Raw genomic sequence first — 57,671 nt, 5'->3', positions numbered from 1 at the left:
ACCGCGCGTCTTGCCGACGAGTTCTTCTACTTGGCCCACGATGACCAGACCGGACGTCCGCGTCTGTTCGAGTCCGCGACGGCACACGGCTTGGCCGCTGCACTGTTGGCGGAGCTGTACCGGGAGGGTCGGGTCACCTTCGAGGGCCGCCATATGCGGGTGATCAACACGGTCCCGCCGAAGGACTGGCTGCAGCATCTCGTCCTGGATCGTCTGGTGGCCGAGCCGCGTCACACCGCGACCCGGACCTGGCTTTCGTTCCTCGCCACCACCTCCTGCGAGCAGGTGATCACCCGGATGTGGCAGCTCGGGTTGCTGCGGCCGGAGCAGGTCGGTCGGCTGTGGCGCCAGCGCACCGTCTACGTCCCCACCGACGTGAACACGGCCGCCTGGTCCTGGGCTCGCCTGTCCTTCCAGCTGCGCAACTACCAGCTGAGGTTCCCCCGATAGCTCGGAGACTTTCGATCATGGTCTGATAGGCCCTGACCAGGAGGTTTTCTGTGCCCGCCCCTCGTAAGTACCCGGACGAGTTGCGCCAGCGTGCGGTGCGGCTCTACCGGGAGTCCGACCCCAAACCGGTGATCAAGCGCTTGGCCGAGCAACTCGGTGTGCATCCCGAGGCGCTGCGTAACTGGATCCGCCAGGACCAGGCTGATCACGGTGAGCGCTTCGACCAGCCCACCACCGCCGAGGCCGAGGAACTGCGCCGGCTCCGCAAGGAGGTCGCTGAGCTGCGCCGAGCCAATGAGATCCTCAAGGCCGCGTCCGCTTTTTTCGCATCGGAACTCGACCCGACCCGGCGACGGTCATGACGCTCGTGAGCGAGCTGCGCGACCGCTTCGGGGTCGAGCCCGTCCTCCGGGTCCTGAACATCGCCCCGTCGACCTACTACGGGTGGCTGGCCCGCGAGGCCACTCCCGGCCCGCGGGAGGTCGAAGACCGCGGGCTGCTGTCGGAGATCGTCGACATCCACGACCGGTCCGGGCAGACGTATGGCAGCCCGCGCGTGCATGCCACCCTCGCCCGCCGGGGCATCCGCGTGGGCCGCAAGCGCATCGAGCGGCTGATGCGTGAACACGACCGGCAAGGAGCCTTCCTGCGTAAGGGCTGGCGGGGCGGGTCCACGAAGCAGAACCCGAAGGCCGATCCGGCACCGGACCTGGTCAACCGGAACTTCACCACCGACGCCCCGAACCGGCTGTGGGTGGCCGACGCGACCCGAATCACCTGCGGTGATGGTGTGCTCTGGCTGGCCGCGGTCCGCGACGCGTTCTCCAACCGGATCGTGGGCTGGAAAACCTCCGACCGGTGCAACACCGACCTCGTCCTCGGCGCCCTCGAGTACGGGATCTGGTCACGCGACGTGCGTGACGGTCAGTTGATCCATCACAGCGACCGCGGATCGACCTACACCGCGATCAAATTCTCCGAACGCCTGGCAGACAACGGGATCCTGCCCTCGATGGGCTCCGTCGGGGACTCCTACGACAACGCCCTGATGGAAAACTTCTTCAGCACCCTGAAAATCGAACTGGTCTACCGCACCTCGTGGCGTACCCGAGACGAAGCGGAGAACGCGATCTTCGCCTACATCGACGGGTGGTACAACCGCGAACGCATCCAGAAGGACCTCGGCTGGCTGTCACCCGACGAGTACGAAGCCGCCTGGTACACAAAGAACATCGATACACCGAACCCCGTGAACACCACCCACGAACAGGCTCTAGCCTGCTAAAACGCCCTCCGCGTTATCGGGGGAACCTCAAGCCGCTGACCGCCTTCGACCAAGTCCTTGCGGGCCTGGCGTTGCACACGCAGCTCGACCCGATCCTGCTCGACGGCACACCGCTTGCCGTCCGCGCGTTCCTGCGCCACCAGGTCGACCAGGTCCCTGCCCCGCTACGCGATCTCCTCGCTGACCTCGGTGCCGTTGTCGGCGGCGCCGTGCTGAGCCACCGCACCTCCTGAGCGTGGCTACCTCCCTGTCCATCCCCTCTTCGTTGAGAGAGAACCGATGTTGCACTCGAAACCCGACACCGTGTCCGCCGTCCTCGCCAGGGGGCGGCTCGGTATCCCGTCGGTGGTGTTCTTCGTCATCGCCGCCGCCGCACCCCTCACCGTCATCGCCGGTGGCGCGACCACCGGGTACGCGGTCACCGGCGTCACCGGCATCCCCGTCGCCTACCTCCTGGTCGCGGCCGTGTTGGCGTTGTTCGCGGTCGGCTATGTGGCCATGTCCCGCCGCATCGTCAACGCGGGCGCCTTCTACACCTACGTCACCCGCGGCCTCGGCCGCCCCACCGGCGTCGGCGCCGCCATGGTCGCCCTGCTCGCCTACAACGCAATGCAGATCGGCCTGTACGGCGGCGCGGGTGCGGTCACCGCGCAGTTCCTCAATGACCGCTACGGCTGGCAGCTCACCTGGTGGATCTGCGCCCTCACCGTCTGGGCCATCGTCACCGCGCTCGGGGTCGCGCGCATCGACCTCAACGGCCGCGTCCTCGCCGTCGTCCTCGTCGCCGAATGCGTCGTCGCGTTGACCTTCGACGCCATCATGCTCACCCACCCCGCCGACGGCACCGTCAGCTTCGACACCCTCGCCCCGACGCACCTGGTCGCCGCCGGCGTCGGCGCCGCCCTGGTCACCGCGATCACCGGGTTCGTCGGCTTCGAAGGCACCGTCGTGTTCTCCGAGGAGACCAAGGACCCGCACCGCACGATCGCCCGCGCCACCTACATCGCCGTGACCGTGACCGGCCTGCTGTACGGGCTGTCCGCGTGGGCGATGTCGGTAGCCACCGGCCCCGACCGCATCGTCGACGCCGCTCGCGCCGATGGCACCGACCTCATCTTCAACCTCGTGTCGCCGCACCTGAGCCAGAGCGTCATCACCGTCGCCCGGGTCCTGTTCATCACCAGCCTGTTCGCCGCCCTGCTCTCGTTTCACCACACCGTCGCCCGGTACCTGTTCGCGCTCGGCCGCGAACGGGTACTCCCGGCCGTGTTCGGTCGCACCAGCCGCCGCACCGGCGCACCCAAGGTCGGCTCCCTCGTCCAGAGCGGCCTCGCCTTCGCCGTGCTGGTCGGCTACGCCCTCGCGGGGGCGGACCCGATCGTGCACCTGTTCTTCTGGATCACCGTCACCGGCGGACTGGGCGTGCTCATCCTGATGACCGCCACCTCCGCCGCCGTCATCGGCTTCTTCACCCGCACCACCCACACCGAAGGACCATGGCGGTCGGTGATCGCACCCGCAGCCGCCACGCTCGCGCTCGGCGGCATCCTCACCGTCACCCTGCGCGAGTTCGCCACCCTCCTCGGCGTAGCACCGGACTCGCCCCTGCGCTGGGCATTCCCCACCGCCTACGCCGCCGCCGCGCTGCTCGGCATCGCCTGGGCGCTGATCCTGCGCACCACCCGCCCCGATGTGTACGCGGCGATCGGCTTGGGCGCGGACAGCGACACCGGCCCCCTACGCGCCCCCGACCTCGCCCGCCAACCTGCCTGACCAGAGGGAAGCTGTGACCGCAACCAACACGAATCTGCTCGTCCGCCCCGCCACCGAAGCCGACGCCGGACCGCTGATCGGCGTCCTCGCTGAGGCGTTCCACGAAGGCGCCGTCGCCGACTGGCTGATCCCCGACCCGACCGACCGCCGAACCGTCTACTACCGGTACTTCACCGATGCCTTCCACCACGGCCTGACGCACGGGCAGGTCTACACGACGGGCGATCAGACGGCGGTGGCCATCTGGTACCCCCGTCTCGAACGCACCTCGACCGATACCCGGGAACGGCTGGAGTCGCTGGAGGCCATCGCGGGCGTGTACGCGCCGAGGTTCGTGCTGCTGGAGGAGATGTTCGACGCCTTCCACCCCGACGACCCGCACCACTACCTCGCCTACCTCGCCGTCGACCCGGCACGGCAGAACCGCGGTATCGGCGCCGCCCTGCTCGCCGACCAGCACCGTCGCCTCGACGACCTCGGTCTGCCGGCGTACCTGGAAGCCACGACCATGCGCAACCGGCGGCTCTACCTGCGCCATGGCTACACCGCCGGCCCCACCATCGTGCTCCCCACCGGCGGGCCCATCATCTGGCGAATGTGGCGCGGCGCCCCCACCAGCAGCGGCCGGACCCCGTTCCCCCGCAGCACGCCACGCAGGCGGGCACTGTGACCGCCCCCGCCGTGACCGCGCCACCCATCCGGCCCGCGCAGCCCGGCGACGTCGCCACCATCGCCGCGCTGCTCACCGACGCCGTCGCCGCTGATCCGGTCGCACACTGGCTGGTACCGGACCTGGTCGAGCGGCAACACATCTTCCACGCGCTGCTCGCCATGGAGGTCGACCACGCCGTCGAATGGGGGCACGTCGATGTCACGGTCGACATGACCGCCGTCGCCGTCTGGCGGCACCACCCCGCACCGCAGGCGCCACCGCTGTCCGACTACCACCTGAGCACCTTCACCGGCCGACACCTAACCCGCTTCCAGCACCTGTACACCCTGGTCCGCCGATACCGCACCGCCGCCGCACACCATTGGCTGGCCTGGCTGCACGTCACCCCCCACGCCCGCCACCGCGGCATCGGTCAGGCGCTGCTCGCCCACCATCACCAGCGGATCGACCAGCTCGGCTACCCGGTCGACACCATCGCCACCGCCACGGTCCGGAACCACCTGACCAGACACGGCTACCGCGCAGGCACCCCGCTGCGCCTCATCGACGGTCCACCGCTGTGGCCCCTACGTCGCGCCGGCCGACCGGTTCCGCTCACCGCGGTGACCGGCTGAACCGCCACCTCGACAACCGGCCCCCGAGGGTTGCCTCAACGACGCGACAGCCCTCGGGTCCGCGCCAATTCCGCTGCAAGGACACCGCACACCCATGCTCCGCTTGACCGCGCCGGCCCCCTGCTACCGATCCCGCAGGGGCGGTAGCAGGGGGCAAGCTCGGCGGGCAGGGCGTCCGCGGTGCGCGGTGGCGGACAGGCATGCACCTGGCGATGCAGGCGCCCGTCACCGCCGACCTCGTCGTACCGCTACTCGGGTCCAAAATCCCCGGCGCGCAGGGCTACGCTCAGGGGTCCGGCAGTTCCTGCGGCGACGCGTTCGGCACGGCCGGAACATCGGGCGCACCTTCATGGCCCTCACCCAGGAGATGCGGGAGAACGTTGCCGGTCAGCGGCTCATCGCCGTCTGTCGGCGTACGGGGTCCGCCACAGAGAGGTACGCGCCGACCTACGGTATCCGCATACCCACTTCCAAGAGCCCTGTCGCGTGCGGGCCGCCCTGCCGCCAGGCGACCCCACCGTCTCCGCTCGGCTATCCGCGATCCGACCAAAACGAACAGAGCGGCCGGGGCCGTGCGTACGCGAGGCTTGGGCGTGATCAGCTTTGCGGGGGAGGAGTAGCCAGGCATCCGGCGGTGACCTTCCTGCCTTACCTGTGTGTGACGTTCTACTATGGAACGGATACGGACATCACAACTTGTCGATTGATGCGCTGCTGTCGCCACGGATCGGTCTCGGCTGTGGAGGTGGAGATGGACCTCGTGTCAGCTACTGTCCTCGCGGCGCTGGCCAGCGGTGCAGGTGGAGAGATGGGCCGGCAGGCCTGGGCGGCCCTCACATCGTTGGTGCGCAGCCGGCGTCGCGCTACCGACAGCGGGGATCTGTCGGCCCTGTCGACGGGGGAGCAGGAACTGGACGAGCTCGAGGCGGCGCCAGCGGACTCGGAGGCTGCCGCCCGATTGGCTGCGGTGCTGCGCCGCCGCGCTGAAGCGGACGAAGAGTTCGCCGCCGACCTGACGAAGCTGCTGGCCCCGGTTACGCCAGACTTCTCGCAGGTGAACAACGTCATCAGTGGCACAGTCTCAGGTACTGCCATCCAAGGCCGAGACTTTCACGGGCCGATAACGTTCACCTGACCAGCATGGTCGGTGACGCGAATAGTGGGCCAGTAATGGCTGGGCAGTCCTCGGGCTGAGGCACTGGGGCATGACCGGGGAGCGCACAACGCGCCTCGCTGCCGACCCTGGCGCTCAATCATCCAGCGCAAGACCTGATCCGGCTCGTCCGCCGCCGACGAACCTCGTCCCATCCGGAGTGCGGGGTTGCGCCTAGATGTACCCGTCCATAAGGGTAACGACACGGACCAATCGGCATTGATCCCTGCGATACGTCGATCGCGGTGACCTATGTTTGGTGGTTGCTGCGCTGCTGATACGCCGCCGTAGCGCCCAGGAGGAGGTCAGGTGAGATCTTCACGGCCGTTTCTCCTGGTAGGACGTTCGTCAACTCACCCTCGGTGGCATCGTCCAACCGGAGGCCCTGAACCACGATATCGCCGTCTTCGGCAATGTAGATGGTGGGACAACTGCTGGACGACTCGCCATACAACAGCCTTAGCTTCATCAATCGCCCCTGCTGCGCTCGTCGTTGCCTTCAAACGTGTGCGAGATAGCCAGTATCCGGCACATCACGCTACGTAGTCAAGGCTTAGGGTGTTCACGTTGGTCGATCAAGGGTGGCTCTGACCTGCGGCAACGCTGGTTGCCGGCGCAACTCGCCGCTGGTGCGAGTCCTCAGCCGCCGTACCTGCGCGAGACTCATTTGGCTTCACACGTGACAACCAAATCAGTGCCACCACTTCTGCCAGCACACGTGCATCGGCTGTAGGTAAAGCGTTAAGTTTGACGACCACAGGTGTCGACCTCTGATCGATCGGACATGCCATGACGCGCATGCGTGTGGCCTACGCTGGCCATGACTTCTTCTCATCCTGCCTGGAGCTATTGGCGCAGCGTGCCGACCTCGATCTCGTCGTGATTTTCAGCGACGGCCCCGGGGGCCAACCCACCGACAATGTCCGCGCAATCGCTGCCGCCCAGAACACGCCCGTCCGGACTGGACGGTGGTCGACCGAGCAGATCGAGGCCTTCAACACCCTGAACGTTGACCTGCTGGTCTGTGCGGCGTACATGTACCGCATTCCGGTCGAACGCCTTGATGTCAGCTATGCGGTCAATGTCCATCCAACGCTGTTGCCCTACGGCCGCGGTCCCAACCCGCTGGCCTACCTCACATTCGAACACCCTGACCTCAACGGGATCACCATTCACGAGATGACCCCCGAGCTCGACCAAGGGCCCATCCTGCTCCAAGAGCCCTTCGACCGCGACAACGACGACGGTTTCGACGAGACGTTCCTCAAACTCTGGGCGTACGCGCCCCGCGCACTACAACGCCTCATCGACGACATCGATCACTACTTCCAACACAAGCGTGACCAAGGCGCCGGATCGTACTGGCCCGAACCACCCGAGGCTGAACGCACCCTGCACGCCGCCACCGCCACCGTCGCCGACGCCCAGCGTCTGCAGGCGCGATTCGGTCACCTCGGCTTCGTGCTATATCCGGCCGACGCGCCGCCCCTGCAGGTACGCAGCCTGACCGCATCACGCTGCCAGCATCAGTACCCACCCGGCCGCCTCGCCGCGAAACTGCACCACGGTTGGATCGTCGCGGTCTCCGACGGTCTCGTGCACATCCACCCCGCGCAGCCACGAACCTGAAGCGCAAGGGAGGACATCGCCGTGCACGACACACCACCCGAGCCATCCGAGCAGACCCGATCAGTGCTCTACGGCGCCGCCCGCGACGTCGTACAGGCCCGCCAAGTCAGCGGCGGAGTCCACTTCCACAGCGCACAATCCGCAGGACCCACCCCACGCCTGCTCCCACCCGGCGTACCCGACTTCGTCAACCGCACCGACGACCTGCAGCACCTCACCGCCGCGTTGGCCGCCACCACTGACGCACGCACACCCAGCGCCATCGTCGTCATCGCCGGCACCGCCGGCGTCGGTAAGACCTCCCTCGCCCTGCACTGGGCACACCAGGTCCGCGACCAGTTCCCCCACGGCCAGCTCTACGCCAACCTGCGCGGTTACGACCCCGGCCAACCCGCACGGCCACACGACATCCTCGAACGGTTCCTCCGCGCGCTCGGTGTACCCCACGACGACATTCCCGCCGACACCGACACCCGCACCGACCTCTACCGCTCCCTGCTGGCAGAACGCCGCGTCCTCATCGTCTTGGACAACGCCGCGACCGTGACCGACCTACGGCCCCTCCTGCCGGGCACCGGCGAATGTCTGACCCTCATCACCAGCCGCAGCAGACTGTCCGCACTCGTCGCCCGCGACGGCGCACGCCGCCTCACCCTCGATGTCCTCGCCGACCCCGACGCCGTCACACTGCTGCAAATCACCACCGACGGCTACCGCCGCGGCGACGACCCGCAGGAGCTCACCGAACTTGCCCGACTCTGCGCCCGGCTCCCACTGGCCCTGCGCATCGCCGCCGAACGCGCCTCCCGCTATCCCCAGCACACCCTCAGCGACCTGATCCAAGACCTCCGCGACGAATCCGGCCTCTGGGAACTGCTCGCCACCGGCGACGACGACGAAACCAGCCGAGTCCGCAGCGTATTCGCCTGGTCCTACCAGGCACTGCCCGCCGACGCCGCAGGCCTGTTCCGCCTGCTAGGCCTGCACCCGGGCGCCGACTTCTGCACCAACGCCGCCGCAGCCCTGGCGGCGCAGAGCCCCAACCGCACCCGCAGCATCCTCGACGTCCTCGTCGGCGCCCACCTGATCGAGCAACAAGCCCGCGACCGGTACCAGTTCCACGACCTGCTGCGCGCCTACGCCGCAGATCAGGTACAGCACGACGAACCCGCCGAATCCCGCACCAGGGCACTGCTACGAGTCATCTCCTGGTACCTGCACAGCGCCGACAACGCCATCGCCGCCAGCGACTACGGCCGCCGACGCTTCGAGCTGGAAGCACTACCCGATGGCGTGACTGCCGCATCATTCACCACCCACGAAGACGCCCTCACCTGGTACGAGGCAGAACGGAGCAACCTCGTCGCCGCCACCCGCGCCGCCCACACCGCCGGCCTGCACCAGCACGCATGGCAACTACCCGCCCTCCTGCACCACATCTACAACTTCCGCCATCCCTTCCACGAATGGTTCACCACCACCGAGATAGGACTCGCCTCCGCCCGCGCCATCAACGACCGACGAGCCGAAGCGCTCCTTCTCCACAGCCTCGGCAAGGCATACACCCAGGCCAACCGCCACCACGAAGGCCTCGAGCACCTCCGGCAAGCCATCGCCCTGCACGAGCACACCGCAAACCCGGCCGACGAAGCCGAAACCCTGTGCGGCGCCGGCCTGGCCTGCCTACGCCTGCGCCGCCTCGAAGAAGCCCTGGAACTGCTCCACCGAGCCCTCACCATCGCCCGGCAACTCCGCGACCGCCATCAGGAAGCCTTCGCAACCCACCTGATCGGCTGGGCCCTGCTCGAACTCGACCAACCGGCCCAGGCCCTGCAGCACAGCCAGACCGCAGCCGAGACAATGCGCCAACTCGGCAACCGCGCATCGGAAATAGACGTCCTCGTCAAACAATGCGACATCCTGCGTCAACTCGGCCGTCTCGACGAGGCCCGCACCGTCGCGCAGCAAACTCTGACCGTCGCCTCCGACACCGACGACCCCGTCATCACCGCCGCCGCCTACATCGAGCTGGGCAGGATCCACCAGGACCTCCACGAGCCAGAAGAAGCCCTCGCCGCCTACCAGCGCGCCACCGTCCTCCAACGCCGCCTCGGCAACCGGGGTCGCGAAGCCACCGCACTCGACGCCACCGGACTGGCCTACCACCAACTCGGCCGGTACGCCGAAGCCGCCGAGTTCCACCTCCACGCCGCAACGATGCAGCGTGAACTCGCCGACCCCTGGCTGCAGGCGATCGCGTTGACCCACCTCGGCGACGCTCTCCACGCCGCCGGCCGCACACCAGAGGCCACCGAGTCCTGGAACGACGCACACCACCTGCTGCGCCCATTCGACGACCCCGCCGCCCGAAAGCTTCGCAACCACCTCTCGGCCGCGATGACGACGAGCTGAACAATCCGTCCCGCCGGTGCTCGGCACCTCGCCCTGCGCCCGTGCTCGCACAGCAACGCGTACACGGCGCGCCGGCGACCGCACGCACCCTTCACGTCGACGTGCAGCTCATCCCGGCGACGCCCCAGAATCCACCGGCCTGTCCAGCCCGGGGGGAGACCAGCCCGACCACTGCTGACTGTAGTTACGGCATGACGTGAATGTGATCCTCATGTTTGACTGTCGGGTATGCGAGCGGGGCAGGCGCGGCTGGCGATCGATTGTGGAAGCGCCACGACGACCGCGGTCCTGGCCTGGCCGGACGGGTCCTGGTCACCGCTGCTGTTCGACGGCGAGCCGGCGTTGCCCAGCGCGGTGCTGGTGGCTGGTGATGGGTCGGTGGTGACGGGGCAGCGGGCGTGGCAGGCGGCCACCGCCGAGCCGCAGCGGTTCATACCCCGGCCCCGGCGCCCCGCCGACGAGCAGGTGACCGTGGCCAACATGCAGGTCACACCCGCGGACCTGGTGGCGGCAACCCTGCGGCGAGTCATGGATGAGGCCCGGGCGGTGGCCGGCGGGCCGGTGGAGGATGTGCGGCTGGTGGTGCCGGCGGGGTGGGGGCCGCGCAGGCGGACGTGGCTGCGGCAGGCCGCCCACCGCGCCGGCCTGGCGCAGCCACGCCTGGTGGAGGCGCCGGTGGCGGTGGCCTGCGACGCCCTCGCCTCGGGTGTGCAGCTGCCGGTGGGGTCGGTGGTCGTGGTGTGTGACCTGGGCGCCGGCGTCGAGGTGAGTGTGCTGCGGCGCGGCCCGGCCGGGTTCGAGGTCCTGTCGACCCTCGCCGACCCCGACGCCGGTGGTGACGCCATCGACGCCGCGTTGACCGCCACCCTGCTCCCCGACGGCGGGCTGCCGGCGGGGGATGGGTGGGCGCTGACGGCGAGCCTGCGCACAGCGAAACACGCCCTGGTGGGACATGCGGCGGTGGCGGTGCCGGTGCCCTCGGGACCGGCGGTGGTGCTCAACCACACGGCGGTAGAGCAGGCCGCCCGCCCGGTCCTGGTGAGGGCGGCGGGTGTGGTGCGGGAGGCGGTCGACGCCGCCGAGGTGGACGCGGCCACTGTCGCCGGGCTGTGGTGTGTGGGCGGTACGGCGCAGATGCCGCTGGTGGCCGATGTCATGGCGGCCGAGACCGGGCTGAGGCCGATGTTGGTGCCGGATCCGCTGCTCGCGGCGGCCCGTGGCGCGGCCGACGCCGGCGGCCTGGCCACCGACCAGAGCACGCCGGTGGTGGGGGAGCCGCTGCCGACGTTGTGGCGGGCGGTCGCGGTCGCGGTGCCCGGGTTCGCGTCGCTGGCGCTGGTGTCTCACGCGCTGCTCACTGCGGAGTGGAACTCGGGGCTGTTGAGGCCGTGGGCGTTCATGAACTGGGGTGAGGTGGCGATGGCGTCGGTGTTCGCCGTGATCGCCTGCCTGGCCGCCGGCACCGTCCTCGGTTCGTCGCTGGCGACGCGTACCGATAGTGGGGTGCCGCTGTCGCCGGCCGCGCAGGTCGCCACCGGCATTCTCACCTCGGCGTGGCTCGGTGTGGCCGTCGTCGGCATGTACGCGGTGGTGGGTTCCCAGTACATCGGCACCGAGCTGGGGGCGTTCCTGCGGTGGACCCTGGTGCCGGTTGTGCCGATCCTGCTGGTGGCGATGGTGCTGGCGCTGATCGCGTTCCGTCAGTGGCGTACCCCGCGGGGCGGCTGGTCGGAGTTCCTCGCGTTTCCTGTCTCGTCGACGCTGACGGCCACGGTGGGGATGATCTTGGTCCAGTGGTCGCTGCCCGCGACCTATTCGCCCGGCATGGAGGTGTGGCTGGGGCTCGGGAGTCGTCTCGGTGGGCTGCTGATCGGGTTCGGGGTGATCACCGCGTTGGTGTCCGGGTGGTGGTTGCGGCTGGTGATGGGTGTCCCGTTCGCGATCCTCACCGCCACCCTGGTCGGCCGGTACAACACCGGGACCGTGGCCGGCCTCTACGTCGTGGCCGTCACGGTGTGGTGGCTGGCTCGCCTGTGGACCCGCATCCTCTACACGGCGCCCACCCAGGCCCGCCGCACCCTTGTCCCACCCGGCCCACCACGTTCGTAGTGCGCACGCCGGTAGGGGGTGAGGAGAGAATGCGGTGGCCGCGGCACGTCGCGTCGCTGCTGCTGACCGCCGTCCTGCTGGTGGGTCCGCCGATCCTGCTGGTACGGATGGTGGGCTGGCCGTCGGTCGACTCACCGCGGGTGGCGCTGTGGCAGTGGGTCCGTGACCCTTTGACTGAACAGAACCTGATTCTGCTGCTGGTGGGGCTGGCCTGGCTGCTGTGGGCCTTCGTCGCCTACCTCGTCACCGCCGCGACCGCGACCCGTGTGTGGGCCGGCGTGCGGTGGCTGCGCCGCCTTCCGCTGCCCACCCCGTGGCAGGCCACCGCCACCGGCGTGGCCGGCGCCGCCGCCCTGACCATCGCCACCCCCACCACCCCCGAGGCCAGCCACCAGGGGACAACCACCACCACTGGCACCGACCACGACACCGTCGAACAGGCCGACACCACCGACGGGGTCGCCGTGCCCGGCGGGTGGCTGCCCCGCGACGTCGCCGAGCAGGTGAGCGCCGCGGCCGGGCTGGTGTGGCTGCGACGCCGCCGCGCCTACCGCCCCACCCGCCCACACCGCCACACCGAGGACGCGGAGGACCTGGCGCCGCTCCCGGCCACCGTCGCCGCCATCGAGTCCGCCATCGGCAGCCGACCCCCACCACCGGCACCCGCCCCGGCCGCATCGCTGCCGCCGATCGGATTCCCACCCGCCGGGGTCGGGCTGACCGGCCCGGGAGCGCGGGACGCCGCCCGCGGACTGCTGATCACCGCACTCCTCGCCGCCATGCGGCAGAACACGGTGGAGCTGGTGATCACCCGCCGCGCCGTGGACATGCTGCTCGGACCAGCCGCCCCGCACCTGCAGGCCAGGGCAGGGCTGCGGATCATCGACACCGCCGCACACGCCACGACCCTGCCGGCCGACGCCACGCCAGCCCCGCCAGACGGTGCCGAAGGTGGCCGGCGGGTGCTGATCCTCGACGAGCCGCCCCCGAGCAGCCTCGCCACCAGCGGGACGACAGTCGTGCTGACGGCATGGCCGCACGCGACGACGTGGCACGTCGAGGCCGACGGCCACACCCACGCCTCCGACATGGCAACCGCCGGCCCGCGGGTATGTGTGCTCGATGCCGTCGCCACCACGGACCTGCTCACCGTCACCGGCCACCTGCACCCACCGACACCCGACACCCCCACACAACCCCAGCCGCAGGTGCGGGTACCGCGCCCCACAGCCCCACACCACGACACCATCCACCCCGACAAGCGGATGCTGGTGCGGGTCCTGGGTGAACCGGCACTGCTCGTCGACGGCACGGCCCTGACGGTGCGGCGCACCGCCGCCCGGCAGGCTCTGGTCTTCCTCGCCGTGCACCCCGACGGGGTCGACAGCCATCTCATGGCCGAAGCCCTCTGGCCCGGACTACCCGGCCAGCGGCTCACCGGACGCCTCTACACCACCCTCAGCGAACTCCGCACCGCCGCGCGCACCACCGGCCTGCCCATCATCGACCGCACGGGCGACCGCTACCGTCTGCACCCTGACCACGTCGAGGTCGACCTGTGGCAGTTCCACCGTGCGGTCGACCGCGCCGCCGCCATCCTCACCGACCCCTCCACCGCCTGGCAGGCCGTCGTCGACGCCTACACCGGCGACCTCGCCGCCGGACACACCTGGGCATGGCTCGATCCGCACCGCGAAATCATCCGCCGCCACGTCCTCGACGCCTACGCCGCCCTCGCCGCCGCCGCACCTGATCCCCGCCAGGCACTGGCCTACCTACAGGACGGCATCCGCGTCGACCCGTACAACGCCGACCTGCACCACCGCGCCGCTAGCATCCTCGCCAGCCTGGGTGAGCACATCGCCGCCGCCGACCTGACCGACCGGTACACGCGGCGACTCGCCACCGCCGGTCTCACTGCCGAGGACGCGCTCATACGCGGCGGCACCTGACCGCCAGCTCGGTCCCGCACCGCAATACCGTCCCGAATGGCATCTGGCCGGGCCTCATCCGACCGACCGGGCGCGGTGAAAGCAGGTGGGGCGGCTGCCGGCGTGGTCGCCGCATCACGGTGCTCGGGCCCGTTGTCAGCAACCGCGACCGGCCCTCAGCGGCGAGGCCCATATGGGCGGCACCGGGTCTGACCTGCGGTTGTAAGGTTGTGTTAGACGGTGTGAGGTGCTGTGAGACCCGCACCCGGCCTCAACCGCCCGCCTTTCTCCTACGTTCGGTGTCACGACCGCATCGGTCGCCACGGATGAACGACGCAGGGGGAGGGGAGCGTGAAACCACCGGTCTCGACAGCGGGGGTCGCCGCGGTCGTGCTCGCGGCGGCGCCACTCGTGCTGCTGTATCTGGCAGGCTGGCCGACGCCCACGATGCCATCTGACAGCCAGCTGCGGGCGTGGCTGCACCAGCCCCTGACCACCGGGTTCCTCACCACACTGCTGCAGACCAGCGCCTGGCTGCTCTGGGCCATGCTCGCCACCGCCATCGCCCGCCGCGTACACACGGCCCTCACGGCTCGGCTGCGATGGCGGATCGCGCTGCGCATGCCGGGACCGATGCAGGGCCTCGCGGCCGCGCTCCTCGGCGCCACCGCCGTCACCTCCACCGCGCTACCCGCCGCCGCGCACACCACCGCCACGACCGACACGACGCCCGACAGCCCGCCAGGTGAGGACTCCCTCGCCCCGCGGTCCGACGCCGACCTGTCCACCTCGGACCGCCTCGGCGCGGGCGGGACATCACCAGCGAACACCGGCCACGGTGCCGGTGACAACGCTGGTGGTCCGGAGATCACCGCTCGACGCGGCACGTCCATCTCCGCCAGCGCTGCCCGCCCGGCGAGCGGAGCACCGGCGGCGACGCGGCCGACGGACAGCCACCGGGACAGAGCAGCGTCCGGGCAGACCTACACCTGCATAGTGGAGCGCGGAGACAGCCTCTCAAAGATCGCCAAAGAGTGGCTCGGCGACCCCAACAGGTGGCCCGAGATCTTCGCCCTCAACCGAGGCACCCACTTCCGCGATGTCGGTGGCACGCTCACCAACCCCAACCTCATCTACCCCGGCTGGACCCTGCACCTACCCGACGACGCCACACCACCGGCCACCGCGCAACCGCGAACCCCGCCAGCACCCACCCCGCCACGCACACCGAACCAGACACCCACAGCGACCCCACCACCCGCCTCCACCGCCACACCAGACACCGCGCCACCCGCCCCGCAGTCCACGACAGCGCCATCAACGCCGGCCACCCCCGACCCCGACTCCGTGGTCGAACGTCCGCCAGCCACCACGCCGTCTGCCGCTGCCACCTCCCTGACGAGCACACCGGCCCCGAGCAGCACCACACCGGCCGCCTCCCCGTCCGAGGACCGGCCGAACAACGACACCCACGGGGTCAGCCTTCCCGGAGGTTGGGCACCCATCGGACTGGCAACAGCGCTGGCCGCCGCAGCATCCGTGGTCTGGCTGCGACGCCGCAGCCGCTACAACCCCATCACCGATCCCGACCCCGCCCACGATCCGACCCTGCAACCGCTGCCCGCCGTCATCAGCCGGCTACGCCGAGCGGCCCGCGAGCAGGCACCCGACCTGGTCACCCCACCCGCCCCGCAGCCCACCGTCCGCGACATCGCCGAAGGCACCCCACCGACACCAACCCCGACCGGCCCGTCCGGCCTACAACTCGCCGGCCTGCCAGAGCATCCCGCCGACGGACTCGGGCTCACCGGAGCAGGCGGACCCGACGCAATCCGCGCAATGCTCGTCGCCACCCTGTCCTCCGGCAGCCCCGACGACCCCGACGCCCGCGGCCACATCGTCATCCCCGCCACCGCGCTGGCCGACCTGCTCGACGGCAACGCCATCACCAACCTCGTCGGCGTCATCCCCCGACTCCACGTCACCGCCAGCCTCGACCACGCTCTCGCCCACATCGAAGCCCAGATCATCCACCGCACCCGCGCCGTCACCGACGCCGACGTCACCAACCTCGACGACCTCCACCAAGCCGACCCGCACCACGAACCGCTCCCACCGCTCATCCTGATCACCGACGTGCCGGACACCGCGATCCGAGCCCGGCTCTGCACCGCCCTGCACCTCGGCCACCCCCTCGGCATCACCGCCCTCATCGCCGGCGACTGGCCCCCCGGCACCACCCTCACCGTCGCCCCGGACGGCACCACCACACACAAGGACACCCAACCAGGACCCCAACTGGCCGTCCTGGACAGCGACACCACTTTGCAACTGCTCACCGTCCTCACAGAGGCACACACCGGCGACCCCGCCAACCCACCACCCCCATCGAATCCCCAACAGGCACAGACCGCTCCTGCGGCGGGAACCGGAGCCGCCACCGACCTCGCAGCGCCCGTCACCGCTGACACCAACACCAACCAGGCGGACCTTGCCCGCCAGCCGCCGACCGCCAGCCCCGAGCCGGTGAAACCCGCGGCGAACCGTACCCAGCCGAAGGTCCGCGTCCAGATCCTCGGCAACCCCGCGATCCTCGGCGCCGACGGAACCCCGGTAACGGGCGTCCGACGGGCCAGCTACGAACTGCTCACCTACCTCGCGGTCCACCGCGACGGCGCCGACATCACCGACATCGAAGTCGCCATGACCCCAGACGCCACACCCCGCCGCGCCCGCGACCGCCTCTCCACCAACGTCGCCAACCTCCGCAACCGGCTCACCACCGCCGCCGGACTCAACCCAGGCGACAACACCCACACCTTCAAACCGGTGGTCAACCCCGGCGGCCGCTACTACCTCGACCCCAACCTCCTCGACATCGACTGGTGGCGAGTCCTCGACGCCACCAGCCGCGCCGGACACACCACCGACCGACAAGCCCAACGGGAAGCACTCGAAGAAGCCGTCAACAACTGGGGCGGCCTGCTCCACCACGACTACGAATGGTCCGACGGCCCCCAACACACCTGCCGACAAGTCGGCGTCAACATCCACGCCCGCCTCGCCGTCCTGGTCGCCGACACAGATCCCGCCCGCGCCCGCAACCTCCTCGACACGGCATGCACCATCGACCCCATCAACGAGGAAATCGCCCGCCTCGCGATGACCGCCCACAGCCAGACCGGCAACACCACAGCCGTGCGAACGCGACTCACCGCACTCACCCAGGCGCTACACACGATCGACGAGGAACCGTCCGAGGAAACCCACCGACTGGCCCGCCGCCTGCTGCACCCCACCTCACCACGAACGGACAAACGGTCGACGTAGCTCGGGACCCGCATCCGGCGGGCGCGCAGCACCAACAGCTGGTGTCGGAATACGCGTTCCCGTGCGAAGCCAGGTACGCCCGACGTACACAGGGCGGGATGTCCGCCACTTCGGCTCCGTCGGCGACTGCGGACGCAGCGGCCTCCCTCCGCAGCTCACGCTGGGCTATCAAGTAGACCCGAGTCGATGCGCTCGGATCGCGGCTATGAGTGGACGTTGACTTGATCGGGTGGGCAGGCCGGCTGTTGTCAGAGCGTTCGGCGCTACCGGCCTGCCGCTGGCTGCCGTTCGTGCGTGACAGCGGCCAATACGATGAAGGAGTGACCGAGTCCTCGCGCCCTGCGAAGAAGCCGTGGTTGCCGCCCCGTTGGTTCATTCGGCTGTTCTGGTCGGCTCATCGGGGTGTGTTCCGGCGTTCCGGCGGCCGGGTCGGACTGTCGCGTCCGCGCGGCAACCGGTACGGGATGCTGCGCCTGACCACCGTCGGGCGTCGCACCGGCCAGCAGCGCAGTGTGATCCTCGGGTACTTCGAGGACGACGGGAATCTGGTCTCGCTGGCCATGAACGGGTGGGGGGAGCCCGAGCCTGCCTGGTGGCTCAATCTGCAGGCGCATCCGGACGCGACCGTTGACTTGGTCGACGGGCCGCGGCCGGTGCGCGGGCATGCTGCGACCGGCGACGAACGGTCGCGGCTGTGGGCCCGCTGGCGTGAGATCGACAAGAACCTCGATGGCTACGCTGCACGGCGGTCATCCGAAACCGCGGTGGTCGTCCTGGTGCCCCGGCCTGGCTCGTCTGAGGCGTCGCGGGGCACCTGATCGACTGGCTCTTGCTGGATGGGCTGATCAATCACGTGGTCATGGACGTGGATACCAGCGACCGACGCACACCGCCGCCTCCAGCGACGAGCGCTTTCGCGGCATGACAGTACGTCCGATGGGTGGCCGAGCGGCTGGTGGGGGTCAGAGTCCGGCGGGGTGGCTTGACAGCCATTGGCGATGACGGTCACGTAGGACGTCGCGTTGCGCGGTGTTCGCCAGCAGTACGTCCGCGCCACCGTCGTAGGGCGCGTAGAGCCAGGCCAGATCAGGCGGCGCGATGATCACATGAGCGATCCGGTCGTCAGCGACTTCACGAAGCAGTCGATCGAGGCGACCGGGCTTCCAGGCGACGCGGTTGACGTAGGTGTGGGCGAAGGCAAGTTCGGGATCGAGGTCTGGCCAGGACAGCACCGACCAGCATTCACCGTCCGGTAGCAGATCGTGCACGATGGGCGTTCGACGTCGGGGCACTGGCGTGAACGCTACTTCCAGCGTGATCACGAGCAGGCCGGTGGTGTCGCCGCGAAGTTCATCGAGAACGGTGTTGTGCCGGCGCAGGATGGTGCCGTATTCGGACTCGCTGTCGGCGTAGCGCTTTGAATCAGGCAGGCTGTGGAATCGCACCCAGTGGTCATCCAGCCGCTTGAGGTGATGGCTGATGGGTGCGACCTGCGGCCAACGGGTCTCCCAGACCTTCTGCAGACGATGCCCGTCAGCGCCTGGTGGGGGCCACACTCGGACCTCGCCGGGCGGTACCGACTGCCGGCCCGACAGGACCACCTCCCGCAAGGCGATCACGTAGGGATCGTCGCTCGGTGCTTCCGGGGCGGCGTCGAAGACCACGATCAGCGGATCGTCGTCCCACTCCCAGCCCTGGATCTCACGCCAGATCCGCAGGTTCGGATGCTCGACCTCGCGGCATGCCTCGGTCGGCGCCAACATGCCGATCGCCTCCGCAAGCTGCGCCTGCCCCAGCCGCACCGAGCCGCTGCCACCACGCCACCCCGTGACCGTGGCCAGCACTGCAGCCGCTAGCACGTCCTCACGCGCGTTGACCCGCACGAACCCGATCTCCCGCTCCAAAACGACGAAGCCGATGGTCCCGTCCAAGCTGTGCTCGATGACGCGAGGAATGAAGCCGACGCCCTGCAGCACCGGCCTCTGCCAGCCCAGACCCTGCTCACATCGCACCAGCGCTTCCTCGATCTCCCGAAGCGTCGACCACCTCTGCGACATGCCGAGATCATCCCAAACACGATGACCCCCGGCTGCTGACCCAAGCGCCGACAACCGTTCACCGGCTGCTGGCCGCCGCCGAGGGCCGGGGCGACAGCAATCGAAGGTGACCGACCACGCACGAGTGGATCTACGCTTACGGCCATGGCTCGCTCCTACCAGCGCGGCCGGCGGGCTGGGCCGATGATCTAGATTGGCGTCAGTCGCCAAGCGGGGGATACATGACGGTCTTCGGCTGCAGGAACTGCGACGCCACTCTGACGGTTCCGCTGTCAAGGGTGGCGCTGCCCGTCCACGCGGACCAGAAGTACGGGAACGGGCCGGGGTCGCTTGCGCCGGCACTGGAGCCCGGCACGTTCGCGGTGAATCCGCTGCCCTCTGGCTCACCATGGCGCCGGTGGGCCGAACTCGAAGCCGGTGAGGCCGAGGCGCTCGGCTGGTACGCGCCCAGGTTCAGCATCTCCGCCGGGCCGGTCGACCGGGTGTTGCTCGCCCCGGGGGACGTCCGGGGCGCCGTTATCGACCCGGCACGGGTCGGCGACTCCGGGTGCTGTGGCTTCGACGGCGGCGAGCCCAACATGGTCTGTGTCATCTGCGGCACCCCGGTGGCCATCCGGATCGACGACTGTGGTCTGCGGCAGGCGATCTGGCTGGACCCGCGCACCACCCGCGTGATCGAGGACGGTCCCGGCCCGCACCCGGTGCTCGACTGGGCGGACCTGATCGACCAGCGGCCCGGTATTCCGCCGTCCGAACCGGGCGGCGGCTGGCACCCGATGTGGGCGGCCGCCGCAGCCTCGGCGCTGGCACACTTGCTGGCTGCCTCGGGCGGCGACCCGATCCTGATCCCGGATCACCAGGTTGCCGAGGTCTTCCGGCCCGCTCTCGGCCGTCTCGTCGGCCCGGTCGGCACGCGGCCGGAGCGCACCCTCGTCCTGGCCGGGCCCGGCCTTCCGGACCCCGACGGCGACTTCGCCCTCATCCCGGAACATCCGCAGACCGGCGAACCCTGGCCGGTGGCCCCGCCGATGAAACCGGTCCCGCTGGCCTGGGACAGCTGGCGGCACCTCGCGTTCCACCAAACCCCGAAGCCGGTCGGGCGATCGGTCCCGGTCCCGCCGGAGGCCCTGCCGGCACTGCTCCCGGGCTACCGCTTCGAGCCCGACGGCCACATCTTCCTCAGCGTCCTGGCCCGACTGCCCGAGGTCAGGCAACCACAGTTGCGTGCCATCTATGAACGAAGCCACCCCTACAACTACACGTCCTACGTCTTCTGACCGCCTGGCTCGCCGCGATAGCGCCCTTCTTCCGGCCGGTTCACTCTCATTGTCAACGCCGGCTGAATTTTTCAGGCGGAGCCGACACTCATCGGCTACTTGCGAGTGCAGAGCCCCACCGCACGTCCGTCAGAGGCTGTGACGCTCGATCGGCGGCAGATCAGGATGTGTGCTCTTGGCGGCTTGGCTGGCAAGTGCGGTAGCGTCAGCTCGTGCCGAGGAGGTCCCACCGGTTGCCGGCGATGTCGACGAAGACCGCGATCCGGCCGTAGGGCTCGGTCCGTGGTTCCCGGACGAAGGTGACACCGGCTTCGGTCATCCGTCGGTAAGCGGCGTCGAAGTCGTCGACGCGGAGGAAGAAGCCGACCCTGCCGGCTACCTGGTTACCGACAGCGGCACGCTGGTGTTCTCCGTCGGCGCGCGCGAGCAGAATCCCGGTTTGGGCACCCGGGGGCCGCACGACGACCCATCGCTTGGGTCGCCCGTCATTGGTCAGCGATGGGGAGTCCTCGACGAGGTCGAAGCCGAGTACGTCGGTGAAGAACGCGATCGCCGAGTCGTAGTCGTTGACAATCAGGGCAACCACGTCGATCTGCACCACGGCAGCGTACGCGCGGTCGTGTCGTGCTCGCTGCTCCCGCGGGCCGACCGGCGACAGAACCCATGAGATCCGGACACATCTACAGCGGCGTTGTGTCGGGGCTACAGCACTCGCAGGAGACCGTGCGTCCTGGCGAAGTCGGTGTCGGCGGGTGGTGGTGTCCGGCGGAGCAGGCGTCTGGCCTGATGGTTGCGGCGTTCGGTGCCGAGACCGACGCCGACGTGTTCGAGCGTGGGGTGATCGACGAAGGGATTGAACGCCTCGATCGGCAGCCGTGATTCGGTGACCAGGAGCTGCTGTAGTTGGGGTGCGGCCGCGAGGCCCTGCAGAGATGCTGGATGTCGAAGGTGACGCATCTCGGTGCAGTCGACGCGTAGCAGCGCGGTGCAGGCGGCGAAGTCGGGCAGGTGGTCCAGGGTGAGGGCGTCCAGCCACAGCCACTGCAGTGCGGGCAGGCGCGTGACCGTGTCGAGGTTGGTGAGTTTGCGGACCGCGCGCAGGGCGAGGTAGCGGAGGCCGGGTGCGCGGGTCAGCCACTCGGCGTTGGTCAGCGAGCCGAGCGTCAGCGCCAGTGACCGCAGATCGGGCAGCGCTATGACGGGTAGCACCTGGTCTACGGGCAGCCGCCACAACGCGAGTCCACGCAGAGCAGGGTTGGCGTGGAGCAGGTCCGGCAGGCCACGTCGGTGCGCCACGATCCGCAGCTGACGAAGGCCCTGGAACGCGGCGACCGGAGTGAGATCGAGAGGCGTGCGAGTCTCCCCGATGTCGAGGAACTCGACATCGGCGCTCAGCTGCTGCAGCGGCGCCAGATCGGTCAGGTGGTGCAGGCCGGCGATGCTGAACCGACGCAGACGCGGGAACCAGCGCAGAAACCGCAGCGTCGCGAGATCCCCATCAGAACCGTAGACGCGCAGAGTCACCGCCGGGTGGTCCGACAGAAGCGCCGCAAGAGACCGGTAATCCACCTCGGGCAGCGGCCGGCTGACCTGAACAACCTCGGCATCACCGAACCCGACACCACACCGCCGCACGTCAGACGAGCTTGACACCTCCACCACACGCCCCACGACCGGTCATCCTGCCGCCCGGACCGCCCCTGATCCACCTGAAAACACTCGTCCCTACCCCCAACAGCAAACGGGCGAAGCGTCCGCACACCGGCCACAACCTGCACCAGCGAGACAATGCCCAACTGCTGTGACGCTGCGTACGAGCGCTGTCAGCGGCCAGATCCGGGTGCCGGTTCGGACGATGTCGGGGCTCCTGTCCGGGTCAGGAGCAGTCGAATCGGTGGTCGTGGGGACGCTGCGGGCATGATGTGCAGACGAAGATGTAGACGCCGCCGGCGTCGCCGAGCATCAATCCTGCCGGGTTCTGACGTGACCGCCACGGATGCTCATCCGGACTGTCGAAGCCCCAGCCGGCCATTGCGGGCCGGTCCTCCAGCGGGACCCAACGCCGCTCGTCGCCCCGGCTGAACTCCCAGCTGGCGATGGTGAGCAGGTGCTCCATCCGCACCCCGCACGGGCAGACCGGCCAGTCAGGCGACTGCGTCCAGCCGGGGTAACCACCGACCTTGATCCCGGAAGCGACCGCCAGGTCGGTGTCGTACTCCCAGCCGTGGTCAGCCTCGACCCGACGCGCCGTTTCCTGAATCTGCGACCACACTTCACGCGGCAGGTCGTACGACGGGTACTCCACCACCCGCTCAGGATCGACGACACACGCGTCGGGCACGTACCACGCTTCGGTGTCCTCATGGGGCGGGGGCATCGCCGTCAGTCGGGGTCCGATCGCTGATCGTCGCCGCCAGTACAAGCGTGGCAGCGGAGCACTCCACGGATCATGGTCGAACGGGCACCACAGCACCTGCAGCACGTCCGAGCCCTCCGGGAACGGCAACTCGGGCACATCGTCGGCGAGCAGTTGCAGGACCGGCACGAGTGGCACCTCAGCCTCGGCGGGATGATCGTCCAGACCGTCACCGTCACAGGTCGGCCAGGGCTCGTCCGCCGGCCACAGCAACGGCCCACCCACGGAACTCTGCTCAACCGACGGCGAACCCTTACGTGGATGCAGCCGGATCGTCGTCCGCGCGAACCCACGCAACTGCGGGAAGACCGCATCCATGTCGATCGGAGGCAGCGGGGTGGTATGCACGGCCGAGATCGTACGGGCAAGCAGCCTCCCGTCTCCCCGAACGCCTCGCCGGCAGGCGTGATCGGCGGATGCCAGACGAGGTTGTCGCCCACGCTAGGCACCGGGCTGGTGCGGTAACGACGGTTGGCTGTCCGGCATCCTGATGTGGTGACAGATCCGGAGCTGTTCCTGAGGTTCGCACACGGGCGCCGCGATGGGCTGCACTGCTACGTGGTCCGTGCCGACGAGGCGGATATGCCTGGCCCGATGTGGCCGGGGCTGTGGGAGCAGGATTATTCAGACGATGTGGATCTGAATCCGTGGTGTCGGTACGCGATCAACAACGACGACGGTGAGGCCCTGGCGGTGTGGCGGGCGCTGGCCTGGGCGCTGGCCGCGGGCCGGAGCCGGTTCGCCGTTCCCGCCTACTACCGCGACGAGGCAGCTCAGCTGTGGGGCATGAGCCGTGAGGCGGTGCAGTTGGTCCGCTGGGAGTACGAGGTCGACGTCGAGCAGCCCGAGTGGCTCACCGCGGATATCGGGTTTGTCCCGGCTCGCGCCTGCTTGCCGCTACCGCCGATGCCAGACCCGTGGCAACGAGAACACGCTGGCTTCGCCGGTCTGTTCAACGTCACCAGCTTCCGGCATTTCACCGACCTTGCCCTGGCCGTCGCCGGCGACGCCACCTCGGAGATCACGCTGTTCGCCCTCCATGATCCAGGCCGGGCCAACGTGCTGGCCGCTACGCTGAATCAGGCGCACCGTCCGGACCTGACCGAGATACTGCAGCCCGGCGACATGAGGTTCCCCCGATAGCTCGGAGACTTTCGATCATGGTCTGATAGGCCCTGACCAGGAGGTTTTCTGTGCCCGCCCCTCGTAAGTACCCGGACGAGTTGCGCCAGCGTGCGGTGCGGCTCTACCGGGAGTCCGACCCCAAACCGGTGATCAAGCGCTTGGCCGAGCAACTCGGTGTGCATCCCGAGGCGCTGCGTAACTGGATCCGCCAGGACCAGGCTGATCACGGTGAGCGCTTCGACCAGCTCACCACCGCCGAGGCCGAGGAACTGCGCCGGCTCCGCAAGGAGGTCGCTGAGCTGCGCCGAGCCAATGAGATCCTCAAGGCCGCGTCCGCTTTTTTCGCATCGGAACTCGACCCGACCCGGCGACGGTCATGACGCTCGTGAGCGAGCTGCGCGACCGCTTCGGGGTCGAGCCCGTCCTCCGGGTCCTGAACATCGCCCCGTCGACCTACTACGGGTGGCTGGCCCGCGAGGCCACTCCCGGCCCGCGGGAGGTCGAAGACCGCGGGCTGCTGTCGGAGATCGTCGACATCCACGACCGGTCCGGGCAGACGTATGGCAGCCCGCGCGTGCATGCCACCCTCGCCCGCCGGGGCATCCGCGTGGGCCGCAAGCGCATCGAGCGGCTGATGCGTGAACACGACCGGCAAGGAGCCTTCCTGCGTAAGGGCTGGCGGGGCGGGTCCACGAAGCAGAACCCGAAGGCCGATCCGGCACCGGACCTGGTCAACCGGAACTTCACCACCGACGCCCCGAACCGGCTGTGGGTGGCCGACGCGACCCGAATCACCTGCGGTGATGGTGTGCTCTGGCTGGCCGCGGTCCGCGACGCGTTCTCCAACCGGATCGTGGGCTGGAAAACCTCCGACCGGTGCAACACCGACCTCGTCCTCGGCGCCCTCGAGTACGGGATCTGGTCACGCGACGTGCGTGACGGTCAGTTGATCCATCACAGCGACCGCGGATCGACCTACACCGCGATCAAATTCTCCGAACGCCTGGCAGACAACGGGATCCTGCCCTCGATGGGCTCCGTCGGGGACTCCTACGACAACGCCCTGATGGAAAACTTCTTCAGCACCCTGAAAATCGAACTGGTCTACCGCACCTCGTGGCGTACCCGAGACGAAGCGGAGAACGCGATCTTCGCCTACATCGACGGGTGGTACAACCGCGAACGCATCCAGAAGGACCTCGGCTGGCTGTCACCCGACGAGTACGAAGCCGCCTGGTACACAAAGAACATCGATACACCGAACCCCGTGAACACCACCCACGAACAGGCTCTAGCCTGCTAAAACGCCCTCCGCGTTATCGGGGGAACCTCAACATCTTCGTCGACCTGGCCGTGGCCCACGATCTTGGTGCCGCTGCCAGCTACCTCACCATCAAGACACCCGAAGCCACCGACGAGGTCAACCACCTAGCCGAGCACTTCAGCGAAGCCTTCCGCCGCTACACGAACCAGACCCGCCGAATCCGCACCTTCAACGAGTTCCACAACGCCATCGATCACCTGCTCGCCCCGCCCCCCAGCATCGGCGCCACCTGACGACGACCCCGCTCAACCGCGCACTGCCACACCCGCACGGCGGCATGTGCGTGCAGGTGATCTCGTGCGTCTGTGGGGGTGCATCCGGCGGTGGCTGCCGCCTACGGCTATTCAGGGCGATTCGTTTCCGTTCCCTGGGGCGTCGGTTGGTCGCGTCCCACAGCGTTGACCCGTGCGCGGTCGCCGTTGAAGTCCGGGTTAAGTCGGCCGGCCAGACAGGACCGGTGCGCGACGAACGACGCGCATCCCGGTCCCCCACTGCTGCGCACATCGACGGTGACGCCGTCGCCGCCAGGGCTCAGGACCGTCAGCTCACCACAGCATCCACACGGCCAGCTGAACTCATGAAGGTCCGCAGCCCGCATCGTGAGGCGTATCCAGACGGGCGGGTGGTACCGGCTGATCTCCTGGACGATCGCGTCAACCTGCTCGCCAACTGGCGGGTACTCCCCGGGCAGCGCGCGAGGTGCGCCCGACGGGCTGTCGATGACGCCGGCGTCGACCGACGCGCCCAGCGTTTCATGTCCGAGGACCTCGGCCATGACCCCCCAATGCTCATGACTGATGATCGTCGCCCGGACGGCGGTGCCCACCACCAGGTCACAACCGATGCTGTCGAAACGCTGCATCGGTTGATCGTCGCGCACCATCTCGTCAGCGGTACAGCCCGGCATGCCGACGCCGTCGAGGGGCAGCCAAAGGCGGATCGGGTACGACTTGCAGCACGTCTGCGCGGGCCGCGGCATGTCCGTGCCATTGATCTTGGGCCGACGGCTTGTGGGAGAGGACCAGCCGTGGGTCTCCAGTCAAGTGTGTCGATTTCCGTGTTTGGGCCTGTGGTGTGATCGAGGTTGTTAGATGTCAATCCGGTCGCCGTAGGCGAGGAGCAGGGCGTTGAGGGCTTTGGCCCAACCGTAGACCCGGCCGGTGATGCTCCCGCCGCCCTTACGTTTGTGCTGGACGACGAGGTAGAGGACCTTCATCGCGGCCTGCTCGGTCGGGAAGTGCCCGCGTCGGCGGGCGGCTTGGCGGAACCGGGCGTTGAGGCTCTCGATGATGTTGGTGGTGTAGAGGACCTTGCGGACCTCGTGGTCGTAGTCGAGGAACGGTACGAACTGCGGCCACGACTGGCGCCAGAGCCGGATCACGGCGGGGTACTGGTCACCGAACTCGGCGGCGAACGCCTCGAACCGGGCCTCGGCGGCCGCGACGGTCGGAGCCGTGTAGATCTCCCGCAACGCCGGGGTGATCTTCTGCCAGTCCTTGCGATTCGTGTACCGCAGAGACGCCCGCACGAGGTGGACTACGCACTGCTGGTGCACCGCGAGAGGCCAGACCTGCTCGATCGCGTCGGTCATACCCTTGAGGCCGTCGGAGCAGACCATGAACACGTCCTCGACGCCCCGGTTGCGTAGTTCGGTGAGGTAGCCGGCCCACTGTTTGGCGCCTTCCCCGCCGGTCCCGGCCCACATACCGAGCACGTCACGTTCCCCGTCGAGGCTGATCCCGACCACGACGTAGACGGGCCGGTTCGCGACCTGCCCCTGGCGGATCTTCATCACCAGAGCGTCGATGAACACCACCGGATAGATCCGGTCCAGGGGCCGTTGCCGCCAGGCTTCCATCTCCTCCAGGACGTTGTCGGTGACCCGGCTGATCAACTCCCGGGACACGTCGGCGTCATACACATCCGCCAGATGCGCGGAGATCTCCCCGGTCGTCAGGCCTTTGGCATACAGCGACAGGATCGCCTCGTTGAACCCGTCCAACCTGCGGACGTGCTTGGGCACGATCCGCGGCGTGAACGACCCGGCCCGATCCCGAGGCACCTGGATCCGCACCGGCCCGACCTCGGTCTGCACCGTCTTCGCCCCGTGCCCGTTACGAACGTTGGCCCGCCGGCCCGACTCCTCGTCGACACCTGCTTCGTCAAGATGCGCGTCCAGTTCGGCGTCGAGCGCTGACTCCAGGACCGTGCGAGTGATCCCTGCGAGGAGCCCTCCCGGCCCGACCAACGACACTCCGTCGGCCTTGGCCCGCTGCACCAGCTGCTGCGCGAACTCCACCTCAGCCGCCGTCGGCTGCGGAAGCTGAACAGCATTCTTCTTGTCTGCCATGACGTGGTCCTTCCCGGACAGGATCAACGTCCTGTCCAACGGACCACACCCAGGTCAAACACGGAAATCTACGCAGTCCCCCGACGGCGACGGGTGTACCGACGTACACGCGCTCGATGCGGCAGATGCGGGTGTCGGCGCGGATTCATGTCGGCATGGCGCTGGCGTGGGTGCGGAATCTCGGTGGAGCAGTCGAGGCCCGATCGGTGAGGATCACGTCGTGTCCGTTCCCGCCCGTCAGATCCGCGCCCGCTATTCGGCCGACACCATCACCGTGTACCAGGCATATTCCCCTCAGATTGCGCTGCCAGCGGTGGCAGCCGGCCGTTTCGTTGCCCCGCTCAAGCGGGACCGGATGACGTGGATCAAGCCGTCGTTCCTGTGGATGATGTACCGCTGCGGCTGGGCCACCAAGCCAGGGCAAGAGCGCGTGCTGTCCATCGACATCACGCGGGACGGATTTGAGTGGGCGCTGGCGCGAGCCTGCCTGAGTCACTACGACCGAGACCTGCACGGCGACAAGGCGACCTGGTCGCGGCAACTGAAAGCCAGCCCAGTCCGAGTGCAGTGGGATCCGGAGCGATCGCTGCAGCTGAAGGCGCTGCCGTACCGGTCGCTGCAGGTTGGATTGTCCGGCGAGGCTGTCGACCGGTACGTCGACGACTGGGTCGTTGCCATCACCGACATCACCCCCACGGTGCACCTGATCCGGGATCTTCTGCGTAGCGGCGACGAACAGGCGGCAGCAGCCCATCTGCCTGCCGAACATGCTTACCCGCTGCCGGCTCAGATCGCCGCCGGCCTCGACGCCAGCCCGGACTTCACCGCCGACGAAGTGCCCGAGCAGCAGCACGGACAGCGACGACGGTGGGTACGGCCGGGCGGTGTGGGCTCTCAGGGACGCCGTCGCGATGGCGGCCTGGGTAGATAGCGGAGCGGCGGGGCATGCCAGGCCCCGGCGTACGCTCGTGGCCGGTTGCCGAGCAGGTGTAACAGCGTGGTGGACGGTGCCCGCGTTAGGACGACGGCGATGCAGAGAGGATGGTGCCGGCCATGGAGAGCGGCATGACGCCGGTCGACGACTTAACCGGCATGATCGAGCAAAGCAACGCCGTTGACGTCCGACTGGCCCTGTACCGCGAGAAGGATGCCTGGAGGATCGGCTACGGCGAGGTACTCATCGGAGCCGACCACCCTGCCCGCGAGCGGACATGGACGTACGGCGAGGACGCCTTCGTCGAGCGCCGCCTGCCCGGATCCCTGGCCGCCGACCTGGTGCGGGGCATATCGCAGCATGTCGCCGAGCTAACGGTGTCTGCTCCGGCCGTACATGACAGCGGCAGCTTCCAGCGGGTCGCCGGTCAGGTGCACTACAACAACGCAGTGCTGCCGTGGCCACGCACCGAATGGCAGCTCAGCCCGACGGCGCAGGCTCCAACCCGGCCGCGGCGGGTGCTGGTCGGCGACGGGCCGAGCTTCCTCAACACCGAAGCGGCGTTCAACGCCTTCTTCTACACGGCCACTGTCGAGAACGGTCCCCGCCCCACGCACATGCTGTGGCGTATCGTCCGAGCTGACCGCCGCGGCTGGCTCCACCGGGTCGTCGTCGCCCCAGACGCGTTGACGGTGCATGTGAAGGGGACCGAGCTCGCCGGAACGCAAGTGGAGCTGGCCACCCCGGACGACCGGCAAATCCGCCCGGTCGGCATGACCGGACGGCTCCGGTTCCGGCTGCCGCGAGGCCTCGCGCCTGCCACCATAGTGATGCTGCGCACCGGCCACGACTGGCTGGACTTCCGCTACTTCCCCGCGCCCGGGCCGGGCGGCGACCCCGACAGTTCGGTCATCTGGGACCTGCCCGGCGCTGACGCGAGCGTGCTGATCGCCGGCGGCGAATCCCAGTACGTCGAGTTCAAGGAGCAGCTGCCCGTTAACGACCACCGGAGAAAGATGCTCAAGACGGTGGCCGCGTTCGCCTCTGGCGATGGCGGAACCGTGCTGATAGGGGTGACCGACGACAGTCAGATCGTCGGCGTTGACGCGACAAAGCTGGACGAGCTCATGCTCACGCTGCACAACATGATCCGCAGCAACATCGACCCTGACCCGGGGGCGACCGTGCGCCCGGTGGCGGTGGACGGCAAAACGGTGCTCCTGGTCGAGGTCCCCGCCCGCAGCGGCTGGCATGCATACAACCGGGAAAAGCCCGAGTTCTATCTGCGCCGGGGCGCCAACACCGTCCCGGCACGGCTGACGGAGATCACCAGCCGTTTCGTCCAGCAGCAGACCCTGCCGTGGTAGCAGCGCCCGGGCGAGGGAAGAACAACCCCCACAATAAGCACCGACAGCGGAAAGACCTGGGGCAGATCCGTCGGCGGTGTCGAGCCGGACGTGGAAGCGCGATCGGCGACCAAGAGTGCCGCACGCGACTCGCGGCAAATCCGTACACGTGACCTTGGACAGCGGCAGCGCCGGAAACCGTCCCGGAGTGCGGTGCCTCACGGAGCGCTCGTCGGCCGACGTCGAAACAGCGGTGGCTAGGCGTCTTGGATGGGCTGGTAGGTGAGGAAGGCGAGACCGTCACCGACGGTGCGGGTGTCGACCAGGCGCATGGGTTTCTTGTGACTGGTCTCGCCGAACAGGCGCTTGCCGGCCCCGAGCACGACCGGGTAGATCATCAGCCGCAGCTCGTTGACGAGGTCGTGCTCGATCAGCGTGTGCACGAGCTGGCCGCTGGCGTAGACGACGATGTCCCCGTCTACTCTCTGCTTCAGCTTCGAGACCTCGTTGACCACGTCGCCCTTCAGGATGGTCGAGTTGTTCCAGTCGGGGTCTTCGAGGGTCGAGGACACGATGTACTTGGGCAGGCTGTTCAACCTGTCCGCCCACGCACCACTGCGGGATGGCCATCGCGCGGCGAGGAACTCGTAGCTGCGCCGACCCAACAGCAACGCCTCGGTGCCCAGCGCCTCGTCGCGCTCGACCTTGGCCCACGCCTCGCGGTCTTTGTCCCCAACCTGCCCGAACCAGCCGCCGCGACTGAAGTCCTGCTCGCCGGTCGGGTCTTGGATGACTCCGTCGAGCGAGACGTTCTCGCTGATGACGATCTTTCCCATTCCGGTTCTCCTTTGTTGGCGCGGGCAGCTACCACTGATGTCGACACCGCGACCTCGGCAAAGTGGCGCCCGCGAACCGCCCCGTTCGCCCCCTGGCCGGTGTCTATACAAGACGTGCGACAAGACGTGGGAAGAGGAAGACCGAGGGTGGGGGACGTGGCCGCTGACCTGATCTCCAAGGCACGGGCCGGGGACGGGGAGGCGTTCCGGGAGCTGACCGAGCCGCACCGCCGGGAGTTGCAGGTGCACTGCTACCGGATGCTCGGATCGTTCCAGGACGCCGAGGACGCCCTGCAAGACACGCTGCTGGCGGCCTGGCAAGGCCTCGGCCGGTTCGAGGGACGTGCCTCGTTGCGCACCTGGCTCTACCGGATCGCCACCAACCGGTGCCTCAACGCGCGCCGGTCGGCCAGCCGACGCCCGGCCAAGCAGTGGGACGTACCCGACGTTGAACCGCCGGAGCCGACCGGACTCGGCGAAGTCGTCTGGCTCGAACCATATCCCGATGCCCTGCTTGAGGGCACCATCGACGCACCACCCGGCCCGGAGGCCCGCTACGAGCAGGCCGAAGCCGTCTCCCTGGCCTTCGTGGCGGCCCTACAGATCCTGCCGCCTCGCCAACTCGCCGTGCTCATTCTGCGCGACGTCCTCGGATTTCACACCAACGAGGTAGCCGACATGCTCGACTCGAGCGTCGAGTCGGTCAAGAGCGCCCTGAAACGGGCGCGCGCCAGTCTGCAGCACCGACGGCCCACGGCCGGCAGCCGCGAAGCGTCGCCGGCCCGCCACTCGCCTGCCGAGGATGCGATCGTGGCGAAGTTCGTCCGCGCGTGGGAGTCGGCCGATCTTGACGCGCTGATGGCCCTTCTGACCGACGACGTCTTCGTGTCGATGCCACCGATGCCTTTCGAGTACGAGGGCCGAGACGTCGTGGCCCGCTTCTGCGCCAGCATCTTCCACGCAGGCCGCAGGTTCGACCTTGTCCCCACGCGAGCCAACGGTCAGCCGGCGTTCGGCGCCTACCTGCGCGCCGCTAACGGGATCAGCCACGGGATGGGCCTCTATGTCCTCACCCTCACCGGCGACCGGATCTGCGCCATGACCCGCTTCGAAAACAGCGTCCTCCCATCGTTCGGGCTACCGCGATCGCTCCCGAACCGGTAGTGGCCGTCATCTGTCCGCACTCATCTCGGCTACGATCGGACGCAGGGCATCCACGATCTTCGTAACGCCGGGTAGCGCCCGGTCGGCGGCATTTCCGGACGTCGACGGTTCAGGGCGTCGTCCTTGCAGGACGATCTGCGGGTTGCTGTCGACGGGCACGATTGCCTGATCCAGGCGGGATGCGAGGCTGGTCGAGTGACTTTCCCGCTCGCGCGCCGCGTCTATGACACCTGCCACTTGACCGGACGGTTCCGTCTGCGATCCGGGCAGATCAGCGGGGAGTACTTCGACAAGTACCTGTTCGAGGGGCAGCCGGACCTGTTGCGTGCGGTCGCCGAAGCGATGGTCGCCTTGCTGCCGGAGTGCGATGTGCTGGCGGGGATGGAGATGGGCGGCATCCCCCTTGCCACGGTGATGTCCCAGCTGACCGGACTGCCCACCGTCTTCGTGCGAAAACACGCCAAGGCGTACGGCACCAACAAGGTCGCCGAGGGCGGTCCCGTCAACGGCCGCAGTGTCGTACTGATCGAGGACGTCGTGACCACCGGAGGCGCCCTACTGGCATCGTGCGGGCAACTGCGCTCCATCGGCGCCCAGGTGGAGACGGTCGTCTGCGCCATCGACCGCGAGCAGGGCGGCCGTCAGAATCTGGCGACCGAGGCGCTGCAGCTCCGTGCCGCGCTTACCCGCCGCGACCTGGAAACCTCCGTGATGGCGTGACAGCTTCAGGGGCCGCACGACCGGTGCCAGATGTGCGACTGCTTCTGCAACGCGGTCGGTTGCTGCGGGACTGGGTAGGCTCCCGAGATGCTTCTGCGCGACGTGAAGCCAGCCGACCTCGATGCGTATGTCCGCATGCGCTGCGATCCGGTCATGATGTCGGAGCTCGGCGGCCCGCAGCCGCGCGAGCGCATTGCCGGTCAGCTCAGGCGTGACCTCGAGACGGTTCGCGAGGACAGCGCCTGGATCAAGATGGTCGTTGCCGGTGACTCCGCGCAGGTGGCGGGGACGGTGACGCTGTACCCCCATGAGGGCATCTCCGAGATCGGTTGGATGGTCCTGCCAGAATTCCAGGGCAGAGGCTTGGCGGGCGAAGCCGTCCGCCAGGTTCTCGACCTGGCCCGCGCGGATGGGCGTTGGGGGCTGATCCACGCGTTCCCGAGCACGACGAACGCCGCATCGAACGCCATCTGCCGCTCGGCCGGGTTCTCCCTCATCGGTCAAGAGGAGACGACCTTCGCCGGGCGCATCTTTCAGACCAGCCATTGGGTGTTCGATTCATCTGCGCACGCCTGATCACCTGGCCACTCAGCCTCCCGGCCCCTGTCCAGCAACCGCTCACCGGCACGTCCGGAGGGCACCTGGGCCGCTCGGCTGACGCTGCCTGAGGTTCCCCCGATAGCTCGGAGACTTTCGATCATGGTCTGATAGGCCCTGACCAGGAGGTTTTCTGTGCCCGCCCCTCGTAAGTACCCGGACGAGTTGCGCCAGCGTGCGGTGCGGCTCTACCGGGAGTCCGACCCCAAACCGGTGATCAAGCGCTTGGCCGAGCAACTCGGTGTGCATCCCGAGGCGCTGCGTAACTGGATCCGCCAGGACCAGGCTGATCACGGTGAGCGCTTCGACCAGCCCACCACCGCCGAGGCCGAGGAACTGCGCCGGCTCCGCAAGGAGGTCGCTGAGCTGCGCCGAGCCAATGAGATCCTCAAGGCCGCGTCCGCTTTTTTCGCATCGGAACTCGACCCGACCCGGCGACGGTCATGACGCTCGTGAGCGAGCTGCGCGACCGCTTCGGGGTCGAGCCCGTCCTCCGGGTCCTGAACATCGCCCCGTCGACCTACTACGGGTGGCTGGCCCGCGAGGCCACTCCCGGCCCGCGGGAGGTCGAAGACCGCGGGCTGCTGTCGGAGATCGTCGACATCCACGACCGGTCCGGGCAGACGTATGGCAGCCCGCGCGTGCATGCCACCCTCGCCCGCCGGGGCATCCGCGTGGGCCGCAAGCGCATCGAGCGGCTGATGCGTGAACACGACCGGCAAGGAGCCTTCCTGCGTAAGGGCTGGCGGGGCGGGTCCACGAAGCAGAACCCGAAGGCCGATCCGGCACCGGACCTGGTCAACCGGAACTTCACCACCGACGCCCCGAACCGGCTGTGGGTGGCCGACGCGACCCGAATCACCTGCGGTGATGGTGTGCTCTGGCTGGCCGCGGTCCGCGACGCGTTCTCCAACCGGATCGTGGGCTGGAAAACCTCCGACCGGTGCAACACCGACCTCGTCCTCGGCGCCCTCGAGTACGGGATCTGGTCACGCGACGTGCGTGACGGTCAGTTGATCCATCACAGCGACCGCGGATCGACCTACACCGCGATCAAATTCTCCGAACGCCTGGCAGACAACGGGATCCTGCCCTCGATGGGCTCCGTCGGGGACTCCTACGACAACGCCCTGATGGAAAACTTCTTCAGCACCCTGAAAATCGAACTGGTCTACCGCACCTCGTGGCGTACCCGAGACGAAGCGGAGAACGCGATCTTCGCCTACATCGACGGGTGGTACAACCGCGAACGCATCCAGAAGGACCTCGGCTGGCTGTCACCCGACGAGTACGAAGCCGCCTGGTACACAAAGAACATCGATACACCGAACCCCGTGAACACCACCCACGAACAGGCTCTAGCCTGCTAAAACGCCCTCCGCGTTATCGGGGGAACCTCAGCCCCCGAACACGACCGCGCGATTTCTGCGGCTATGAGCGGATGACGCGTCACGTGTGGCGGAGTTCCGGTGCGTCCGCATGGTCGACATCGGCTGATGGGCGGCTGACACTGGGCTGATGGAAGCAGATGCCGCCGGGCAACGTGAGTCGCAGCCTGCGGGTTCGGTGGTGCAGGGTTGGACATACGGCCGAGCCGGGCGCCTCATCTTCAATGGGGAGTCGGGCATCCCTGACCCACCGCTTTCCAGGGCGTTGCGCAGTACCGCGTGCGACTCGTTGCTGGGCGTCATCGTCGGCTTGGTGATCTGCCTGGTGGCGGTCGGCTTCGGGTGGGCGGAACACGCGGGCATAGCCGGCCTGGCTGCGGCTGGGACACCCCACGTCCGCCGGGGACACCGGCTACGAGTGGCGTTCTTCTTCGTGGGCGCGGCTGTAGCGTGCCTGGTGATCGGCATCGTTGTCGCAGATGGGCTGCGGACGCCGTGGGACGTGTTCTTGCCGCTGGTCGTTGCCCTGTCCCTTGGCAGCCTCGCGGGGACGGCTGCCGCCTACCTGCCAGTACGGACTCGTCAACAGAGACGGTAGGAGAAGCAGCCTTCAACCTGAGCCCGGACATTCGCTGTCGCCACAGCCGCGCTCGAACCGCGGCCAGAAGAGTGGTGCCGGCTGTCCACATCTGCGTGACCGGCTGCAGTACCGTCATGCCGTGCATTTCGTGTATCGCTCCCACTACGAGGGCCAGTTGAGCAAGCGGGTCCGGCGGCTGCCGGACGAGACCGTGCTGAATTGGTTCCGGCGAGGCTGGGACTGCGACGATCCGGAGTCCTGGGTCGAGAACGAGCTGGGCGGTGACGTCTACGGCCTCGATTCGATCTTCGAGGCGGCACGGAAGCACGGCCTGTCTCGGCCGGCAACGACCAGCGAGCTGCGCGAGCTCCTGTATGAGCACTTGTACGTCGAGGGTGACGAGGACTTCATCCGCCTCGACGATCACAGCCTCCGGGTACGGACCGATGATGACGAGGTGGAACTGGCCTATTTCTTCCTCGATGGCGAGGTGGTCGCGACCGCCCCCGACCGGTTGGCATACCTGTTCCAGTCGTGGCCGTTGCCTGGCGCGGGAGGTGAGGTGACGTCGTTCGTCGCCGATGCGCCGGTGGCAGTCGTTACGCCCGCCGGTACCGGTGACGCCAGCACGTACGCGGTGTTCCTCACGTTCTACGACGGCGCGAGCCTCGCCTGCTCCCGCCCGCTGGTATTCCCGGGGGTCGGGTTGTGGGAACTGGCCGGACATCTGCGGACCGCGGACCCCGACAGCGGTGCAGCATGGCCACCTGAGCTGCTGGTCTTGCGAGCACTCGTCGCGCCCGAAGACGACGCCGTCGGGCCGGCGCTGGAGCGGTGCAACAGATGGCCCGGCTTCAACCTCAACGCCGACCCGTGGCCCAACCTGCCCAACGAGCACGGCCCCGCCCACCACGAAGCCATGGCGCTCATCGCATCGGGCCGGTACGTCGACGGCCGACGCCCTGACGCATCGCGCATCGAGGTCGACGACCATCTTGCCCAAGTCGCCATGCACTGTGGTGGGTCATTCGGGTACCAGCAGTGGTTCCTGTTCGACACCGTGTGGGCGGCCGCTCACCCCGACCTGGCCCAATCACTGCTGCGCTACAGCAACCACTGGGATCCACTCGAGGACTGAACACAGCCGAGCCATCAGCTCTGGTCGTCAAACGAGCGGATGCAGATCGGGCGCGCGGTCGCCGGCTACCTGATCAATTACCTGCGCCCGTGGCCCGCCAGGCTTTGGGGCCTCAGGCAGCCCGGCGACCACCAGGGAACGACCCCTCAATCCGCTGCGTCGAGCCCGATCTGCGGCATGACAGCGCATCGATCCCTATGTTGGCGGCCGCCCACTCCTGGCGCCTCAGAAGCTCGTCACCGAAGCCCTGGTTGACACTCGCGTCCCAGTGGATGACATTAGGGGCAATCGGCCAAGGTCGGCCCTGGTTTACAGGACGGATCCTCCATATGGACGCCTATAGCGGCGGCAAGACCGATGACGGCGAACAGCCCGACACCGTCCGCGGTTCTGACGACATAACGGTGAAACCGTCCCGGTTGCCGGTGCATTGGAGCAAGCACCGCAAGCAACTCGGCTTCCTGGCGATGGCAGCGCTGGCGCTGGCCGGACTCGTCATCGTGGGCGTCCGCGTCGGATGGTGGTACGGAGGATTGGCAGCCTTAGCGGTCGGCATCGTAACTACCGCGCTTCCAATCATCTGGTCATTCCTCGGATTTCTGGAGCTGAACGATCCGGGCCCCTGGTTCACTAGTGCGGCCAACCTGGGCACGCAAGCGTCCAGGCTCCAAGCTCACTACGAGCGCATCGAGGGAACGCTACGGTTCTGGAAGAACAAGGCGACCGCGCACTATCGGTTACACCTAGCGCGCGTGATGTGGAACCTGATATCAAGTGTCAGCTTGCCTGTACTCGTTCAACGGTTTGAAAAAGATGAGCCAGGCGCCGTTCTGTTCATGACGACCCTCACAGCATGGACAGGGCTGATATCCATCCTCGCCTACACTTTGAAGTCGGAGGAAAAGTACCAGGGGTTCCGGCAGCAGGAATCAGATTTCTACGACGAGGGCCGACGGCTGCTGGACTTTGCCGACCCTAATGATCCGAAGTTCAAGGAGCGCGTGGACGACTACATTAGGACTATCGACCAGGTGCGCAAGGTCGGCCGCCGGGTTGAGACTGGTAGCCCTCCATCGGCCGTCTAAAGGATGTCTCGTAATCCGGTGGCTGTACGGCGGGACGGTGGCCGATGATGTCGGCGCAGGTGACCTCGGTGGCCCGTCAGGAGTGGATCTTCCGTTCACCGAGTTGCAGCCCGTCCAGTTTCGCAGGCTGGTCCGGCTGATCGGTTCTATAGCCAGCACGGCTATGCCGATTCGGGTCGACTCTTGGGTAGGAGGTCACCGCGTGACGCGCCCACATCGGCACACCGGACGCCAGCACCGGCGTCGACGTCACCTTCGGTCAAGAGCGCACGGCGGCGGTTGAGTAAGTCACCAGACGTGATCTATGAACATTGCCCGGGTACTCTATTGTGTTCTGAATCGGACGGACCTCAGCCACCGGCCGGCTTGACTGATCGATTTCTCGGCAGTCGCTGATCTGCAGGAACTTCATCATCTGCGATACGCCGATTGACGGAGGGCAGATGCAGCTCCTCAATCCACACTACGTAGCGGCGCCAACCCGCCTTTGCTTGAAACCTTGCCAACCGGAGTTGCGCTCGGCCATTCGGTTGGCGGAGATCCCGCTGTGCCCGGCCCCGAAACCAGACGTCGGAAATACCCATGGGAAGGGTAAGGTCATCGACGTGTTCAGTTATCCCGTCGCCATATGAATCGGACAGACGGTAGAAATAGTGGCCGCCATCCTTGTATAACCGCGCGAAGAGAAAGAGGTGCCGTTCGTCGGCCGGTTGAGCCAGAAGTTTGTCGATGTTCTCGCGGGCCCAATCTTCCGCGAGCATCTCAGCACACACCTCCGCGAGCTCGTTCAAGCGTAGGGGGATTGATCCGCTCTCGAACTGTGGCCGCCCTTCCTTCTTCGCTCGCGCCCATTTAACCATCAGTTCTGCGGCTGGGGGCGAGGTGACCTCCACGATGGCCGTGCGTTGCTGACTACCGGGGTAAACCCATGATCCGTCCGGCTTTTTGTCGCCAGCCCCAGCATCCGCAAGCTTGATGTCGACCCCGAGTACCTGCTCGATCGCCAGGAATGCAATTTCTTCTTCACGGCTTGCGTTCGCGCCGGCCACGTTGCTCATGGCTTGAAGAGTAGCCGGGCGCATCCTGCGGAGACTCGATGCTGGTCCGCAGGGGTGAGTCGGCGACGTCGACATACACCGGCCATGGTTCAGTGAGGATCGAGCGAGACGCTAATACGGCAGCCGCCGTTTGAGATCTTGCTGGTCAGGTGGGGTGGACGCGAGACGGCCACCGCGTGATCGTCTGTGCGTTGTGGACACAACATCAGATCGGGCGGTGGCCGCGTGCCACAGCGTAGCCGTTGTCGGATGGGAACGTGTGCTGGCCGGGGTGCTCGGGTGCTTCGCGGGCCGGTTCGGGCGGGTCGAGCCGCGACGTGCGGCCCGACAGTTCGTGACCGGGCTGCTGTCCGATTGTGAGGTCAAGACGTGTTGGCAGTTGGCGGAGCAGGCCGGACACGCCCGGCCGGACGCCATGCAGCGCCTGTTGTACCGGGCGGTGTGGGACGCCGACGCCGTCCGCGACGACCTGCGCGATCTGGTCGCCGGCCGGTTCGGTGACCCGGATGCGGTCCTGATCCCGGACGAGACGGGGGACCTGAAGAAGGGCACTCACACGGTCGGGGTGCAGCGGCAGTACACGGGCACGGCCGGCCGGATCGAGAACAGCCAGGTAGGGGTCTTCCTCGCCTATGCCAGTGCGCACGGGCACACCCTGATCGACCGACGCGTGTACCTGCCGGTGTCATGGACCGACGACCGCGATAGGTGCCGGGCCGCCGGTGTGCCTGACGAGATCGGCTTCGCGACCCGGTCGGAACTGGCCGCTGACATGATCACCGCCGCCCTCGACGCCGGTGTTCCAGCAGGGTGGGCCGCTGCGGACGAGGCCTACGGCAACAGCACTGCCTTCCGCGCCCACCTGCGCGGACACGGGCTCGGCTACGTCCTCGCGGTCTCCCGCAATCACCTGATCCCGCTCGACGGCGGCAAGACCCGCGTCCGGGCCGACCGGATCGCCGCCGACCTACCCGCCACGGCGTGGCAACGCCGCTCAGCTGGCGCCGGGTCCAAGGGTCCACGCTTCTACGACTGGGCGTGGCTCGACGACGTGTGCACCGACGCCGACCCCGACGACGACGGCCGGCACAGCCTCCTCATCCGCCGTAACACCACCACCGGCGAGCTGGCCTTCTACCGCTGCTGGACCCCGCGACCGACCAGCCTCGCCCAACTTGTTCGGGTCGCGGGCATCCGATGGACGGTCGAGGAAAGCTTCCAGGCCGCCAAGGGCCAGGTCGGTCTGGACCAGCACCAGGTCCGCCGCTGGGACTCCTGGCACCGGTTCACCACCCTCACATTGGCCGCCCTCGCCGTCCTGGCGATCTGCGCCGCCGACGCCGCCCACAACGACCCGACCGACACCGGACAGATCAAGCTCACCGTCAACGAGACCCGCCGCCTGATCAACGCCCACATCATCCGCCCGCTCCACGACCTCGCCCACCGTCTGCGCTGGTCACAACGGCGACGCCGGCATCAAGCCCAAGCCCGGCGATCCCACTACACACGCCGCCTCAACCTCGAACTACAGCCATGATCCCAAACGGCGGCTGCCGTACTAACCCACCGATTCACGGCAACTGGGGCGCCCTCGGTCGACCGTGCCCAGATCTCGGCGCAGCACCCGCCCGATGGAATGACACACTCACATCGGATCCGCAAGCATGGTTGTTCCCCGGCTATCGTCTCAACTACTTCGGGTAACCACGAGTCTCGGGTCCTCTGTGCCTCAAGTCGGTGTTGACGAGGCGGTCCGGCCGCGCGGCTCCCGGCCGGACCGTGGTTAGTACGGCAGCCGCCGTTTGGGATCATGGCTGGAGTTCGAGGTTGAGTCGGCGTGTGTAGTGGGCTCGGCGGGCTCGGGCTTGATGCCGGCGTCTCCATCCTGACCAGTGCAAACGGTGGGCGAGGTCGGTGATCGGGCGGATGATGCAGGCGTTGATCAGTCGGCGGATCTCGTTGACGGTCAGCTTGATCAAGCCGTGGTCGGTGGAAGCGTCGGTCGCGGCGTCGGCGGCGCAGATCGCCAGGACGGCGAGTGCGGCCAGGGCGAGGGTGGTGAACCGGTGCCAGGAGTCCCAGCGGCGGACCTGGTGCTGGTCCAGGCCGACCTGGCCCTTGGCGGCCTGGAAGCTCTCCTCGACGGTCCAGCGGATGCCCGCGACCCGCACGAGCTGAGCGAGAGTGGCCGGCTTCGGGGTCCAGCAGCGGTAGAAGGCCAGCTCACCGGTGGTCGTGTTCTTTCGAATCAGGAGGCTGTGCCGTCCGCCGTCGTCCGGGTCGGCGTCGGTGCACACGTCGTCGAGCCAGGCCCAGTCGTAGAAGCGTGGGCCCTTGGATCCGGCCCCGGCCGAGCGGCGTTGCCATGCGGTGGCGGGCAGGTCGGCGGCCACCCGGTCGGCGCGGACGCGGGTCTTGCCGCCGTCGAGCGGCACCAGATGACTGCGGGACACCGCGAGGACATAGCCGAGTCCGCGTTCGCGCAGCAAGGCACGAAACACGCTGCTGTTGCCGTATGCCTCGTCCGCGGCGGCCCACCCCGCCGGGACACCGGCATCAAGGGCTGCGGTGATCATGTCGGCGGCCAGCTCGCACCGGGTCGCGAACCCGACCTCGTCGGGCACCCCCGCGGCGGCGCAGCGGTCACGGTCGTCGGTCCACGACACCGGCAGATACACCCGTCGATCGATCAGAGTGTGCCCGTGCCGGCTTGCGTAGGCGAGGAACACCCCGACCTGGCTGTTCTCGATCCGCCCGGCCGTGCCCGTGTACTGCCGCTGCACCCCGACGGTGTGGCTGCCCTTCTTCAGGTCTCCCGTCTCGTCCGGAACCAGGACCGCGTCCGGGTCACCGAACCGGCCCGCGACCAGAGCCCGCAGGTCATCACGAACGGCGTCGGCGTCCCACACCGCCCGGTACAACAACCGCTGCATCGCGTCCGGCCGGACGTGCCCGGCCTGCTCCGCCAACTGCCAACATGTCTTGACTTCAAGGTCAGATAGCAGACCAGAGACGAACTCTCCCGCCGCCCGCCGCGGCTCCACCCGCCCGAACCGGCCCGCGAAGCAGCCGAGCACCCCGGCCATGACCCGCTCCCACGCGGCGGGGTCTACGCTGTGGCCTGCGGCCACCGCCAGATCTGAAGTTATGTCCACAACGTACAGACGATCACGCGGTGGCCGCCTCGCGTCCACCCCACCTCAACAGCAAGATCTCAAACGGCGGCTGCCGTATTAGTCCTCGTCGTTCTTCAGCCGGAGGGCGTCCCTGACCTTGTCGTTGCGAAGCGGCACGTACGCGCCTTCGACGAACCGGCCGCCCTCGAAGATCTTCATGAACGCGGCCGAGGTCTCGTCGCTGAGTAGCGAAGAGTTGGCCTCGAGCATTCGGTTGACGGTGTCCGTGAGGTCAGCGGCGGAGAGCTTCGCTAGTGCGATTCGCAGTTCCCGGGGCGCCTCGGCGTCCTCGACGCGAGCGTGGGACAGCGCTCGGATCTGGTCCGCGATGAAAGCCGCGGCAATCATGATCATCGCGATCCGCCGCTGCGCTTCCTCGCTACCCATGCCTGCCCGGAGGTCCTCCAGCGCCAGTTCCACCTGCTGCGGAAAGCCCGTCTCGGCGTCATCATCCAGGGCCGGCTGCCTGTCGGCCTCACCGCTCAGTTTCGACTTCATGCCGTTGATCCAGCCCTTGATGTGCGGCGCGGCCTTGACCGTGAGGACGGTGCCACCGACCGCGACGGCACCGGCCGCGAAGCCGATCACTAGGTGCTTAAGTTTGGCCCCCTTGAGCAGGTTCGCGATCTCCTCGTCGGCCGACAGCAGGTCGGCTCGTCCGAGGTTTCCGGCGGCATCGAAGGTGTTCGTACTGAAGGCGCCGATGTTTCTGGCCGACGCCGCGAGGTCGTGGCCCGCGTCGACGATGACCCGATAGAAGTCAGGCATATCTCTTCACGCGCCGCACTCTACTGACTCTTTGGCCGACCGAGATGTCGCCTCGCAGCGTGATCCGGTGCATGCTGCGCCGCGGCAGCGGGCAACGGCGAACGCAGCGCGGCATGCGTGTGAACGAGGCGTCGCCGATCACGTCGTTGTCATCACGGCCAGTCTCTGCTGGCCGCATCGGCGCGCCACTCGCACGGCTGCGCAGACTGTCGTAGCGACATTCGAGGGCTCCGCGCAGAGCATCCGCTCATCGGCCGAATCCGCTACCCGAGGAAACGGCTGGCCCAGCAACACCCGTTACGCAACGTCACCGACTCGGACCGCTGCCAGGTCAGGCGGCGAGTCGCCGGACGTAGACCGAACTCGGCGCCGATGTGCGCTTGCAGCCCTACCTACCTCTGCACTCGGACCTGTACGCCGACAGTTGTCCAAGCGACGTGATCGCCGGTGCCGTCACCGAGCTGCTGGTCGGGCGGCTGTCCACCGTGGTCACTCTGACCAGCCAGTACCCCGACATAAGCGGCCCGCCTACCCTGGGGATTCACCCAGTGGCGCACCGACGGCGATCATGAACGGGACGGGATCTTGGGCGCCTGCGCTGCTGGAGTCGCCGTTGGTGTGAATCTCGTAGTGCAGGTGTGGGCCTGAGCTGTGGCCGGTGGAGCCGACGAGGCCGATGGGTTGGCCGACGGTGACGGGCTGGCCTGGTTGGACCAGGGGCGGCTTGTCCATGTGGCAGTACCGGGTCATGAATCCTTGATCGTGTTGGATGTCGACATACCAGCCGCATCCGATGGTGTGGTGGGGGTTTCCGTCGCGGTGGCAGCCCCAGTCGCTGCCGTCGCGGCGGTCGATGGCGTTGCAGCGGACGCGGGTGACGGTTCCGGTGGAGGCGGAGCGGATGATGGTGCCGCGTGGGGCGGCGAGGTCGACGCCGTCGTGTCCGGGGCGTGCGGCGGTCCGGAATCCGGATCCCACTGGGGCGTGGATCGGTTGGGTCCACGGTCCGGTGACGTGACAGCCTTCGGCGGCTGGTGATCCGTCGGGGTGCGGGTTGGTGCCGGTGATGGTGGTGACCAGCAGGGTGGCGTCGGGTTCCCATTTCGCGTACGCGTCGGGGTAGGCCGAGATTTGGACGCGTTGGGCGGCTTCGGTCAGCGGCATGGTCTGCCAATCGGGGATGGTCAGGAGTGTGGCGTAGAACGTGGCGGCGGCGTAGGCGGGGTCGAGGAGTTGCGGTGGGGCGCCCCATCCTTGGCTGGGGCGTTGTTGGAACAGGCCGACGCTGTCGCGGTCGCCGTCGGGGAGGTTGCGCAGGCTGGATTCCTGCATGGCGGTGGCGACGGCGATGACCCAGCCGCGCGCGGGTACGCCGTCGCGTACGCCGACGGCGGTGATGGTGGCGGCGTTGCCGACCTGGTCGCGGTCCCAGCGGCCGACGGTCGGCCACCCGCCGGCGGGGGCTGGCGGTAGGGAGGTGGCGGGGTCGGGCGCGCAGCCGATGGCGGGGGCGCCGACCAGGATGCTGGTACCGGCGAGACAGGTGAAGATCACCGCGAGGCTGACGGCGAGCAGGATGGTGGCGAGGCGGCGGCTCATCCTCGCGCCTCGGGCGTGCGGTCGCGGGTAGAGGCGGTTGCTGGCGTGATCATGGGGTCCTCCAGGTATGGGGGCGGCCATCGTTGACGTTCGCCGCCCTGTTCGGTGCGGTATTCGTGCTTTGTGGTGCTTGTGGCTGCTGGTTGTGGGCACAAAAAATGGCCGCATCTGCGGCACGGTCGAGTGCGGGGCTTACAGCGGCGGTGAGGTCAGTAGCGGTTCGGGCAGGGATTGGGGCCCTGGCGTCGGGGAGACGGTGCGTGATGTCACGTGCCCGTCGTTCCCGACGCCAGGGCTTATCGGTGGTCGGTCAGCAGACGAGATCCGCCCGGCATGTGCACAACTGGCGGCGGATGCCAGCAGAGAACCCGGCTCACCGACGTGAGTGTGGGCGGCTTACCGAGGCGGCGGGGTCGGTCACGGTGAGGCCGGTTGGGTATCGGTGGCCGGCTGGGGTGGTGGTTCGTGGTGTCCGGTGGCGGTGGGGAGTGCGGCGAGGCGTCGTGCGGGCGGGTCGGGGTGATCGAGGATGCCGAGTTGTCCGGCGCGGCGGATGGCTTGGACGGAACGCACGTCGAAGTGGTGTCGTCGGGCGAGATCCTTGAGGTCAGTGTGGCCGGCTTTCAGGTCAGCCCAGACGGCTTGCCAGCGTTGGTAGGGCTCGGGGTTGACGGGGATGCGGCGCATGAGGGTGACCGGCCAGTCGTCGGCGGCTGCCGTGTCGCCGTCGGTGTCGTCGGGTCGCGACACGGTCGGGTCGTCGGGTGTGGCGGGCGGTTCGTGTCGCGGCACGTTCTCGCTCGGCGCGTCGTCGAGCCCATCGGCCGGTTCCGCGGTCCTGGGCTTGGTGGGGGCCGGAGGGTGTCGGTCGGGTGGGGTGTCGTGTCGTGGGGCGTGTTCGAGGATGCCGGAGAGCATCTTGATCGCGGCGATGAGCGCGATGGCGGGCCAGCCGGCGATGATCCGCGCGATCAGGTCGTCCTGGGCGACGAGGATGTTCGCGCCGAGGCTGGCGATGCCGCCGGCGACGAGCGCGGTCCAGGTGACCCAGGTGGAGGGGCGGCCGGCGCGTCGGTCGGACAGGATGGTCAGGGTCGCCACGATTTCGACGCCGTCCACGGTCAGTGGGAAGGCGTGGGCTCGCCAGCCGGTTTCGCCTCGGGACTCGGCGAGTTCCCGGAGATGGTCGTAGCTGACGGCGCCGGCGATGCCGGCCAGTCCGAGGGTGGTGAGGGTGGCGGCGGCGGTGATCGTCAGGTCGGCTGGTGACCGTCGTGGTGTGTCGTGGCGGGCGCGTAGCCGCAGGACGATGTCGGTGAGGGTGAGTGCGACCGCGACGGCGATGCCGGCGGCGAGGAGACGCCCGTCCATCAGCGGCACCCCCACCGATGGTGCGGTCCGCCACCGGGGTCGCGGCCCTTGTCGGGTGTCGCGACATCGGCGGGACCGGTGGTGTGGTGTCGGGTGGGACCGGCGGTCGGTTCGTGGGTGGTGCGGGTCGAGGGCATCAGAGGTTGCGCCTTCCACTCAAGACGTGCGGTGCCGGCGCTGGGGCGCCGGCACCGCATGGGGGTGATTCCGGCGCCCAGGGGGAGCACCTGTCGGTGCGTCACCCGGGGGTCAGGAACAGACCGCGGGAAGTCAGTCGGTGGTGGGGTCGTAGTCGCCGTGGTGGACCGGTGTGATGTCCACGGCGCGGATGTCGGCGGTGTAGGCGTGGGCGACGTCGAGGTGGTCGAGGTCGGCGGTGACCATGTCGACGGCGATGGGGATGGCCTCGCGATGGTCGAGGGCCTTCACCGTGACGACCAGCGGCACCACCCACACCACCCGGTACCTGTACTGCTGCTGGTCGGGGTGGGTGGGGGGCTGGTCGAGGACGCGTAGCCGCAGCTGCCACGGTTCGGTGGGGTGCACGACCGCATCGAGGCTGCGCAGGTCGACGCGCAGGAGGTGCTGCGCCGAGGCGACGGCGTCGTCGGTCGTGGCCGCGTCGACATCGACGGCCAAAGGGGTGTGGACGGTCGCCTCGAAGTGGGTGCGCAGGGGCGGCGGCATGGTCAGGTAGTGCAGGGCGGTGTTGGCCTCGGCGACGGACAGGGCGCCGGTGTTGACCGCCCAGATGATCCAGCGTCGGACGAGGCCGACGAACTGCTGATACCGGTATTCCAGAGCGCCGTTGCTGTCGCGCAGGGTGTCATCGGCTTGGGTGAGCGCGCCGCGCAGCGTGGTGATCAGGTCGGTGTCGGCGCGGCGCAGGAGCGCCACCTGCTGGGCGATGAGGTCTGCGGTGGCGTGCAGGACAGTGTCGTCCGGCATGGCGCCGCGGCTTTGCTGGAATCCGGCGTGCAGCAGGTCGGTGATCTGTTCGGCGGTCCACGGCGTCTGCTCGGGCAGGGCACCACTGCTGGTGTCGGTGGGGTTGGGATGGTCTTTCATGAAGGGTCCTTTCGGTGGCCGCGCGGAAGCGGCGCGGGCGGGTGTCGGTCTGTCGGGCGCGGCCGAGTTCGATCAGGCGCAGGCAGGTGCGCAGGACGCCGCCGTGGGCGCGGTCGAGGGCCCGGCCGATGTCGGCGGGTATGGGGTCCAGATCGGGGTGGGCGAGCTGCGCGTCGACGGCGGCGCGCAGCTGGCGAGCGGCGAGGCGAGGGCGACGCGACACACGGGGCTGGGTGCGGCCGGTCACCGGAACGCTTCCGTGAACCGGTGGTGCAGTTCTGGCGCGGCATCCCTTCGGTGAAGGGGACGGGTGCGGCGGGCGAGGTCGGTAGCAGGCCCTGCCCGCCGCTTCCGTAAGGTCAGTCAGGGCTGAGGCAGGTCCACGCGCAGCGCAGACGGACGAGGCGGGCACCGGTGAGTGACCAGCCGGAATTCGTCCGTCACACCGGCGAAGTCAGACGGGCCGTTGCGGTCGGCTTCACGGGAACTGCCGTCTTCCGCGTGTTCGACTGCCCGGTCGAGCAGATCCCGGCGGTAGCCGGGTCACCATGAGCCAGGGGCTTCATGCGAATGCGGCGAGCCTGGCGCGGAGGAATCCGCCGTCCGGCCCACAGTGGCGGCATTCCGCGATACGTCATCGAGCAGGCATCAGGCCGACAGGGTTTGTGGTCGCGAACATCGTGGTACGCCGGTACCTCTGCCTGGACTGTGGGCAGGTTTGCGGTCAGCGGTGCCGGCGTGAGGCCAGATCGTGGATCTCGCCGCGAAGTAGCCTGATCCCGTCGGCGGCGGCGGCCTCGACGGTGTCGAACGATGCCGCGCGGGCACCGCCTTCGGTGTAGGAGGGGAAGCCGACTCCGGTGACCCGGTTGTGCACGGTCACGTGCCAGCCGGAGGTGTCGGTGGGTGGGTGCAGGTAGGTTGTCGCGTCGATGACTCCGCCGGGCGCGTCGATGGCGATCGCGTACGGGGCGCAGGCTGTTCCCTGATGGGTTCTGGCGGTCCAGCCCTCGGGCAGCATCTTGTGGACCCGGGGCAGGTTGTCGGTGACCTGGCGGGCGGAGGCGGCGATGCGGCGTGTCGTCTCGGCGGCACGGTCCCGTGACGCATGGTCGGCGTAGCTGACCCACTGGCCGGTCGGCTCGTGCAGGACGAGCCAGATGCGGCAGGTGTCGCACCACGGCCGACCGTCCCGCACACCGCCGGGTGTGGCGCAGGTGCCGCAAACGGGTCGGGTCACGGTCTCCTTCCTTCCTGACCGCGTGGCTGGTCGGTGATGGTGGGCGGGGCTGCCCTCAGGGCGGGCAGCCGGGCGTGCAGCCAGTCCGCGATGAGGTCGCCGACGTCGCGGACGAGGTCGCGACAGGGGTCCGGCATGGCGGTGCCGAGTTCCGGATATCGTGCGGCGACTGCCCGGACCATGGCGCCGGCGGCGGCCGACGCGGCGGCGGACAGCCGGGCACGCCGCGCCTCGACCTCGTCGATGGTGGCGATGACCAGCGCGCAGACTTCCGCGGTGGTGGTGTGTTCGGGTACGCGGACGCACCACCAGCTGTCCTGGTCGTCGGGACCGATGGTGAACTCGCTGGTGTCCGCGACGGGCCGGCGGCGACCGGGTGCGTCGAACCAGCCCGGCCCGGCGGTCACTGACCATCGGGTGTCGCCGAGGCGGTCGGTGTAGCGGCTGCCTGTGTAGAGGGTGGCGGTGTTGCCGCCGCTGTGCGCGACCAGAGCCGGACGGCCCTGCTCGGCCAGGTGGGCGACGACGGAGTCCAGGTCGATCAGGTGGGGGCGCCGGCCGGCGTTGAAGGCGTCCCGCAGGTCGTCGACGAGGAGTTCGTCGACGGGTGCGGGCAGCCCAGGGCGGTGGCGGCGGGCGTACGTCCACAGGTCGTCGTCGCTGGGCGAAGACGTGTCGTTGCGGCGGCTGGCCTCGCCCCACGCCGTGGTGAGGTCGAGCAGTTCCTGCCAGTCGTGGGAGGTGTCCACCGTGTTCCTTCCAGGTTGACGTCGAAGGTGTGGCGTGGGCGTGGGGTATTGATTCCGGCGCGCACCTGACGGGGTGCCCGGGGATGCGGCGCAGCCGCTCCCGGGCACATCAGGCAGATCGCGGCTCAGGTCGGCTGCTCACGCCGGGGGCGGGTCGGTGACCTGCCAGCTCCACCCGTCGAGGAGGTAGTAGCCGTCGGCGTCGGCCGTGATGATGCTGGTCGACTCCGCCGGCGTGCCGGCCCGCTCGGTCTGGCGGACGGTGCCGTCGACCAGGCGGATGCGGGTGGTGCCGGCCGCCTCGCCGACCCGCGCCGCGTGCGCGTCGCAGTCGGCCGCGATCCGGGCGACCGTGTCGGCGGTGAACCGGGCGATCGGCCAGCCCTGCGGGCCGGTCAGGTCGGCCACGAGCGCCGGGTACGGGCCGCCGACCCCAGGCAGCACCACCCACCCCGGCTCCCACGTCGTGGCAACATCCCGGCCCCGTCCGGGGTGGCGGGTGGGTGGGGTGTGGTGCGCGACGACGTCAGCGGCGTCGCACACCAGGCGGATGCGGGGCTCGTCGCGCAGCGCCTGGTGGCAGCCGGCGGACAGCCCGGAGGTGACCGGACCCGGCACGGCCATGGCCGGTCGGCCCAGGGCCAGCGCCCGCCCGATGATGCCGTGGCCCCTGCCGGGGGCCGCTTCGACGAGGACCGCGCCGCAGGTGAGGGCGGCCAGCCAGGTGTGGTTGAGCAGGGTTCGGGTGCGGCTGGGGTCGCTGCTCGGCGGCCAGACGCTGATCAGGTCGAGCCGGTCGAACAGCGGCCGGTTGCCGACGGGGTGCAGCCGGTCGAGCCCGCAGGCGGGCATCGCGACGGCGGCGTGGGGTCGGCTCGTGAGGGCGCCGCGCAGCGCGGCGGCGTCGATGCCGTAGCCGCCGGCGTTGAGAACGGTCCAGTCCTGCTCGGCGAGCCCGTGGCCGAGTTCAGTCGCGACGTGCTGGCCGTAGGCGGTGGCGGCGCGGGAGCCGACGACGGCGACCGCATGGCGCAGCAGGTCGGGTAGGGGCCGTTCGGCGCGCACCCACAGGCACAGCGGCGGCGCGGGCAGATCAACGGCGCCGGCGGTGTGACCTGCGGTGGCAAGGTCGTGCAATCCGGTGGGCCATTCCGCGTCCTGCGGCGTCACGATCCGCGCGCCGATTCGTGCCGTGTCGGCGACGACCGCCTCGGCGATCCGACGTCCGTCGACGGTGGACAGATGCCCGACGGGAGCCGGCATCGCGGCGGCGGGCAGGTCGCGGGTGAGCAGGCGCCGCAGGACGGTCAGCGGGCCCTCGTGGTGGACCAGGGTGTGGATGTGACGGTTGCCCGGCGTGGTCAGGTGGGCCAGCACGGCGCGGGCGATCCTCGGGTCAGTGTCGGTGGGCATGATGGTCTCCTTGGTGCAGGGTGAGAGGTGCGGTGATGGGGCCCGCGTCGGGCAGCGGCCGGCCGTCGAGGTCGGCGAGGGTGAAGGCCAGACGCACGGGCGGTCGGGGCCATGCGCAAGCGCCTGCCGGCCGGGTTGGTGTGGACCAGGTCGCCGCGCACGTTCCCTGGCAGGCTGACTGGGTGTTTTCCAACGGCCACGGTGCGGGCGACGGACCCGTCATCCCGTCCCTCCGCGACGACTCTCCACACATTGCCGTCAGCTGCGGGACAGGCGCGGGTTAGAGCGTGCTCGCCGAGCTGGTCGCCGTGCAGGCGCTCGCCCGGGGCGGACCGCGTCGCCATCCTTGACCGGAAGGGCTTACACCGTTGGGCGCTCGGAATGGCCAGGTCGACTATTCACGCGGCCGGCGCAGATGCATGAGGCCCTGGTTCGCGATGTTCTCGCCAACGAGCGCAACCAACTCGCACTGCACGAGCCGGAAGACTGGGATCTCGGTCCCCGCAGGCTGGTCATCGCCGAGGAGTTGACGGCCCCCATCGGGCAGTTGGTCAACGTCTGGACGGACGTACGCGGCAAGGGTGACCCGAAGCGATCCCCTTGCCGTGTCGGCTCTGGCCAACCTGCCTGGGGACATCCCACGTCAGCGGCCTATCAGGCGGTGCCGGGGGACTTCCTGACGCTGCGGCAGGCTGACGAGGCGGGAGTCACCCCGTGGAAGCTCGACGCAGCCGAGAAACGGCTGCAGGGCAGCGTAGGCAACGTCCCCACCCCGAGAGGTAAGGACGGGAACGCCGACCTGTACGCGCGCAGCGCTCCTCGTGCCTTGGCGCGGTAGACAGTAGTCGGATAGGTGGGCAGGGAAGCCTGCACCTGATGGCGCAGGCTTCCGCTCACACTGATCGACGGACGACGGCCAGACCGCAGGTAGCGAGAACTCCCACCGCAACGAGCCCGATGCGAAGCCACGGCACGTCCTCGGTCTTTTTGATCCCGATCGATAGGGAGAGACCAACGCAGCCCGCGAGGACCAGGCAGATGAGAGCGGTTATCGTCCGGTATGTTGCGCTGTTCTCAGACCACCAGGCCCATGCGCCGAACACTGCGGGCACGAACAACAGGAGACTGAGCCCGAGCAGCGGGATGGCGATCCTCCACCGCTTCCATGCGCTCATCGCTGTTGGCCTCCCTCAGGACGCTCTTCGTCCTCTGTGTCGTCCTCGTCCGGCACCGTCAGGTCGTCACCCGCATCGCGAAGCAACCGAGCCTGCCGGTCGTGCTCGGCTCGTTCCTGCGGCGACATCGTGTCACGGCGGGCCATAGCCTCCTCGAACGAGGCATGCAGCGCCGTGCCGTACCACGAGATGGAGGCAGCGGTTCGAAGGTCCGCATCGCCGCTGAGGACGGTGCGAGCGAGTGAGCCGAGAGGATCGTCGGGCCCTCGGGTGCGTGCCAGCTTGGCGAGCACGGCACGCGCAAGGGGTTCCTGGGTGATGTCGTCGTTCATCGGTCCACCAGGGCCGGGTGCTGGTAGGGCTCCAGATCGGGCAGCGAGGCCACTTCCATGCCGGCTTTCACCATCTCGATCGAGGCGGCTATGCCCTTGAAAACCATCTCGGCGTTGCCGAAGAAGCTGGAGATCTCGTCATACAGGTCGTATGCCTGCCAGGCGTAGTAGCCGGCCACGCTGTAGCCGATAACGGCACCGACGCCAGTCTTGATCGTGGCAGTGCCGACAGCCGCAGCAGCGTTGATGACGATCAGCACGTCGATGAGCTTGCTGATCAGTCCGGTGACCACAGAGTAGAGTTGCTTAGCCGCTTCGGCTGCCTTGCTGTACAGGTCCGCGTACTGGTCACAGACGGGATGAAGGGCACGGGCCGCCAGGCCGACAGACAGCTGATACTCCTGCTCAGCCTCCGCCGCGTTGCCGCGCCACACGGTCGATACGTCCGCCGCGCCGGTAATCAAGTTGCGTCCGATGTCATCCATCGAGTTGCCGATTATTCGCCATGCAGCGGCGCAGTGAACGTAGGAGTTCCAGTCACCACTGAAGGCTTTTCCCCAGCTCTCGAACGGGTCTTTGCCGAACAACCAGACGCTGACCTGCCGCACCCAGGCGGCGGGGCTGAGCAGGTCAGACATCGGGTTGATCTGGAACATCTCGACGCCAGTGATGTAACTGGGAGGCACCAGCCGCGCTGTCGGCTCGACCACGTCGGCAAAAGGTGACCGGACAGCCGCAGGCCACAGGTCCGGCCGGGTCGGTCCAGCTAGCGTGCCGCGAAGACGGGAAGGGTCACTGGCACCGGGGTAGGTTCGGTCCAGATCGGCGGCCACGTCTGCGTCAGACGTCACGTACTCACCCTGAGCCAGATTCACTTGCGTCGCGGCGCTCTGCAGGAGTTTCTTGAGCCGCTCCAGACCTTCGCTCATCCGACGGTAGGCCGTTTGATGAGGGCCGGCGAGCATGAAGATCAGACCCTCTTGGTCGAAGGTCAGGTCGCAGTGCCGGGTCATGTAGTGCAACCCCTCGGCGGCATCCTGCGACGCACGGTGCAGCACGTTGTACACGCCATCCATGCCGTTGACGTCCACGTAGAAGCCGCTCACTTATCGCGCCTCCACGCCTGGCGGCTCGGACTGCGCCTCGTCGAGCCTCCGGGTTGCAGCGGTCACCCGCGCGATGATCTGTTCCCCGCTCACGAACCCTCCCTGATCCTGATCGCCGGTGGTGATCGACCCGCAGCAGCCTACGCAACAGAGCGGATGCGGCGCAGTACCGCAAGTGACCGCACGGGAGTGAAAGGCCCGACATCCTCGCGAACAGTGACACGGAGAGGGGATCGGGCCCGGACGACCAGACAGGGTCGCGTCCATCGGCAGCAAGGAGCAGATCTCAGTGCACACCCCCACGGGTCTGGCCCATTCGGACGGATGCGTGCCTGCCGCCGCGGGCGGCACTGCCCTCGGATGGCTGCCTTGTCGAGGGACAGGGAATACCGGCTCCACCGCCGGCAGACGGCGGTGTGCGTCGCGGTGCTACCAGCCGCCGCAGGTCGGCGGTCTCAGACAGGAGCAGTTCTGGGCGGGACATGCGACACGCCACCCGGGACGGGTGGCGCCAGATGACACTCGACCACCGGCTCGACGGGCGCCGCCAGTCACAGGTGGTGGGTTGCGGTGACGAGCCGGCTCAGCACGTCGGGGATGGCGCCGGCCAGGAGTTGTGGCGTGAGCGCGTCGTGGACCGTGATCGGCTGGGGGTGTTCGTCCCGGATGCGTTTGGTCTCGTAGCAGCGGCCGTCGGTGTCGATGGCGACGACGATGCGTACCTCGGCGTCGGCCATCGCCGGCACGGTGTTGATGTCGCCGTAGGTGTAGTCGGCGTACGGCGTGTACTGGAAGCCTTCGAACACCAGCGCGTACCCGACGAACGTGCGGTGCGTGGCGTCGAGCCAGTCCTTCAGCTCGGGTGCGTTCTCGGGGATGCAGATGAAGTCGGCGAGTAGGTTCAACACGCCGGCGAGGCCGGAGTTCGAGCCGGGATCCAGGTCGAGGGCGAACGGTGAGGGCTCCACCTCGATCAGGTGCAGCGGGGAGCCGGTGACCAGGTGGCGGTGGAACAGGGCGAGAAGCACCGGTGGGGCGTCCCAGCCGAGATTCTCGGCTTTCTCCTCGATCCCGGTGATGACCTGGGGCAGCGCGAGGGTGATCTGCGGGGACAGCATGTCCATGCTCCTAACGAGTGCGGGATGTGTGCACGACCTGCCGGCATGCGGACGGGCACGTGTGCCCGTTGCCGGCCGGGCCGGCGCGGAATGGGATGCCGACGGGGTGGATGAGGAAGCAGCCCCGGCGGCGGTGGCCGGTCAGACGGGCTGCGCCACGACGGCGAGCCCAGGCTCGGCGGCCTCGGCGAGGTCAGCGTCGTCTGGGGTGAGGTCGCGCAGGATCGTCTTGGCCACCCGCAGCACGGTCTGCGCGCAGTCACGGATCAGGGTGAGGTCGCCGTCGGCCCAGCCGAGCACGTACGCGTCGGAATAGGCTTGGGTGTCGAGGCCGAGCGCCCGGCACAGCAGGTGGGCGACGCTCTCGGCTTCGGTCTCACGTCGGCCGCGGTGCAGCAGTTCCTGCCGGTCGAGGTCGTCAAGGTGCCCGCACCGGATGTGGGCCAACTCGTGCAGGCTGGTCTTGATGCGCTGTGCGCCGCTGACGTCGTCACGCACCCGCACCATCTGCACACCGGTCCCCTTGACGGTGACCCCGTTCGCGCGGCCCAGGTGGGCGCTGCCCGCAGGCACGAGGGCGAAGTCGTAGCCGGCCTGTCTGATCAGTCCGACGACGTCGTCGTAGGCGCCGGTGGGGTCATCGCCGGTGAGCAGCTGCGCGGTCTTCCCGCCGGCGGCCTTCACCTGGCGGCGGCGCCGCACGGTGGGCACCTCAAAGGGTTCACCGTCGGTCTGGCTGATGTCGAAGGTGCTGGTGGGCCGGAATCCGACGACCTGGATCGCGGGGCGGCCGTCCGGGTCGCGTCGAACGGTGCGGCCGGCGGCCTCCCAGTCGCGGGCCTGCTCCTCGGTGGGGCGGCGGGTGACCGGCGCCCAGATGAGGAACCCGGTCTCGCCCTCGCGGACGTGCCGGTTGAGGGCCTTCCAACCTGAGGTGCCTTTCCTGTTGCCGTAGGGCAGGAAGTAGCGGGGCTCGATGTTCCGCTCGGCGGCTTGGAGCATGAGCAGGAACTGGTTGTGCAGGCTGTAGCGGGCGCCGAACACGGCCGCTTCCTCGATGAAGGTGACCCACTCGGTGGGGTCGGCGGCGAGGCGCGCCAGCCGGGCGTCGAACTCGGCTTTGCTCCGTTCGAGGAACGCGTCGCGTTCCTCGGCTGTCATGGCCATGGTGGCCCTCCTGTCTCCGCCACGTGGCGGCGGACAGGCTGGGGCCGCAGCCCCAGCCGGCCCGTAGGCACGAGGTGGGACTGCAGCCCGGGTGTTGCGGGAACGCGGACGGAGGTGCGCGTCAGCTCCGGGTCGGTGCGGGAAGAGTCGCGGCCAGCGCGGCGGTCTTGGGTGCGGTGCGGAACATCGAGACCGCGTTGGGGGCGATGTCCGCGACGCCGTCGGCGCGTTCGGTGGCGGTGAAGGGGAGCTTGGCGTGGGGGCCGACGCGGAACGCGGGCAGGCTGTAGTGGGTACGGGCAACGACGGTGCCGTCGGCGGCGGTGTACTGGTCGAAGGAGGTGAGGTCGAGTCCGTCGATGGGTGTCTCGCGGTTGCCGGTGCAGACGATGACGAGGTCGTAGGTGCGCCCGCCGATCAGTGCGGCGTCGGGTAGCGCGATGGGACGCGCCCGGCGGCTGATCACGGTGAGTCGTTGGACGCCGCGGCGGTCCGGCTGTAGGTAGCGGCCGGTGGCCTGGTATCTGCCGCGGATGTCGGTCTGCCACTGCTCGCAGGTTGTCGGCAGGTCCTCGGCGTACCAGTCGATGCGGTCGACCTGGTCGAGGGCGGCGGCGGCCATGAACGGTTGCGGGGCGAGGCCCAGGCACGACTCGACGGCGCACTTGGCGGAGTCACCGCCGCCGACGACCGCGACGCGACGCAGTCCGCGCAGCGGCCACATGCCGGCCATCCGCTGCATGAACTGCCGGAAGGTGAGCACGGTGGTGCCGTTGGCGCCGTCGGGGATCGGGTCGCCCACGCCGCGGGCGTCGATGACCCGGCCCGCCAGAATCGGGGCCTTGCCCTCGATCTCAATCTTGGCACCGGTGCCGGCGGCGCTGACGGATGAGACGGTGGCGTTGGTGACCACGTCGGCGAACTGGGCCAGCGCGAGGCGGATCACGAACGCCATGTCCGTGTTCGGCTGATATTCGATCATGGACAGGTCTGCTGCCTGGATCGGTGCGCCCGGCAGGTAGTTCAGGCTCGCCCCCTGGTCGCCGGCGGGTCCGGCGCCTCCGGCGCGGTTGCGGGAGTTGAGCCAGAACGTCGGCCGTGCGGTCAGCGCGAACGTGCCGCCGACGCGCTGGTGGCGTTCCAGCACCAGCGGCTTCGGGTAGCCGGCGAGGACGCGGACCGCCGCGTAGGTGGCGGCGTGGAATCCGCTGCCGATGATGACCTCACGGCCGGTGCTGCCGCCGCTGATGATGTCGTGTTGGCGCTGGTCGTCGGACCAGTAGGTGTCCAGGACCTGGTCGGCGAACTCGCGGCCGTAGGGGTCCAGGGCGATCCCGGTGAGTTGCGCCTGCGTCTGGCTGGGGAACTCGGACTGGCGTTGCATGATCGTCCGCATTCCCTCGGCGGCGGCCGGCCGTAGAGAGACGGCGGCGAGCAGGGCCTGGATCTGCGTGGATGGCTCGATCATGGGGCTCCGTGTCCTTTCGTGCGGAGTCCAGGCATCGCGCCGGGCCGTGCACCCACCCCGGGTGGCCCCCGGGGGTTTGCGGCACACGGCCGGCACGATCCCCGGAAGGGGTCAAACTGGGATGGGTTCCTGGGCTGGCCGTGACCAGCCCCTGGTGGGTCGATCGCTGACGTGGTCGGCGTGGACCGTCAGCCGGTCGCCGCCTCAGCGCGGGGCGGATGCCCTCCGGCGGCGGTGGCCGGGCATCCGCCGTTGGCAGCGGTGAGGCCGCCGTGGTGGTTATTGGGCGATCACGACCTCGTCGTCGAGGACGGCGAACCAGGGGATGGCCGTGGCCCGGCGCAGCCGGGTCAGCCAGTCGTCGATGGCCTCGATCGGGCCGTCGGGATCGGGCAGCGGATACCGGTCGGTGAAGTCCGGGGCGTCCTCGGCGAGGCTGCCCGTGTCGGCGAGCGTGCGGGCGAAGATCCGGATCGCTTCCCGCTTCACCGCCTCAACGCTGCTGCCGACGATCAGGATCGGCGCGTCGTCCCAGTCGATCAGCCCGTACACGTCCCCGCCGACACCCGCACCGGAACGCGCCCGACGGCGGCAGATGACCAGTCGGCGGGTCTTCATCGGACCGGCCCGCCGTCGGTGGTGCCGGGCTTGGTGGCGGGATGGAACACCGTCGTGAGCCCGCGACCGGTCTGCTTTGCCGCGCGCAGGGCGCGGTCGGCGTGCACGAGCGCTAGCCGCCGTGCGGCCTCCTGGTGGGGCGTGAGGGACGCGACGCCGGCGCAGGCGGTGACGGTGACCGTGACGGGCTGCCCGGTGAGATGAATGTCGGTCGGTTCGGCGACGGCAGCGACCAGCCGCGCGGCGAGACCGGCGGCGTCGGCGCGGTCGTCGATGACTGCCGCGAACTCGTCGCGGCGCAGACGGAACACCTGTGCGCCGGCGGCCTGCACGGCGTGGTGGAGCCGACCGGCGGTCAGGACGAGCAGTTGGTCGAACGCGCGGTCGCCGAAGCGGGCCACGAACGTCCGGGTGCCGTCCAGGTTGATCAAGATCATTGCGACGGGTCGTCCGGCGACGGCCAGGGCGGCGTGCAAGCCCGCCCGGTTACCGAGGCCGGTCAGGTCGTCGTGGTGGGCGCTGTGCAGGGCGGCGGCGACGGCCGCC

Annotated in this window: 55 protein-coding genes and 3 other annotated features (1 of these 58 running past the window's edge); of the genes, 31 read left to right on the top strand and 24 right to left on the bottom strand. The window is 68.5% G+C overall.

Going from position 1 to position 57,671, the window contains the following annotated elements:
• From O7597_RS00275 to O7597_RS00210, 14 genes are all read left to right on the top strand, one after another.
• Positions 1-450, top strand: partial view of a GPP34 family phosphoprotein gene (locus tag O7597_RS00275; protein ID WP_281581692.1) — the 3' portion only. Its footprint begins 117 nt before the window's first position; the window shows 450 of its 567 coding nt (coding positions 118-567); the start codon falls outside the window, past its left edge; it ends in the stop codon at positions 448-450.
• Positions 451-500: 50 nt separating this feature from the next.
• Positions 501-812: a transposase gene (locus O7597_RS00270; RefSeq protein WP_269742286.1), complete on the top strand. Its 312-nt coding sequence runs from the start codon at positions 501-503 to the stop codon at positions 810-812.
• Positions 767-880, top strand: a sequence feature (AL1L pseudoknot). (Overlaps the previous gene by 46 nt.)
• Complete coding sequence (locus O7597_RS00265) at positions 809-1,735, top strand: IS3 family transposase (protein ID WP_281580763.1); 927 nt, start codon at positions 809-811, stop codon at positions 1,733-1,735. Its footprint overlaps the feature before it by 72 nt. Before O7597_RS00270 ends, O7597_RS00265 begins: the two co-directional genes overlap by 4 nt.
• Before the next feature lie 71 nt (positions 1,736-1,806).
• Positions 1,807-1,968, top strand: coding sequence for a hypothetical protein (locus O7597_RS00260; protein ID WP_281581691.1), 162 nt, complete (start codon positions 1,807-1,809; stop codon positions 1,966-1,968).
• A 46-nt stretch (positions 1,969-2,014) separates the two neighbouring features.
• Positions 2,015-3,508, top strand: coding sequence for an APC family permease (locus O7597_RS00255; protein ID WP_281581690.1), 1,494 nt, complete (start codon positions 2,015-2,017; stop codon positions 3,506-3,508).
• Positions 3,509-3,521: 13 nt separating this feature from the next.
• Positions 3,522-4,178 (top strand): GNAT family N-acetyltransferase, encoded by a 657-nt coding sequence (locus O7597_RS00250; protein WP_281581689.1) that lies wholly within the window; start codon positions 3,522-3,524, stop codon positions 4,176-4,178.
• Entirely contained in the window at positions 4,175-4,795 is a 621-nt protein-coding gene (locus O7597_RS00245) for a GNAT family N-acetyltransferase (protein ID WP_281581688.1), read from the top strand. Before O7597_RS00250 ends, O7597_RS00245 begins: the two co-directional genes overlap by 4 nt.
• A gap of 634 nt (positions 4,796-5,429) precedes the next feature.
• Entirely contained in the window at positions 5,430-5,930 is a 501-nt protein-coding gene (locus O7597_RS00240) for a hypothetical protein (RefSeq protein ID WP_281581687.1), read from the top strand.
• Between the two features lie 807 nt (positions 5,931-6,737).
• Complete coding sequence (locus O7597_RS00235; RefSeq protein WP_281581686.1) at positions 6,738-7,577, top strand: formyltransferase family protein; 840 nt, start codon at positions 6,738-6,740, stop codon at positions 7,575-7,577.
• Between the two features lie 21 nt (positions 7,578-7,598).
• A complete protein-coding gene (locus O7597_RS00230; RefSeq protein ID WP_281581685.1) occupies positions 7,599-9,989 on the top strand; it encodes a tetratricopeptide repeat protein in 2,391 nt (796 codons plus the stop codon).
• A gap of 228 nt (positions 9,990-10,217) precedes the next feature.
• Complete coding sequence (locus O7597_RS00225; protein ID WP_281581684.1) at positions 10,218-12,098, top strand: Hsp70 family protein; 1,881 nt, start codon at positions 10,218-10,220, stop codon at positions 12,096-12,098.
• A gap of 29 nt (positions 12,099-12,127) precedes the next feature.
• Positions 12,128-14,050: a hypothetical protein gene (locus O7597_RS00220; protein ID WP_281581683.1), complete on the top strand. Its 1,923-nt coding sequence runs from the start codon at positions 12,128-12,130 to the stop codon at positions 14,048-14,050.
• Positions 14,051-14,380: 330 nt separating this feature from the next.
• The gene (locus tag O7597_RS00215; RefSeq protein WP_281581682.1) at positions 14,381-17,359 is read left to right on the top strand and encodes a BTAD domain-containing putative transcriptional regulator; all 2,979 of its coding nucleotides are present in this window, start codon (positions 14,381-14,383) and stop codon (positions 17,357-17,359) included.
• A 320-nt stretch (positions 17,360-17,679) separates the two neighbouring features.
• A complete protein-coding gene (locus tag O7597_RS00210) occupies positions 17,680-18,177 on the top strand; it encodes a nitroreductase/quinone reductase family protein (RefSeq protein ID WP_281581671.1) in 498 nt (165 codons plus the stop codon).
• Positions 18,178-18,321: 144 nt separating this feature from the next.
• Here the strand turns inward: O7597_RS00210 and O7597_RS00205 are convergent, their stop codons facing one another.
• A complete protein-coding gene (locus tag O7597_RS00205) occupies positions 18,322-19,416 on the bottom strand; it encodes a hypothetical protein (protein WP_281581670.1) in 1,095 nt (364 codons plus the stop codon).
• Positions 19,417-19,637: 221 nt separating this feature from the next.
• Here O7597_RS00205 and O7597_RS00200 point away from each other — a divergent pair, with 221 nt between their 5' ends.
• A complete protein-coding gene (locus O7597_RS00200) occupies positions 19,638-20,693 on the top strand; it encodes a hypothetical protein (protein WP_348650781.1) in 1,056 nt (351 codons plus the stop codon).
• Between the two features lie 205 nt (positions 20,694-20,898).
• Here the strand turns inward: O7597_RS00200 and O7597_RS00195 are convergent, their stop codons facing one another.
• The 3 genes from O7597_RS00195 to O7597_RS00185 all read right to left on the bottom strand — a co-directional run bounded on the left by O7597_RS00195 (position 20,899) and on the right by O7597_RS00185 (position 23,457).
• On the bottom strand, positions 20,899-21,294 hold the full coding sequence (locus O7597_RS00195; protein WP_281581668.1) for a VOC family protein: 396 nt from the start codon (positions 21,292-21,294) through the stop codon (positions 20,899-20,901).
• A 101-nt stretch (positions 21,295-21,395) separates the two neighbouring features.
• Positions 21,396-22,217 (bottom strand): hypothetical protein, encoded by an 822-nt coding sequence (locus tag O7597_RS00190; RefSeq protein ID WP_281581667.1) that lies wholly within the window; start codon positions 22,215-22,217, stop codon positions 21,396-21,398.
• Positions 22,218-22,569: 352 nt separating this feature from the next.
• Complete coding sequence (locus tag O7597_RS00185) at positions 22,570-23,457, bottom strand: DUF1963 domain-containing protein (protein ID WP_281581666.1); 888 nt, start codon at positions 23,455-23,457, stop codon at positions 22,570-22,572.
• Between the two features lie 147 nt (positions 23,458-23,604).
• On the opposite strand from O7597_RS00185, the gene O7597_RS00180 reads away from it, so the two are divergent.
• From O7597_RS00180 to O7597_RS00165, 4 genes are all read left to right on the top strand, one after another.
• Complete coding sequence (locus O7597_RS00180; RefSeq protein ID WP_281581665.1) at positions 23,605-24,252, top strand: hypothetical protein; 648 nt, start codon at positions 23,605-23,607, stop codon at positions 24,250-24,252.
• A 50-nt stretch (positions 24,253-24,302) separates the two neighbouring features.
• A complete protein-coding gene (locus O7597_RS00175) occupies positions 24,303-24,614 on the top strand; it encodes a transposase (protein ID WP_281581681.1) in 312 nt (103 codons plus the stop codon).
• Positions 24,569-24,682, top strand: a sequence feature (AL1L pseudoknot). Its footprint overlaps the gene before it by 46 nt.
• The gene (locus tag O7597_RS00170) at positions 24,611-25,537 is read left to right on the top strand and encodes an IS3 family transposase (RefSeq protein ID WP_281580763.1); all 927 of its coding nucleotides are present in this window, start codon (positions 24,611-24,613) and stop codon (positions 25,535-25,537) included. (Overlaps the previous feature by 72 nt.) The genes O7597_RS00175 and O7597_RS00170 overlap by 4 nt, the downstream gene beginning before the upstream one ends.
• 50 nt (positions 25,538-25,587) lie before the next feature.
• The gene (locus O7597_RS00165) at positions 25,588-25,791 is read left to right on the top strand and encodes a hypothetical protein (RefSeq protein ID WP_281581680.1); all 204 of its coding nucleotides are present in this window, start codon (positions 25,588-25,590) and stop codon (positions 25,789-25,791) included.
• Between the two features lie 107 nt (positions 25,792-25,898).
• Here the strand turns inward: O7597_RS00165 and O7597_RS00160 are convergent, their stop codons facing one another.
• A complete protein-coding gene (locus O7597_RS00160; RefSeq protein ID WP_281581679.1) occupies positions 25,899-26,441 on the bottom strand; it encodes a hypothetical protein in 543 nt (180 codons plus the stop codon).
• Between the two features lie 204 nt (positions 26,442-26,645).
• Positions 26,646-27,908, bottom strand: a complete 1,263-nt coding sequence (locus O7597_RS00155) for an IS256 family transposase (RefSeq protein ID WP_281581678.1) — start codon at positions 27,906-27,908, stop codon at positions 26,646-26,648.
• A gap of 220 nt (positions 27,909-28,128) precedes the next feature.
• On the opposite strand from O7597_RS00155, the gene O7597_RS00150 reads away from it, so the two are divergent.
• Together O7597_RS00150 and O7597_RS00145 are read left to right on the top strand one after the other, a co-directional pair.
• Positions 28,129-28,839 carry a DUF4291 domain-containing protein gene (locus tag O7597_RS00150; protein WP_281581677.1) on the top strand — a complete coding sequence of 237 codons (711 nt, stop codon included), beginning with the start codon at positions 28,129-28,131 and terminating at the stop codon, positions 28,837-28,839.
• Between the two features lie 122 nt (positions 28,840-28,961).
• The gene (locus tag O7597_RS00145; protein WP_281581676.1) at positions 28,962-30,209 is read left to right on the top strand and encodes an ATP-binding protein; all 1,248 of its coding nucleotides are present in this window, start codon (positions 28,962-28,964) and stop codon (positions 30,207-30,209) included.
• A 236-nt stretch (positions 30,210-30,445) separates the two neighbouring features.
• Here O7597_RS00145 and O7597_RS00140 read toward each other — a convergent pair whose 3' ends face one another.
• Positions 30,446-31,024, bottom strand: coding sequence for a dihydrofolate reductase family protein (locus tag O7597_RS00140; protein ID WP_281581675.1), 579 nt, complete (start codon positions 31,022-31,024; stop codon positions 30,446-30,448).
• A gap of 156 nt (positions 31,025-31,180) precedes the next feature.
• Here O7597_RS00140 and O7597_RS00135 point away from each other — a divergent pair, with 156 nt between their 5' ends.
• The 7 genes from O7597_RS00135 (at position 31,181) to O7597_RS00105 (ending at position 37,696) form a co-directional block, all read left to right on the top strand.
• Entirely contained in the window at positions 31,181-32,188 is a 1,008-nt protein-coding gene (locus O7597_RS00135) for a sigma-70 family RNA polymerase sigma factor (RefSeq protein ID WP_281581674.1), read from the top strand.
• Between the two features lie 195 nt (positions 32,189-32,383).
• Entirely contained in the window at positions 32,384-32,908 is a 525-nt protein-coding gene (gene pyrE / locus O7597_RS00130) for an orotate phosphoribosyltransferase (protein WP_281583348.1), read from the top strand.
• Positions 32,909-32,995: 87 nt separating this feature from the next.
• Positions 32,996-33,484: a GNAT family N-acetyltransferase gene (locus tag O7597_RS00125; protein WP_281581673.1), complete on the top strand. Its 489-nt coding sequence runs from the start codon at positions 32,996-32,998 to the stop codon at positions 33,482-33,484.
• Positions 33,485-33,640: 156 nt separating this feature from the next.
• Positions 33,641-33,952: a transposase gene (locus O7597_RS00120; RefSeq protein ID WP_269742286.1), complete on the top strand. Its 312-nt coding sequence runs from the start codon at positions 33,641-33,643 to the stop codon at positions 33,950-33,952.
• Positions 33,907-34,020: a sequence feature (AL1L pseudoknot), on the top strand. (Overlaps the previous gene by 46 nt.)
• Positions 33,949-34,875, top strand: coding sequence for an IS3 family transposase (locus O7597_RS00115; protein ID WP_281580763.1), 927 nt, complete (start codon positions 33,949-33,951; stop codon positions 34,873-34,875). Its footprint overlaps the feature before it by 72 nt. Before O7597_RS00120 ends, O7597_RS00115 begins: the two co-directional genes overlap by 4 nt.
• Before the next feature lie 737 nt (positions 34,876-35,612).
• A complete protein-coding gene (locus tag O7597_RS00110; protein ID WP_281581664.1) occupies positions 35,613-36,611 on the top strand; it encodes a hypothetical protein in 999 nt (332 codons plus the stop codon).
• Between the two features lie 329 nt (positions 36,612-36,940).
• Complete coding sequence (locus O7597_RS00105; RefSeq protein ID WP_281581663.1) at positions 36,941-37,696, top strand: hypothetical protein; 756 nt, start codon at positions 36,941-36,943, stop codon at positions 37,694-37,696.
• 350 nt (positions 37,697-38,046) lie between these two features.
• On the opposite strand, the gene O7597_RS00100 is transcribed toward O7597_RS00105, so the two are convergent.
• Positions 38,047-38,754, bottom strand: a complete 708-nt coding sequence (locus tag O7597_RS00100; RefSeq protein WP_281581662.1) for a hypothetical protein — start codon at positions 38,752-38,754, stop codon at positions 38,047-38,049.
• Between the two features lie 259 nt (positions 38,755-39,013).
• On the opposite strand from O7597_RS00100, the gene O7597_RS00095 reads away from it, so the two are divergent.
• On the top strand, positions 39,014-40,294 hold the full coding sequence (locus tag O7597_RS00095; protein ID WP_281581661.1) for an IS701 family transposase: 1,281 nt from the start codon (positions 39,014-39,016) through the stop codon (positions 40,292-40,294).
• A 271-nt stretch (positions 40,295-40,565) separates the two neighbouring features.
• On the opposite strand, the gene O7597_RS00090 is transcribed toward O7597_RS00095, so the two are convergent.
• The 5 genes from O7597_RS00090 to O7597_RS00070 all read right to left on the bottom strand — a co-directional run bounded on the left by O7597_RS00090 (position 40,566) and on the right by O7597_RS00070 (position 46,739).
• Positions 40,566-41,843: an IS701 family transposase gene (locus O7597_RS00090; RefSeq protein ID WP_281580117.1), complete on the bottom strand. Its 1,278-nt coding sequence runs from the start codon at positions 41,841-41,843 to the stop codon at positions 40,566-40,568.
• 147 nt (positions 41,844-41,990) lie between these two features.
• On the bottom strand, positions 41,991-42,701 hold the full coding sequence (locus tag O7597_RS00085; RefSeq protein ID WP_281581660.1) for a hypothetical protein: 711 nt from the start codon (positions 42,699-42,701) through the stop codon (positions 41,991-41,993).
• Between the two features lie 528 nt (positions 42,702-43,229).
• A complete protein-coding gene (locus O7597_RS00080; protein ID WP_281581659.1) occupies positions 43,230-44,300 on the bottom strand; it encodes a M23 family metallopeptidase in 1,071 nt (356 codons plus the stop codon).
• Positions 44,301-44,717: 417 nt separating this feature from the next.
• Positions 44,718-45,671, bottom strand: a complete 954-nt coding sequence (locus tag O7597_RS00075; RefSeq protein WP_281581658.1) for a DUF2637 domain-containing protein — start codon at positions 45,669-45,671, stop codon at positions 44,718-44,720.
• Between the two features lie 270 nt (positions 45,672-45,941).
• On the bottom strand, positions 45,942-46,739 hold the full coding sequence (locus O7597_RS00070) for a hypothetical protein (protein ID WP_281581657.1): 798 nt from the start codon (positions 46,737-46,739) through the stop codon (positions 45,942-45,944).
• Here O7597_RS00070 and O7597_RS00065 point away from each other — a divergent pair.
• Positions 46,738-47,040, top strand: a complete 303-nt coding sequence (locus tag O7597_RS00065; RefSeq protein WP_281581656.1) for a hypothetical protein — start codon at positions 46,738-46,740, stop codon at positions 47,038-47,040. The two genes, O7597_RS00070 and O7597_RS00065, sit on opposite strands and share 2 nt — an antisense overlap.
• 423 nt (positions 47,041-47,463) lie before the next feature.
• Here O7597_RS00065 and O7597_RS00060 read toward each other — a convergent pair whose 3' ends face one another.
• The 3 genes from O7597_RS00060 to O7597_RS00050 form a co-directional block, all read right to left on the bottom strand.
• Positions 47,464-47,979: a hypothetical protein gene (locus O7597_RS00060; protein WP_281581655.1), complete on the bottom strand. Its 516-nt coding sequence runs from the start codon at positions 47,977-47,979 to the stop codon at positions 47,464-47,466.
• The gene (locus O7597_RS00055; RefSeq protein ID WP_281581654.1) at positions 47,976-48,728 is read right to left on the bottom strand and encodes a hypothetical protein; all 753 of its coding nucleotides are present in this window, start codon (positions 48,726-48,728) and stop codon (positions 47,976-47,978) included. Before O7597_RS00055 ends, O7597_RS00060 begins: the two co-directional genes overlap by 4 nt.
• A 138-nt stretch (positions 48,729-48,866) precedes the next feature.
• Entirely contained in the window at positions 48,867-50,141 is a 1,275-nt protein-coding gene (locus O7597_RS00050; protein ID WP_281581653.1) for a DNA-processing protein DprA, read from the bottom strand.
• Positions 50,142-50,556: 415 nt separating this feature from the next.
• Between O7597_RS00050 and O7597_RS00045 the strand changes: the two genes are divergently transcribed.
• Entirely contained in the window at positions 50,557-50,979 is a 423-nt protein-coding gene (locus O7597_RS00045; protein WP_281581652.1) for a hypothetical protein, read from the top strand.
• A gap of 55 nt (positions 50,980-51,034) precedes the next feature.
• Here O7597_RS00045 and O7597_RS00040 read toward each other — a convergent pair whose 3' ends face one another.
• The 8 genes from O7597_RS00040 to O7597_RS00005 form a co-directional block, all read right to left on the bottom strand.
• On the bottom strand, positions 51,035-51,316 hold the full coding sequence (locus O7597_RS00040; RefSeq protein WP_281581651.1) for a hypothetical protein: 282 nt from the start codon (positions 51,314-51,316) through the stop codon (positions 51,035-51,037).
• Positions 51,313-51,648: a hypothetical protein gene (locus tag O7597_RS00035; RefSeq protein WP_281581650.1), complete on the bottom strand. Its 336-nt coding sequence runs from the start codon at positions 51,646-51,648 to the stop codon at positions 51,313-51,315. The genes O7597_RS00040 and O7597_RS00035 overlap by 4 nt, the downstream gene beginning before the upstream one ends.
• Positions 51,645-52,754: a hypothetical protein gene (locus O7597_RS00030; protein WP_281581649.1), complete on the bottom strand. Its 1,110-nt coding sequence runs from the start codon at positions 52,752-52,754 to the stop codon at positions 51,645-51,647. Before O7597_RS00030 ends, O7597_RS00035 begins: the two co-directional genes overlap by 4 nt.
• Before the next feature lie 551 nt (positions 52,755-53,305).
• Positions 53,306-53,872: a hypothetical protein gene (locus O7597_RS00025; protein ID WP_281581648.1), complete on the bottom strand. Its 567-nt coding sequence runs from the start codon at positions 53,870-53,872 to the stop codon at positions 53,306-53,308.
• 141 nt (positions 53,873-54,013) lie between these two features.
• Positions 54,014-55,039 carry an ArdC family protein gene (locus O7597_RS00020; protein ID WP_281581647.1) on the bottom strand — a complete coding sequence of 342 codons (1,026 nt, stop codon included), beginning with the start codon at positions 55,037-55,039 and terminating at the stop codon, positions 54,014-54,016.
• A gap of 121 nt (positions 55,040-55,160) precedes the next feature.
• Entirely contained in the window at positions 55,161-56,507 is a 1,347-nt protein-coding gene (locus tag O7597_RS00015; RefSeq protein WP_281581646.1) for a hypothetical protein, read from the bottom strand.
• 279 nt (positions 56,508-56,786) lie between these two features.
• The gene (locus tag O7597_RS00010) at positions 56,787-57,125 is read right to left on the bottom strand and encodes a hypothetical protein (RefSeq protein ID WP_281581645.1); all 339 of its coding nucleotides are present in this window, start codon (positions 57,123-57,125) and stop codon (positions 56,787-56,789) included.
• The gene (locus O7597_RS00005) at positions 57,122-57,601 is read right to left on the bottom strand and encodes a diguanylate cyclase (RefSeq protein WP_281583347.1); all 480 of its coding nucleotides are present in this window, start codon (positions 57,599-57,601) and stop codon (positions 57,122-57,124) included. The genes O7597_RS00010 and O7597_RS00005 overlap by 4 nt, the downstream gene beginning before the upstream one ends.
• Between the last annotated feature and the right edge of the window lie 70 nt (positions 57,602-57,671).

It is taken from the genome of Verrucosispora sp. WMMC514, assembly GCF_027497295.1.
GTDB lineage: Bacteria > Actinomycetota > Actinomycetes > Mycobacteriales > Micromonosporaceae > Micromonospora > Micromonospora palythoicola.
This window is presented reverse-complemented; position numbering and strand designations above follow the sequence as displayed.

Coding starts and splice junctions, on each gene's coding strand:
- O7597_RS00045 (WP_281581652.1), top strand. CDS start 50,557: ATGCATGAGGCCCTGGTTCGCGATGTTCTCGCCAACGAGCGCAACCAA.
- O7597_RS00100 (WP_281581662.1), bottom strand. CDS start 38,754: ATGAGCAACGTGGCCGGCGCGAACGCAAGCCGTGAAGAAGAAATTGCA.
- O7597_RS00235 (WP_281581686.1), top strand. CDS start 6,738: ATGACGCGCATGCGTGTGGCCTACGCTGGCCATGACTTCTTCTCATCC.
- O7597_RS00220 (WP_281581683.1), top strand. CDS start 12,128: ATGCGGTGGCCGCGGCACGTCGCGTCGCTGCTGCTGACCGCCGTCCTG.
- O7597_RS00160 (WP_281581679.1), bottom strand. CDS start 26,441: ATGGTGCGCGACGATCAACCGATGCAGCGTTTCGACAGCATCGGTTGT.
- O7597_RS00085 (WP_281581660.1), bottom strand. CDS start 42,701: ATGCCTGACTTCTATCGGGTCATCGTCGACGCGGGCCACGACCTCGCG.
- O7597_RS00010 (WP_281581645.1), bottom strand. CDS start 57,125: ATGAAGACCCGCCGACTGGTCATCTGCCGCCGTCGGGCGCGTTCCGGT.
- O7597_RS00035 (WP_281581650.1), bottom strand. CDS start 51,648: ATGAACGACGACATCACCCAGGAACCCCTTGCGCGTGCCGTGCTCGCC.
- O7597_RS00025 (WP_281581648.1), bottom strand. CDS start 53,872: ATGCTGTCCCCGCAGATCACCCTCGCGCTGCCCCAGGTCATCACCGGG.
- O7597_RS00040 (WP_281581651.1), bottom strand. CDS start 51,316: ATGAGCGCATGGAAGCGGTGGAGGATCGCCATCCCGCTGCTCGGGCTC.
- O7597_RS00070 (WP_281581657.1), bottom strand. CDS start 46,739: ATGAAAGACCATCCCAACCCCACCGACACCAGCAGTGGTGCCCTGCCC.
- O7597_RS00170 (WP_281580763.1), top strand. CDS start 24,611: ATGACGCTCGTGAGCGAGCTGCGCGACCGCTTCGGGGTCGAGCCCGTC.
- O7597_RS00050 (WP_281581653.1), bottom strand. CDS start 50,141: ATGCCCACCGACACTGACCCGAGGATCGCCCGCGCCGTGCTGGCCCAC.
- O7597_RS00090 (WP_281580117.1), bottom strand. CDS start 41,843: ATGGCCGGGGTGCTCGGCTGCTTCGCGGGCCGGTTCGGGCGGGTGGAG.
- O7597_RS00065 (WP_281581656.1), top strand. CDS start 46,738: ATGAAGGGTCCTTTCGGTGGCCGCGCGGAAGCGGCGCGGGCGGGTGTC.
- O7597_RS00265 (WP_281580763.1), top strand. CDS start 809: ATGACGCTCGTGAGCGAGCTGCGCGACCGCTTCGGGGTCGAGCCCGTC.
- O7597_RS00140 (WP_281581675.1), bottom strand. CDS start 31,024: ATGGGAAAGATCGTCATCAGCGAGAACGTCTCGCTCGACGGAGTCATC.
- O7597_RS00155 (WP_281581678.1), bottom strand. CDS start 27,908: ATGGCAGACAAGAAGAATGCTGTTCAGCTTCCGCAGCCGACGGCGGCT.
- O7597_RS00105 (WP_281581663.1), top strand. CDS start 36,941: ATGGACGCCTATAGCGGCGGCAAGACCGATGACGGCGAACAGCCCGAC.
- O7597_RS00200 (WP_348650781.1), top strand. CDS start 19,638: ATGACGGTCTTCGGCTGCAGGAACTGCGACGCCACTCTGACGGTTCCG.
- O7597_RS00255 (WP_281581690.1), top strand. CDS start 2,015: ATGTTGCACTCGAAACCCGACACCGTGTCCGCCGTCCTCGCCAGGGGG.
- O7597_RS00075 (WP_281581658.1), bottom strand. CDS start 45,671: ATGGACGGGCGTCTCCTCGCCGCCGGCATCGCCGTCGCGGTCGCACTC.
- O7597_RS00145 (WP_281581676.1), top strand. CDS start 28,962: ATGGAGAGCGGCATGACGCCGGTCGACGACTTAACCGGCATGATCGAG.
- O7597_RS00015 (WP_281581646.1), bottom strand. CDS start 56,507: ATGATCGAGCCATCCACGCAGATCCAGGCCCTGCTCGCCGCCGTCTCT.
- O7597_RS00205 (WP_281581670.1), bottom strand. CDS start 19,416: ATGTCGCAGAGGTGGTCGACGCTTCGGGAGATCGAGGAAGCGCTGGTG.
- O7597_RS00080 (WP_281581659.1), bottom strand. CDS start 44,300: ATGAGCCGCCGCCTCGCCACCATCCTGCTCGCCGTCAGCCTCGCGGTG.
- O7597_RS00225 (WP_281581684.1), top strand. CDS start 10,218: ATGCGAGCGGGGCAGGCGCGGCTGGCGATCGATTGTGGAAGCGCCACG.
- O7597_RS00115 (WP_281580763.1), top strand. CDS start 33,949: ATGACGCTCGTGAGCGAGCTGCGCGACCGCTTCGGGGTCGAGCCCGTC.
- O7597_RS00020 (WP_281581647.1), bottom strand. CDS start 55,039: ATGGCCATGACAGCCGAGGAACGCGACGCGTTCCTCGAACGGAGCAAA.
- O7597_RS00125 (WP_281581673.1), top strand. CDS start 32,996: ATGCTTCTGCGCGACGTGAAGCCAGCCGACCTCGATGCGTATGTCCGC.